The following is a 55,268-nucleotide window of genomic DNA, read 5'->3' as shown; positions in this document are numbered from 1 at the left end:
TACGCCGCCGCGCCTCGATGGCAAGACGATCGATTGGGCTTCGCTCGAAAAGCAGGCGGCGGACGACGAGCCGGTGCCCTTTTCGCTGCTGACCGACAGGATCGCAAATCCGCAGATCGAATGCGGCATCACCCGCACGACCGACCGCACACATAGCATTGTCCGCGAGAATCTCGGCCGTTCGGCCATGTATTCCGGGTCGATCGAAGGCGTGGGGCCACGCTACTGCCCGTCGATCGAGGACAAGATCGTCAAGTTCGGTGACAGGGAAGGGCACCAGATCTTCCTGGAACCAGAAGGGCTCGACGACGATACGATCTACCCGAACGGCATCTCGACCTCGCTCCCGGAAGACGTTCAGCTCGACATCCTCAAGTCGATCCCCGGGCTGGAAACGGCCGTGATGCTGCAGCCGGGCTATGCGATCGAATACGACCATGTAGATCCGCGCGAATTGGAACCGACGCTCGAGACCAAGCGTGTCGCAGGGCTCTACCTGGCCGGCCAGATCAACGGCACGACGGGATATGAAGAGGCGGGCGCGCAGGGATTGGTCGCCGGCCTCAACGCCGCGCGCAGGGCCGGAGGCGCCGAGCAGCTCATCTTCAGCCGCACCCAGGCCTATATCGGGGTGATGATCGACGATCTGACCAGCCGCGGCATCAGCGAGCCATATCGGATGTTCACCTCGCGCGCCGAATTCCGCCTGTCGCTGCGGGCGGACAACGCAGATGAGCGACTGACGCCCCTGGCCATTGAACTCGGGATCGCTTCCGGCGAACGTAGCGCGCGCTATGGCGAGATGGTCGCGCGGATCGAGCGGGCGCGAGCCCTGGCCAAATCGCGCACGCTCTCTCCAAACGAAGCGCGGCGGCACGGCATCGAAGTCAATCTCGATGGTATCAAGCGTTCGCTGTATGAACTTCTCGCCTACCCCAATATCGATATTGCCAATCTGGCATCGATCGAGCCTGAATTGAAGTCGCTCGACACCAAGACGGCCGAAGCGCTTGAAACGGAGGCGAAATATTCGGTCTATCTCGACCGCCAGAAGGCCGACGCAGCGTTGATCCTCAAGGAAGAAGAGAGAATCATTCCCGAAGCACTTGATTTCGAGTCGGTTCCCGGGCTCTCCAACGAATTGAGGCACAAGATGCGCCTGCGCCGGCCCCGGTCGCTGGCCGAGGCGCAGCGTATAGACGGAATGACTCCTGCAGCACTCGCAATCATCCTGACGCATGTCCGCAATGCCGAAGCGCAAAACAGGGGTGCCGCGTGAAAGACAGTGCCTACGCCCGATTGCAGGATGTCGCCGGGCCAGTTTCACGTGAAACATTCGATCGGCTTGTGGCCTTCGAACGTGTATTCCACAAATGGGCGCAGCGGATAAACCTCGTCGCGCCGTCGACGCTCGACGATGTCTGGGAGCGGCATATTCTCGACAGCGTGCAAGTCGTTCGGCTCGGCGGTGCCGCTACGAGGTGGCTGGACATAGGCACGGGTGGCGGTTTTCCCGGACTGATCATAGGCACGATGATCGCCGCACGCTCTTGCGCCTCGATCGATCTGGTGGAAAGCAATCGCAAGAAGGCCGGCTTTCTCCAGGCGGTCGTGGGCGAGTTGGCGCTGCCCGCCCGGGTGCATGCGAAGCGAATCGAAGATGTTCACGCAGTGATTCGCGCGCCCGAAGTTCTAAGTGCACGCGCCCTGGCGCCGCTGCCGCTGCTGCTGGAGCTTTCTTCACCCTGGCTGGAGACCGGCACGACGGCCCTGTTTCATAAAGGCCGGGATTATCGGCAGGAAATCCAGGATAGCGCTCCCAGCTGGAGATTCGATCTGGTAGAACATCCCAGCCTGACCGACGCGCAGGGAGTAATTCTCGAGATTCGGAACCTGCGTCGCGCCTGAATTGCGACGCCGAGACGGAAAATAGCAGTCGAGCCATGAAGACCGGACCAAGAATCATCACCGTCGCCAATCAGAAAGGCGGGGTCGGCAAGACGACCACCGCGATCAACTTGGCGACTGCGCTGGCTGCAATCGGCGAGCGCGTTCTCATCATCGATCTCGACCCGCAGGGCAATGCAAGCACCGGCCTCGGTATCGACCGCCGCGATCGCAGCGTGTCGTCCTACGACGTGCTGACGGGAGAGCTGGAGATCGAGCAGGCTGCCATGGAAACGGCGGTGCCGGGCCTCTCGCTGGTGCCCTCGACGCTCGATCTCCTCGGAATCGAGATGGAAATCGCCGCCCAGCCGGATCGCGTGCTGAAGCTGCGCAACGCTCTGCGCGCTGCCGCCGCGCGTTCGGCGAATTACAGCTACGTGCTGATCGATTGCCCGCCATCGCTCAATCTGCTGACGCTCAACTCGATGGCCGCAGCCGACTCGGTGCTGGTTCCGCTGCAGTGCGAGTTCTTTGCTCTCGAGGGTTTGAGTCAGTTGCTTGAGACGGTGGATCAGGTCCGGCAGACCATCAACCCTGACCTGTCGATCCAGGGCATCGTGCTGACCATGTTCGACGGTCGCAACAATCTGGCCAACCAGGTGGTCGAGGATGTGCGCGCCCATATGGGCGAAAAGGTCTACGAGACGGTGATCCCGCGCAATGTGCGCATCTCGGAGGCACCCTCATATGGAAAGCCGGCGATCCTCTACGATCTCAAATGTTCCGGCAGCCAGGCCTACCTTCAGCTGGCGTCGGAGGTGATCAGGCGCGAACGTAAACTGCGGGCGGCGTAGACCGATTCGGCAACGAAACAATCCGGAAAAGAAAAAGAAAATGAGCGAAGACCTTTCCAGAAAGCGGCTCGGACGAGGCCTCGCAGCCCTGATCGGCGAGATGGACAAGCCGGTCGCGCCGGAAAAGCCGGCAGCTTTGGCCGACGGACGCGTGCCGATCGAGTTCGTCAGTCCCAACCCGCGCAATCCGCGCCGTCACTTCGCCGAGGCGGATCTCGCCGACCTCGCCCAGTCCATCCGGGAACATGGACTCGTCCAGCCGGTAGTGGTGCGGCCGGCGGCGCAGGCCGGACGCTATGAAATCATCGCCGGCGAGCGCCGCTGGCGTGCCGCGCAGCGTGCCGGCATCAACGAGATCCCGGTCATCGTCCGCGAGGTCAACGATCGCACCGCGCTCGAGCTTGCCATCATCGAGAACGTCCAGCGCACCGATCTCAACGCCATCGAAGAGGCGCTCGGCTACCAGCAGCTCATCGACGACCACAACTACACCCAGGCGGACCTCGGGCAGGTCATCGGCAAGAGCCGGAGCCATGTCGCCAATACGCTGCGCTTGCTGAAGCTGCCGGACGTGGTGCGCGACATGCTGGTCAATGGCGAGTTGTCGGCCGGCCATGCACGCGCGCTGATCACGGCGGAGGATCCGGTGGGGCTCGCCAAGCGCATCGTGGAGGATGGGTTGTCGGTGCGCCAGGCCGAGGCGTTGGCGCAGATGCCGGCGGCGACCGCCGAGCAAAAGCAACGAAATCCGCTCGAGAAGGACCCGGATACGGTCGCTCTGGAGAAGCTCCTGACCGACGTGGTCGGCATGAAGATTTCGATTGCGCACAAGGACAAGGGCGGCGGAGAGCTGCGCGTGGCCTATCGCTCGCTCGAGCAGCTCGACGATCTCTGCCGTCGCCTGAAATTCGAACGCGGCTGATCGGCCCAACGGCCAGTCCGGCGATTAGCCGGGCCTGACATCGCTGGCCGGTTCAGCATGCGGCAGGTACCGCATGTGCGCACGTTGGGCAGAGTCCGGGTTCCCCGGTCAGGCGACCTATGCTCCGCCCCTGAGGTCGAGGCGCCCGGTCGCCGTCTCGGCCGCGAGGAAACGCTGTGAAAGGGCGCGGGTGTCGTGCGTCACCGGGCTTTCCTGGTGGGCGATGTCGTACCATTTGAGCAGGCCGCCGCCGGCGGTGACGGGAAGCCGCGGCGCAACGGTCTTGGGGTGGTGGGAATAGCCCTCGATGTTGCCGAACGCCGAGATATCGGCAGGCAGTCCGCTGGCTGAATTCATCTGACATTCCTCTCGCGCGCATCACCCGATTGGTGGCGCGTTGGCCGCATTGGCCGCATGAAAAAAGCCCGGTGTCACCACCGGGCTTTCAAACTTGCGTCGCGGCTGCCGTTTTTGCCAGCGCGTCAGGACATCATCCTGACATCGCGAAAGGTCAGTTTCCGTCGATCTCGGCGCCGATGATGGCGATGGCCTGCTGGTAGACGCTGGCCGCGTTCCAGCCCTGCAACGCCCCGAAATTGGCCTGGCCCGGCTGATAGCCGCCGCCGGCGCTCCAGCCGTGGCCGCGCAGGAAGTTGGCGGTCGAGGCGAGCGCGTCGGCCTTGGAGCGGATCATGTCGATGCGGCCGTTGCCGTCGCCGTCGACGCCGAACTTGAGCACGTTGACCGGCAGGAACTGGGTCTGGCCGATCTCGCCGTGCGCAGCGCCAATGGCGCTGGGGGAAAGATTGCCGTTCTGGATTAGCTTCAGCGCCGCATAGAGCTGGTCGGTGAAATACTCCGAGCGGCGGCAGTCATAAGCCAGCGTGGCGACGGCCGACAGCGTGTGCTGGTTGCCCATGAAACCGCCGAAGCCGGTCTCCATGCCCCAGATGGCGATCAGCGGACCGGCCGGCACGCCGTAGCTGGCCTCGATGCTCTCGAACAGGGCCGCGTTCTGCTTCTTGATGGTCTTGCCCTTGGAAGCGATCGCTTTGCCGCCGCGCTTGACCATGAATTGGTCGAGCGAGAGCTTGAAGCTCTTCTGGTTGCGGTCGGCAAAGATCGTCTTGGTTGCATAGGTCGTCTGGGACAGGGCGTCGAGCGCCTTGCCCTGGATGCCATTGGCCGCCGCCTCCTGCGCGAATTGCGCCTTCCACGCGTCGAAACCGCCCTTGTCGTTGCCGCAAGGGGCTGCAAGCGCGACGCTCGCGGTACCCGCCAGCATGGCGGAAGCCGCAGCAAAAGTCTTCACTCTGGCAAATACTGCCATGCCGTTCTCCTGATGCCTGAATCGTGAACCCTTGGGAGGGATGTTGCCAGCCAAACGCTCTCTTGTCATCGTTAAGAAGGCGTTCATGTCCCCGCCAGCATGCAATGGCTGGTGGCAAAAAACTCGCATACGATCAAGCTGTGAATGTGGCGAGAGGGGGAAAATCGATGGGAGATGTCGATGTCGTGATCATCGGGGCGGGTTCCGCCGGTCTTTCGGCGGCAAAAGTCCTGCGCAACGCCGGCCTCAACTTCCGGCTGTTGGAAGCCATGGACCGCATCGGCGGCGCCCGCCTGTCGGGCGAGCAGGTGGTGCTTTCGCAGCGGCCAGCGGATTCCGGCGTCGTCATGGTCGAACGCCCGAAGGGCGGCGGTGACACGGGCGCCATTGTCGGCGGCGTCACCGGTGCCATCGCGGGCGCCGTGATCGGCGGACCGGTCGGTGCGGCCGTTGGCGGCGGCGCCGGCGTGATCGCGGGCGGTGCGACCGGCACCGCGATCGATCCGCCAGGCGAGGTCCGCACGTATGTGGCCGGCCGGCCGCTGGAACCGGTCTATCTGGACGGTGAGGTCGTGGTGGGCGCGAGTCTGCCCGAGACGGTCCAGCTGGCAGCAATCCCCGACTACCAGTACCGCTACGTCTATGTGAACAACCAGCCCGTCCCGGTGGATCCCTCCACGCGCCGCATCGTCTATGTGATGCGCTAGGATGGCCAAGGTAATGCGATCAGGTTGCCGGGCGGATGTCCGGCAGCCGCATTTCACACATGCACCTGTCCTAGGCTGCCCTCGGCCGCGTCGTCATAGGGGCGCAGCGAGGCGTAGAGCAGCCAAGCGTAGAATCCCGCCACGCCAAGCATGATGAGCCAGCCCGGCAGGGGCCCAAGGGCCGCATTTCGCAGGACTTCGCGCAGCGACGCTACCAGCCCCCCGGTTGCACCCTCGGCCTGCAGTTGCGGGGTAGAGATCTTCAGCACCCAGGCCAGCAGCAGGATCAGGAACATCCAGATGTAGTTGCGCCTCAACCGCCGCGAAAACGCGTCCGCATAGGATATGCGGAACTGCGGCTCGCGCAGGCTTTCCCCGAGCATCTGCCGCCAGTTCACGGCCTCGCTGGGAGCAGGCGCGAAGATCGGCGCGAAGTAATAGCGCTCGAAGGTGCGGACCCGGGAGCGGTAGACGTCGAAGAAGCGGTACCGGCGTGCCTCGATCCACAAAAGCAGGAAGACCAGAAGCATGGCGAACAAGAGCACGCCGTGATGCGCGTTGGGGGTCGATAACGACACCGACAGCATCGCCGCCACGACCGTGATCGCCCAGTTGCTGGTGCGGTCGATGCGATCGCGCCAGCCGGCCATCCGGGCCATCTCGGCGCGGTGGTAGTGCGCCATGGTGTTGACGATCTCGGTCGAGGTCAGCGGCAGCAGTGCGCTCTGCTGGAGGACATCGGGCTTTGCTGCTTCCTGCATGACAACCTCCCTGGAATCGTTTCGGCTGCTATGCCCTGCGATCTCTGTCGTGAAGCATAGCGAAGGCGGCATCCCAGTCCCGCCAAGGCGTTTAGTCTATACTCCCGCCCGCGGGAGAGCCCGCGAAACCGACACCGCAGGTGCTGTTCGCCTTGATGGACGTCGCATCTCGGACCTATCGGCTCATGAATGCCGGCAAAGCTTGACTCGTAGGCCTTTTTCCTGTCTACAGCCCTCGAAATTCCGCGAAGAGTTCCACTCCGAGCGGCCGACCGGGACACCCCAGAGGTTGTCAAACGATCCCGGAGGCCAACACCCGGCAGCGCGATGCGCCCCCGGGTGCTTTTTGGTTTTGGCCGCATGAATGGTTTGGCGCTCGGGCGCGGAAGCATTACTTCTCGGCCAACGCTGGTTTGTCCGGGAAAGGGAAAGTCGAATGTTTGAATCGCTGCAAGAGCGGCTTGGATCGATCCTGAACGGCCTCACCGGCCGTGGCGCGCTGTCGGAGGCCGATGTTTCGGCTGCCCTGCGCGAGGTCCGCCGTGCCCTGCTCGAAGCCGACGTCGCGCTCGAGGTCGTCCGTTCGTTCACCGACCGGGTGCGCGAGAAGGCCGTGGGTGCTGCGGTTCTGAAATCGATCAAGCCCGGCCAGATGGTCGTCAAGATCGTCCATGACGAGCTGGTCGAGATGCTCGGCGCCGAAGGCGTCGCCGTCGACCTCAATGCGCCTGCGCCCGTCGTCATCATGATGGTCGGCCTGCAGGGCTCGGGCAAGACGACGACCACCGCCAAGATCGCCAAGCGGCTGACCGAGCGCCAGGGCAAGAAGGTGCTGATGGCGTCGCTCGACACGCGCCGCCCGGCCGCGCAGGAGCAGCTGCGCCAGCTCGGCGAGCAGACCAAGGTCGCGACCCTGCCGATCATCGCCGGCCAGTCGCCGGTGGACATCGCCAAGCGCTCCGTCCAGGCGGCCAAGCTCGGCGGCCATGACGTCGTCATCCTCGACACCGCCGGCCGCACCCATATCGACGAGCCGCTGATGGTCGAGATGGCCGACATCCGCAAGGTGTCGGACCCGCACGAAATCCTGCTTGTCGCCGACTCGCTGACCGGCCAGGACGCCGTCAACCTCGCCAAGAATTTCGACGATCGCGTCGGCATCACCGGCCTGGTGCTCACCCGCATGGACGGCGACGGCCGCGGCGGCGCGGCCCTGTCGATGCGCGCCGTCACCGGCAAGCCGATCAAGCTCATCGGCGTCGGCGAAAAGATGGATGCGCTGGAGGAATTCTATCCCAAGCGCATCGCCGACCGCATTCTCGGCATGGGCGACATCGTCAGCCTCGTCGAGAAGGCAGCCGAGACCATCGACGCGGAAAAGGCCGCGGCGATGGCCAAGAAGATGCAGTCGGGCAAGTTCGACCTGAACGACCTTGCCGACCAGCTTGGCCAGATGCAGAAGATGGGCGGCATGGGCGGCATCATGGGCATGATGCCGGGCATGGGCAAGATGAAGGACCAGATGGCCGCTGCCGGCCTGGACGACAAGATGTTCGGCCGCCAGCTTGCCATCATCTCGTCGATGACCAAGGCCGAGCGCGCCAACCCCGACATCCTCAAGCACTCGCGCAAGAAGCGCATCGCCGCCGGCTCCGGCACCGACGCGGCCGAGATCAACAAACTGCTCAAGATGCACCGCCAGATGGCCGACATGATGAAGGCCATGGGCGGCAAGGGCAAGGGCGGCGGCCTCATGCGCGGCATGATGGGCGGCCTTGCCCAGAAGATGGGGCTCGGCGGCATGATGCCAGGCGGCGGCATGCCGGACCTGTCGAAGATGGACCCCAAGCAGCTCGAGGCGCTGAAGAAGCAGGCCGAAGCTGCCGGTCTCGGCCAGGGCCTCAAGGGACTTCCCGGCGGCGGCCTGCCCGGTCTCGGCGGTGGCGGTCTTCCCGGCCTGCCGGGCGGCATGAAGCTTCCGGGCCTGGGCGGCAGCCTGCCGGGTCTCGGCAAGAAGAAGTGAGGAGGGCGCCATGACCGACATCGACCCCAAGGCACGGCTTCAGGAACTGCGCGCTTCGATCGACAACATCGACGCGGCGCTGATCCACATGCTCGCCGAGCGCTTCCGCTGCACCCAGGCGGTGGGCATGCTCAAGGCGACCCACGGCCTGCCGCCGGCCGATCCGGCCCGCGAGCAGACCCAGATCGCGCGGCTGCGCCGGCTTGCCGACGACGCCCATCTCGATCCCGATTTCGCGGAGAAGTTCCTCAACTTCATCATCCGCGAGGTGATCCGTCATCACGAAATGCTGGCCGCCGAACACAACGGCGCGTCGGACAAGACTACCTCCGCCTGACGGCGGAACAAGCAGACCAAGACCAACCCAAGACACCACTTTTCAGGAGTAAGAAAATGTCCCTCAAAATCCGTCTGGCCCGTGCCGGCTCGAAGAAGCGCCCCTACTACCACATCGTCGTTGCCGACGCCCGCAGCCCGCGTGACGGCCGCTTCATCGAGTCAATCGGCGCTTGGAATCCGCTGCTGCCCAAGGACGGCGACCGCGTGAAGCTCGACGCGGACCGCGCCAAGCACTGGCTGTCGAACGGCGCCCTGCCGACCGACCGCGTTGCCCGCTTCCTCGACGAGGCCGGCGTCGTGAAGCGCGAAGCCCGCTCGAACCCGACCAAGGGTGAGCCGGGCAAGAAGGCCCAGGAGCGCCTGGCTGCCCTGAAGAAGGCCCAGGACGACGCCGCCGCGGCCATCGCTGCGGCCGCTGCTGCTCCGGCTGAAGCTTCGGCCGAGTAATCTGCCTCCAAAAGGCATTTCGCGAACGGCGGGCCGATAGGTCCGCCGTTTTGCTTTTGGGGGCCGATAAAGTCTCGGTAGCCGTTTCCGGACTTGACCCGGCAAACCGCCAAGGTCACCTCTTCTCGACAGGCAGAGGAGGTATCCACATGTCAGTGAACAAGTCCGCCATCAACGATGAAGGAATTTCGGAGCCCTTCGCGGCGACCGAAGCGCCGCTCGAGGTGTTCTTCCATGGCGAGCGCTTCGGTTCTCGCTTTCGGCACCTGTCCAGCTTCGCCGGCGGTACTCATGTCGGGGTGGCGCTCGAGGAATTGGCGCCAGGCAAGGAAACCAACCCGTCACACTACCACATGCTCGAAGAAGAGCATGCCTACATCCTCGAGGGCTCCTTGACGCTGAAGCTCGGCCAGCGGCGCTACGTGATGACGGCGGGCGACTATGTCTGTTTCCCGGCTGGCCAGAAGGTCGGGCATTCGCTTTACAATCATACCGATGCGACGTGCCGGTACCTCATCATTGGCGAACGCAATCCCAACGACGTGATCGTCTACCCGGAGTCGGGCCGCGTCAGCGTCCGCCTGACCGGCGAGGGCTATCGGAAGGCAGCGACGATGGACTATTGGGAAGACATCGATGCCGGCTCGTCGTCGTAGCGGCAGGGCAATCGGCCAGCGCAACGTTTGAACGGCGTCGTTGGCCGACTTCCGATGCTGGGCCGGCACCACCCGCTGCCGGCGCGCGGTTCCCGCTACGGATCGTCCGATACGACGATGAAAGAGGCGTTTCCAGCGCCTACATTCGTGCTGGGCCGGCACGGAAAGGAACGATATGACGGCAGACACATCCGGGCTGCGCGATGTCTGGCGCGGCGGCGTCGCCACCTGGGAATGCGACGAGATGGGCCACATGAACACGCGCTTCTATGTGGCGCGCTGCATGGAAGCCATCGCCACGACGTTCGGCCTCGCCGGCCTGCCGCGGCTGTTCGCGCCCGCCTCGACGACGACGCTGGCCGTCGGAAGCATGCATATCCGCTTCCTGCGCGAAGCGCGTGCGGGAACCTCGATGCACATGACCGCCGGCTTCACGTCCATCGGGGACACCAGAGCCGACATCGTCATCATGATGTTCGATAGTGCCTCGGGCGAATGCGCCGCGACCTTCCGTATCGGTGTGAGCCATATCGAGGTCGCGAACGGTGCTGCGCGGGCCTGGCCGGAAGCGTTTGCCGCGCGCGTCGCGGCGGGTCTCGTCGACACGCCGGAGCTGGCATTGCCGCGCAGCACAGGTGAGCCGCCGGCAACCATGTCCGCGTCGGGCGCGCGGGCAAAGGAACTCGGCCTGCGCCAACTCGGCCAGGGCGCGGTGCTGCAGCAGGCCTGCGATCCCTTCGGAAAAATGTTGCCGCAGGGCTTCGTCGCGGCGATTGCCGACAGCATCCGAAACATCATCACCCCGCTGCGCGAGCTTTGCGCCCGCCACAGCGACCGCAACGGCCCCCATTTCGGTGCGGCCGCGCTCGAATTCCTGATCCTGCTCGATGATCTGCCTGAAAACGGCGACTGCTGGGAGGTGCGCTCCGGCCTCGCCCGCGCCGACGGCCGCACCATGGGAATCGTCAACTGGATGCTCGATCCCTTCTCGGGCCGTGCTTTCGGCACGATGGAAGTGGTGGCCATCTGCTTCGATTTGGAGACGCGCCGGCTGCTGCCCATCGCATCGTCGGCCCAGGCCGAGCTGGCGGGCTGGACGGTTCCGGGTCTTTCGCTCTGATCCCCAAACGAAAACGCCGCCCGGGTTAGCGGACGGCGCTTGAGGTCAGGCAGGCTTGGCTGCGGCTCAGTCGATGTCGAACGACACGCCTTGTGCCAGCGGCAGCGCCTTGGAGTAGTTCACCGTGTTGGTGGCGCGGCGCATGTAGGCCTTCCACGCATCCGAGCCGCTCTCGCGGCCGCCGCCGGTCTCCTTCTCGCCGCCGAACGCGCCGCCGATCTCGGCGCCCGAGGTGCCGATATTGACGTTGGCGATGCCGCAGTCCGAGCCCTCGACCGACAGGAAGCGCTCGGCCTCCTGCAGGTCGAGCGTGAAGATCGACGACGACAGGCCGGCGCCGACCTCATTGTGCAGCTCGAGCACCTGGTCGAAGTCGGAATATTTCATGACGTAGAGGATCGGCGCGAAAGTCTCTTCGAGCACCGGACCGACCTGGCCCGGCATCTCCACTAGCGCCGGCTTGACGTAGTAGGCGCCGTCATGGCCCTGGTCGACGCGGGCGCCGCCGGTGATCTTGCCGCCGTGCTCACCGGCTTCCTTCAGCGCCTTCTGCATGCCGTCGAAGGCGCCCTTGTCGATCAGCGGACCGACGAGGGCCGAGCTTTCCAGCGGGCTGCCGACCGAGACGCTCTCATAGGCCTTCTTCAGGCGCGGGACGAGCGTGTCGTAGACGCTGTCGTGCACGAACAGGCGGCGCATGGTGGTGCAGCGCTGGCCGGCGGTGCCCATGGCGCCGAAGGCGATGGCGCGCAGCGCCATGTCGAGATTGGCCGAGGGGCAGACGATGCCGGCATTGTTGCCGCCGAGCTCGAGGATGGCGCGGGCGAAGCGCTTGGCGAGACGCGGGCCGACGTCGCGGCCCATGCGGGTCGAGCCGGTGGCCGACACCAGCGGCACCTTCGGATTGTCGACCAGCACCTCGCCGACGGCGCGGTCGCCGATCAGCACCTGCGACAGGCCTTCCGGCGCGTCAGCGCCGAAGCGGGCTGCGGCGCGCTTGAAGATCGCCTCGCAGGCGAGCGCGGTCAGCGGCGTCTTCTCCGACGGCTTCCACACCACCGAGTTGCCGCAGACGAAGGCAAGGGCCGCATTCCACGACCACACGGCGACGGGGAAGTTGAAGGCCGAGATGACGCCGACGACACCGAGCGGGTGCCAGGTTTCCATCATGCGATGGCCGGCGCGTTCGGTGGCGATCGTCAGGCCGTAGAGCTGGCGCGACAGGCCGACGGCGAAGTCGCAGATGTCGATCATTTCCTGGACTTCGCCCAGGCCTTCCGACGGGATCTTGCCGACTTCGATCGACACCAGGCGGCCGAGATCGACTTTCGCGGCGCGCAGCTCCTCGCCGAGCAGGCGAACGAGTTCGCCGCGCTTCGGCGCCGGCACGTTGCGCCAGGCCCTGAAGGCCTTGTCGGCACGCTCGATGGCCTTGCCGGCTTCGGCAGGCGAAATCGACGTCAACGCGCCGATCTGCTCGCCAGTCACCGGGCTGCGCACGATCAGGTCGCCGCCGGTGAAATCGGACTTGGCGACGCCGAGCCGTTCGAGAAGTGCCGCGGTTTCGCTGGTCACGTTCATGCTGAATACCTTTCCTCGTTCCTCACCCGCCGCCGGCGCACAGCTCGCTTTTCGTCTGTCCTGGGCCGCGGCGGCCATAGTTTCGTTTCTCCGCGGTAAAGGCCGGGAGACGCTTGGCACTGCCTATAGCCTGTCTGACCACCCGAACGCCACACCGGTGATCGCTCCGCGCGGTCTGTCCGGCGCATTGCATGGCTGTGGCCCAGTGGCAGGAGGCCAGCTCGGTCCTTGCAGGATTTGGGAGGGGCAGAAAAAACAACACCCGCCGGGGGAGGAGGTCCGGCGGGTGTCGTATTGGTGGCCAGCGTCTGGGAGGAGGTAGGCGCTGACCTATTCGTCGAGGTCTGGGAGGAGGTAGGCCCCGACAAATTCGATGAATGATATCTAGCCCCGCAGGGTCTGGATTTAAAGTGTTGATATTGCATAGGAGCATTGCATCTTGTGCAATGCAGCAGAATTGACGCGCTGCAACATCAAGGGGACGCTGCGGAAGCCGCGGCGGGCTTGCCGAGGGAACTTCCGGCCGGCCTGTCGGTTAACTGGCATCGTCAGGGGCATGCGATGATCGACTATCGGCCGGCGCGCCTCAACATGGTGGAGCGCCAGATCGCAAGGCGCGGCATCAACGACCTCGCCGTGCTCGAAGCCATGTCCGAGGTGCCGCGCGAGGAATTCGTCCCCGAGAACCTGCGTGACTATGCCTATGAAGACACCGCCTTGCCGATCGACGAGTACCAGACGATTTCCCAGCCCTACATCGTGGCGCTCATGGCTTCGGCCGGCGAATTGTCGCCAGGGCAGACGATTCTCGAGATCGGCACCGGCTCCGGTTACGCGGCCGCCGTCATGGCGCGGATCGTGTCCCGCGTCGTCACCATCGAGCGTCTGACGTCGCTCGCCGACCAGGCGCGCGCACGCCTGGCCCGGCTGGGCTATGGCAACGTCGAGGTGGTGACCGGCGACGGCGTTGCCGGCTACGAGGCCGAGGCTCCCTTCGACGCCATCCTGTCCGCTGCCGGTTCGCGCAGGATTCCGCCGGCCTGGAAAAGCCAGCTCGCCATCGGCGGCAGGCTGGTGATGCCGCTGGGGCCCCTGGGCGACCAGATCTTGGTCAAGGTCACCCGCCTGAAGGACGACGACTATGTGGAGAAGGCGCTCGCCGCGGTTCGCTTCGTCCCGCTGATCGGCGGCGGCTGAATTCAGCTCGTGCCGCCCTTCGCCCGGAACATGCGCTCGGGCATCGAGCCGGGATCCGGCGGCAGGCTGGTGCCGCCATTCAGCGGAAGCTGCATGAAGACGGTGTCGAGCCAGCGGCCGTGCTTGTAGCCGGAACCGTCCAGCCGGCCCGAGTGCTGGAACCCGAGCCTCTCATGCAGGCGCACGGACGCGCTGTCGGCGTGACCATCGCCGATCACGGCGACGATCTGGCGGAAGCCGAGCTTTGTTGCTTCCTCGATCAGTACCTCCATCAGCGCCTTGCCGATGCCGGCACCCTTGGCGTCGGGCGCGATGTAGATCGAATCCTCGACAATGAACCGGTAGGCCGGCCGGGCCCGGAACGGTCCGGCATAGGCATAGCCGACGATTCGGCCCTGCCGTTCGGCGACGAGATAGGGATAGTTGCCGGCGCTCAGGGTCTCGAACCGCACCCCCATCTCCGCCCGTGTCGGCGGCTCCAGCTCATAGCTTGCCGTGCCGTTCAGCACCGCGTCGGCATAGATTTCGGTGATGCGGTCGAGGTCGCCCGCCAAAGCGTGTCGGATCGTTATGCTCATTATTTAGGCAGCCTTTTCGTCTGCCATCCATAAGAGCAAATCGTTCCGGAAATGGAAAGGGCCAAGACGCACTTCGATCCGAGGTGCAGCCGTACTGGCTCAAACGGCGACGGAGTGACGCGCCGTTCCCTTGCCGAGATACGCGTCGAACCGTGCCGCGACCGAACGGACGAAGGGCTTGCCCTGTTCGGTGACGACGAAGCGGTTGCCGGACCGCGCAAAGATCCCGTCGCCACCGTTGGCTACAAGCAGCTCAGCCTCCGCGATGACCTCCCGCGCCGGCTCTCCGAATCGGGCGACAAGTTCGCAGCGCGAGAATGAGAAATCGCACATCAGGCGCTCGATCACCCAGGAGCGCATGCGGTCGTCCTCGGTAAGCGCGATGCCGCGCTCGGTCGCCAGGCCGCCAGCCAGCACACGGCGTTCGTATTCGCCGGTTGCCGGCATGTTCTGGACATAGCCCTGCGGCAGGAGCCCGATAGACGAAGCCCCCAGGCCGATCAGCGCATCCGCCTGGTCGGTGGTGTAGCCCTGGAAATTGCGCCGCAGCTTCGCCGAGCGGGTAGCGACAGCCATGCTGTCGTCGGGCAGGGCGAAATGGTCCATGCCGACCGCCTGGTAACCTGCTGCCAGGATCAGCCGCGCCGCCGCTTCCGCCTGGGCCAGGCGCGCCCCGGCGTCGGGCAGCAGCGCCTCGTCGATCATCGTCTGGTGCTTCTTCATCCACGGAACATGGGCATAGCCGAACAGGGCGATGCGATTGGGCCGCAGCGACAGCACCTGCTCGGTCGTTGCCACGATGGTTTTGAGCGTCTGGTGCGGCAGGCCGTAGAGGACGTCGAGGTTGACCGAACGCACGCCGCGTGCGCGAACCGCATCGACCACGGCCTTGGTCTGTTCGAATGTCTGCTCGCGATTGATGGTGTGCTGCACCTTCGGATCGAAGTCCTGGACGCCAAGGCTGGCGCGGGTCATGCCGATGGCGGCGAGCGCGTCGAAGCGCGCCTCATCCATGTCGTTGGGGTCCATTTCGACACTGATCTCGGCATCTTCCGCGAAGGCGAATCTGCTGCGCAGGAGCCTGCCCAATGCAATCATGTCGTCAGGCGCGACCAAGGTCGGCGATCCACCGCCGAGGTGAAGCCCAGTTATTATTAGCCGGCTTTCAACCTTGTCGGAGATCGTTTCGATTTCCGCCGCGAGGGCTTCGAGATAGCGGGCGACGGGATCATAGCGACGCACCTGCTTGGTATGGCAGGCACAGAACCAGCACAGGCGGTCGCAATAGGGAATGTGCACGTAGAGCGAGGTCGCGGTTCCTTCCGGCAGGGCCCGCAGCCACTCTGCATAGGTTGCCGCCGAAACGTCGGCCTTGAAATGCGGCGCTGTCGGATAGCTCGTGTAGCGCGGCACCGGCGCGGCATATTTCTCGACAAGGGTCCGGTCCATCAGCCTCTCCATGAGCGGCCGCAACCTGGACCTTGGCCTCCGTGGGCGCCTTGACATGGATCAACGGCTGGGAGGTCGTGGACACAATGACACGGTTCCAATTCCGGGAACTGGAACATAGATTGGCCGCAATCAGACATCGGACGACGTGATGGCGGTTCGCCAGGACATTCACAATTCGGAGATACCAGTGCTGTGCCGCTCATGCGAAGCGCGGCACAAGGGCGTTTGCGGTGCGCTCACGCCCGAGCAACTGGTCGAGCTCAGCCGTCACACCACCAAGCGCAAGGTCGAGCCTGGCACGACGCTTGTCTCGGACTCGGAAACCGTCGACAGCTACGCCAACGTGCTCGCCGGGGTGGTCAAGTTGACCAAGACCCTGTCCGACGGTCGCCAGCAGATCGTCGGCCTCCAGTTCGCTCCCGACTTCCTCGGCCGCCCGTTCAAGCACGAGAGCTCGACCAGCGCCGAGGCCGCCACGCCGGTGCGGGTTTGTTCCTTCCCCAAGAAGACGCTCGACCGCATGATCGAACAGTCGCCGGAACTCGGGCACCGTCTGCACGTGCAGGCCCTGAACGAACTCGACGACGCGCGCGACTGGATGCTGACGCTCGGCCGCAAGACGGCGTCCGAGCGTGTCGCCTCTTTCCTCCAGCTCATCGCCAGGCACGGCGATCCCGAGGCGGAGAGCGAAGGCGAGATCAGCTTCGACCTGCCGCTGACGCGTGCCGACATAGCAGACTTCCTCGGCCTCACCATCGAGACGGTCAGCCGTCAGCTGACCAAGCTGCGCAAGGACGGGCTGATCGCGGTCGAGAACAACCGCCACATCACCGTCTTCGACCTCGCCAAACTCGAGCGGCGCGCCAACATCTAGCCCGGCGTCTCGCAGTCCGGCGCGACCTGCGCGATGACATGGTCGCGCTCGAAGGCGATGTGGCGCCTGAGCGCGCCGAAGAATCCGCGCAGCATGAAACCCAGAGTCTCGGGATTCTCAGCCCTGCCGCGCCGGGCAGTGGCGCGCAAGGCGTCGCGCAGCTCGGCGGCATAGCCCTCATCCTCGCAATGCTCGTTCTTGAGCCGCGCAATGGTTTTGCGCGCCTCGGCGCTCTGCAGCTGCCGGGCGGCGAAATGGGGGTAGACGTGCAGCTCCTCGAAGCGATGGACCTTGACCATTTCCGGGCCGAGGGCGCGTGCCGCCAACAGGCACTCGCGTCTGTCCAGTCCGCCGGGCAACGAATCCGCGATCGCTTCCAGCCGGTCGCAGAGCATTAGCTTGGCAGCGTGGGCACGCCGCACGGCAGCTATCGCGTCTGTGAGAGCCGTCTGCTCCGTCCCGACCTTCGTTTCCCGGCGTGATCTCATGTCTTCTCAAGGTTCCCCTTTGCCTGAAGGCTGAGGCGGAGCGCCCGGCTTGACCTTGATCCAGATCAAGGCAGCATAGGCAATTGTCGTGGATGTGTGGCGTCTGGCGCCGAAAGGGATCTTCGGTCGCCTTGAGTTCGTCGGGGATCTCTCATGAAATACGCAACCGAAATCATTCTGCTCGCGGTGGCGGCATTCGCCGCCCTGCTGGGCGCGGCCTTCGCGCAGGACAATCTGTTCGCCGCCCACATGTGGGTGCTGTTCTTCGCGCTCACCGCCGGTGCCATCGTGCTGATGCGCACAACCAGCTATGCCACGGCCAATATCGCCGAAGCGCCGTCGCCCTATATGGACGGTCCGGTGCGCTACGGCGTCATTGCCACGGTGTTCTGGGGCGTCGCCGGATTCCTGGTCGGCGTCATCGTCGCCGCCCAGCTCGCCTTCCCCGATCTCAACATCGAGCCCTGGCTCAATTTCGGCCGCCTGCGTCCGCTGCATACCTCGGCCGTGATCTTCGCCTTCGGCGGCAACGCGCTGATCGCCACCTCCTTCTACGTGGTGCAGCGGACCTCGCGGGTGCGCCTCTTCGGCGGCAACCTCGCCTGGTATGTCTTCTGGGGCTATCAGCTGTTCATCGTCATGGCGGCGACCGGCTATCTGCTCGGCATCACCCAGAGCCGCGAATACGCCGAGCCGGAATGGTACGTCGATCTGTTCCTGACGGTCGTCTGGGTCGCCTATTTCATCGTCTTCTTCGGCACGATCCTGACCCGCAAGGAACCGCATATCTACGTCGCCAACTGGTTCTACCTGTCCTTCATCGTCACCATCGCGATGCTGCACATCGTCAACAACCTCGCGGTGCCGGCATCCTTCCTCGGCTCGAAGAGCTACTCGCTGTTCGCCGGCGTGCAGGACGCGCTGACGCAGTGGTGGTACGGCCACAACGCCGTCGGCTTTTTCCTGACCGCCGGCTTCCTCGGCATGATGTACTATTTCGTGCCCAAGCAGGCCGAGCGCCCGGTCTATTCCTACCGGCTGTCGATCATCCACTTCTGGTCGCTGATCTTCATGTACATCTGGGCAGGGCCGCACCACCTGCACTACACCGCCCTGCCCGACTGGGCGCAGACGCTGGGCATGGTGTTCTCGATCATGCTGTGGATGCCCTCCTGGGGCGGTATGATCAACGGCCTGATGACGCTCTCCGGCGCCTGGGACAAGATCCGCACCGACCCGATCATCCGCATGATGGTCGTTGCCATCGCCTTCTACGGCATGTCGACCTTCGAAGGCCCGATGATGTCGATCAAGGCGGTGAACTCGCTCAGCCACTACACCGAGTGGACCATCGGCCACGTGCATTCCGGCGCGCTCGGCTGGAATGGCATGATCACCTTCGGCGCCATCTACTTCCTGGTGCCGCGGCTGTGGGGTCGCGAGCGCCTCTACTCGATGCGGCTGGTCACCTGGCACTTCTGGCTCGCCACGCTCGGCATCGTCGTCTACGCCGCCGTCATGTGGGTGGCAGGCATCACGCAGGGCCTGATGTGGCGCGAATACGACGAGCAGGGCTTCCTGGTCTATTCCTTCGCCGAAAGCGTCGCGGCCATGAATCCCTACTACATCCTCCGCACCATCGGCGGCCTGATGTACCTCGCCGGCGGTCTGGTCATGGCCTGGAACGTCTACATGACGATCCGCGGATACCAGCGGAAGGAAGAACCGCTGCCCGGAGCCGCTCCAGCCCTCCAGCCTGCCCAGTAAGGATTGAGACATGGCACTGCTCGACAAACACCAGACCATCGAGAGAAACGCAACGCTCCTGCTGATCGGCTCGCTGATCGTCGTCAGCATCGGCGGCATCGTGCAGATCACGCCCCTCTTCTACCTCGAGAACACAATCGAGAAGGTCGAGGGCATGCGTCCCTACTCGCCGCTGGAGCTCGCCGGCCGCAACATCTACATCCGCGAGGGCTGCTACGTCTGCCACAGCCAGATGATCCGGCCTTTCCGCGACGAGGTGGAGCGCTACGGCAACTACAGCCTGGCGGCGGAGTCGATGTACGATCACCCCTTCCAGTGGGGATCGAAGCGCACCGGCCCCGATCTCGCCCGCGTCGGCGACCGCTATTCCAACGAGTGGCACGTCCAGCACCTCGTCGAACCGCGATCGGTGGTACCGGAATCGGTGATGCCCAGCTACGCCTTCCTCAAGGAAACGCCGCTGGCGGTGAAGACCATCAGCTACGACCTGATCGCCAACCGTCGCGTCGGCGTTCCCTACAGCGACGAGATGATCGCCAGTGCCGAGGCCGACCTTCGGGCGCAGGCCGACCCGAATGCCGATACGAGTGGCGTTTTGGCGCGCTACCCGAAGGCCAAGCTCGGCGATTTCGACGGCAACCCGGCGACGCTGACGGAGATGGACGCGCTCGTCGCCTATCTGCAGATGCTCGGCACGCTGGTCGACTTCTCGACCTACGACGCCGAAGCCAACTACCGCTAGGAGGCTTGTCGTGGACTACACCACCCTCAGACATTTCGCCGACAGCTGGGCTTTGCTGGCTATGACGATCTTCGTGGCCGGCGTGTTCATCTTCGCGCTTCGCCCCGGCAGCCGCGAGGCGGCCGACCGGGCAGCCCAAATCCCGCTCAAGGAGGACTGATCTGTGAGCGAAAAGCATATCGACGAGCTTTCCGGCGTCGAGACCACCGGACATGAGTGGGATGGCATCCGCGAACTCAACAACCCGATGCCGCGCTGGTGGCTGTGGACGTTCTACGCCACCATCGTGTGGGCGCTTGCATATACGATCGCCTATCCGGCCTGGCCGATGATCCGCACCGCCACCACGGGCATGCTCGGCTATTCGAGCCGGGCCGAGGTCCAGGCCGAGCTCGCCGCGGCCGAGGCCGCCAAGAGCGTCTATGTCGAGGCGGTGAAGACCAAGGGCGTCGGCGAGATCCTCGCCGACGACAATTTGCGCCAGTTCGCCACCTCGGCAGGCTCGGCAGCGTTCAAGGTCAACTGCGTGCAGTGCCACGGCTCCGGTGCGCAGGGTTCGCCCGGATTCCCCAACCTCAACGACGACGAGTGGCTGTGGGGCGGCAAGATCGAGCAGATTTACCAGACGATATCGAACGGCGTCCGTTTCGCCGGCGACGAGGAGACGCACAGCTCCGAAATGCCGGCCTTCGCCGAAGTGCTCGAACCGCAGCAGGTCAACGAGGTTGCGGCCTTCGTCGCGAGCCTATCGGGCCAGGCGCTGACGCCGGAGCTGGTTCCGGCAGGGGCAACCGTGTTCGCCGAAAACTGCGCCGCCTGCCATGGCGACAATGCCAAGGGCAACAGGGAAATGGGCGCGCCCGACCTGACCGATGCGATCGCGCTCTACGCCTCCGGGCAGGCGGCCATAGCCCAGCAGGTGCGCCAGCCCAGGCATGGCGTGATGCCGGCGTGGGGCGCCCGACTGGGCGACGTGAAGGTCAAGGAACTTGCCGTCTTCGTCCATTCGCTCGGCGGTGGTGAATAACCCTCCAGGGCTGGGGGCGATGGATGAAGGGGTGGGGGGCTCGGCAGAAATGCCGGGCCTCCTTGCGCACTTCCCCGGCTTGACCTGGGTCAAGGCTCCGGGGTGGCAGATGAGGCAAAGACGAAGCGACCCTGTCGATCTTGACCGGCAGGCGGTCAGCAGGAGACGAGAATGCTTGACGAACGGGAAGTGGAGCGGCTCGATGTCGAGGCGGTCAACTCGGCCAAGACACGCCAGCCGCTTTATGCCGCTCGCAAGAAAGTCTTCCCCAAGCGGGCCTCCGGCCGGTTCCGTCAATTCAAGTGGCTGGTCATGCTGGTCACGCTCGGCATCTACTACCTGACGCCGTGGATTCGCTGGGACCGCGGCCCCTATGCGCCCGATCAGGCGGTCTTGCTCGACATCGCCAACCGCCGCTTCTACTTCTTCGCCATCGAGATCTGGCCGCAGGAGTTCTTCTATGTCGCCGGCATGCTGGTCATGGCCGGCATTGGCCTGTTCCTGGTAACTTCGACGGTCGGCCGTGCGTGGTGCGGCTACACCTGCCCGCAGACCGTCTGGGTCGATCTTTTCCTGGTGGTCGAACGGGGCATCGAGGGAGACCGCAACGCCCGCATCAAGCTCGACAGCGCGCCTTGGTCGTTCGACAAGCTCGGGAAACGTGCCGCCAAGCACGTGACCTGGCTGTTGATTGCGGTGGCAACCGGCGGCGCCTGGATCTTCTATTTTGCCGATGCGCCCACATTGCTTGGCGAGCTGATTACCGGCAAGGCAGCGCCGGTCGCCTACCTCACCGTCGCCATCCTGACCGCCACCACCTACGTCTTCGGCGGCCTCATGCGCGAACAGGTCTGCACCTACATGTGTCCCTGGCCGCGCATCCAGGCAGCGATGCTCGACGAGAACTCGCTGACCGTCACCTACAACGACTGGCGCGGCGAGCCGCGTTCACGTCATGCCAAGAAGGCAGTCGCCGAAGGGCTTTCCGTCGGCGACTGCGTCGATTGCAACGCCTGCGTCGCCGTCTGCCCGATGGGCATCGACATCCGCGACGGCCAGCAGCTCGAATGCATCACCTGCGCGCTCTGCATCGACGCCTGCGACAGCGTCATGGACAAGATCGGCAAGGAGCGCGGCCTGATCTCCTACGCGACGCTCGCCGACTACCAGTCCAATATGGCGATCGCCACCAACCCGACCACCGGGGCGATCGATCCCAAGCAGGTGCGCGATGTCGACGGCAAGCTCGACAAGGGCATCGCCCATTTCCACATCCGCCGGATCTTCCGGCTACGCACCTTTGTCTATGCCGGTGCCTGGAGCCTGATCGGCGTCGCGCTGCTCGTCGCACTGTTCAGTCGCGACCGGCTCGACCTCAACGTGCTGCAGGACCGTAATCCGCAATTCGTGCGCCTGTCGGACGGATCGATCCGCAACGGCTACACCGTCAAACTGCTCAACATGGTGCCGGAGCCGCGCACCCTGACGCTGCGTCTCGACGGTCTGCCCGGCGCGGCGATGACCATTGTCGGGATGGAGCAGGCCGAAGGCCGTTCGGTCGACATCGAGGCCCAGCCCGACAAGCTCACCACGCTGCGGGTCTATGTTCGCCAGCCGCTCGAGCAGGTCAGCGCGGGGCAGAGCTTCACCTTCGTGGTCGAAGACAGGGCGAGTTCCGAAAGCGACTCCTACGTCGCCAACTTCAACGTTCCGGAGACCGGCAAATGACCCTGCGGCCCCTGCAGCAGCCAAGGCAGTTCACCGGCCGGCACATGCTGGCGATCATGGTGGCCTTCTTCGGCACCATCATCGCCGTCAACCTGGTCATGGCGACCTTCGCCAACACCAGCTGGACGGGTCTCGTCGTCCAGAACACCTATGTCGCCAGCCAGCAGTTCAACGAGCGGGTTGCCGAAGCCAGGGCGCAGCAGTCGCTCGGCTGGAAAGGTGCGCTCGCGATCAAGGCTGGCGAGATCCGCTACAGCCTGGTCGATGCCTCGGGTGCGCCGGTGCCGGCCGAATCCGTCACCGTTTCCTTCCGACGGCCCTCGTACGAGGCCGAGGACTGGCAAGTGAAGCTCGAGCGTGCGGCCGACGGCGCCTATGTCGCGCCCGCTGCCGTTCGCGACGGTATCTGGATCGTCAACACCGAGGCCGTGATCCCCGACCGCGCCCCCTATCACGAGGCGCGGCGCATCGTCGTCAGCAGGGGGGAGGTCAAATGAGCTGCTGCGCTCCCGCCGCCGAAGAGGCGCTGCTGCTGCAAGGCGGCGCTTCAAAGGGCCCGTCCCGCGAGGAACTGGCGCTGTCGAGCCGTTCCGTGCCGGGCAGCCTGCGCCAAATCGACCTTTCCGTGCCCGGTGTGCATTGCGGCGCCTGCATGGTCAACATCGAGGCGGCGCTGAGCGCGCTCGACGGTGTCGAGCATGCGCGCGTCAACCTGTCGACCAAGCGCGTTTCGGTGCGCTGGCGTGAAGCCGCCGGCGTGCCTCCGATCGTCGATGCGCTGGCGCGGCTGGGTTATGAAAGCCACCTCTTCGAACAGGGCACCGACGACAAGGACGAGACCCTCGCCGAACTGATCCGGGGTCTCGGCATTGCGGGATTCGCAGCCGCAAACATCATGCTCCTTTCCGTGTCGGTGTGGTCCGGGGCGGAGGATGCGACGCGCGACCTGTTCCATTGGATCTCGGCGCTGATCGCACTCCCGGCGCTCGCCTATTCCGGCCGCATCTTCTTCCGCTCCGCCTGGGGGGCCTTGCGCAACGGTCGCACCAACATGGACGTGCCGATCTCGATCGGCGTGCTGCTCGCCTACGGAATGAGCCTCTACGAGACCGCCAACAGCGGCCCGCATGCCTATTTCGACGCTTCGGCGTCGCTGCTCTTCTTCCTGCTCATCGGCCGCGCGCTCGACCATGTCATGCGCGAACGGGCACGAGTCGCGGTCAAGGGCCTGGCGAGGCTCGCGGCGCGTGGCGCAACCGTGCTCCAGGCCGACGGCTCCAATGCCTACCTGCCGGTGGGCGACATCAGGCCGGGCATGCAGATCATGCTCGCCGCCGGCGAACGCGTCCCGGTCGACGCCCGGGTGATCAAGGGGTACTCGGAGCTCGACTGCGCCATCGTTTCCGGAGAAAGCGACCCCGTCGCGGTGGAGCCGGGTGCCGTCTTGCGCGCCGGCACGCTCAACCTGATCGGACCGCTGACCATCGAAGCGACCGCAGCGGCCGAGGATTCGTTCCTGGCCGAGATGATGCGGCTGATGGAGGCGGCGGAGAGCGGCCGCGGTGGCTATCGGCGCATCGCCGACCGGGCGTCGGCGCTCTACGCGCCGGTCGTGCACCTGACGGCCTTCCTTGCCTTCCTCGGCTGGATGGCGGCTTCGGGCGACGCCTACCGCGCCATCACCATCGCCATCGCCGTTTTGATCATCACCTGCCCCTGCGCACTCGGCCTCGCTGTGCCGATCGTCCAGGTGGCGGCGGCGCGGCGCCTGTTCGAGGCCGGCATCATGGTCAAGGACGGCTCGGCGATGGAGCGCCTGGCCGAGATCGACACGGTCGTCTTCGACAAGACCGGAACGCTGACGCTCGGCATGCCCAAGCTCGTGAAAGCCGGCGAATTGTCCTCCCGGACCCTTTCGCTGGCCGCAGCGATCGCCCTGCACTCTCGCCATCCGATATCCCGCGCCTTGGCCGACGCGGCCGAGAGTGGCAGCGAATGGACTTTCGACAGGGTCGACGAGCTGCCGGGATTCGGCCTCGAAGCCAGGAGCGGCGCCGACACCTATCGGCTGGGGCGTGCGGAATGGGCGCTGCACGACGCCGGGGCCGCCCGCGGCACCGTGCTGGCGAGGAATGGCGCGCTCGAGGCCGAATTCCGCTTCGAAGACCAGTTGCGTTCGGGTGCGGCCTCGGCGGTCGCCGCGCTCCGGCAGCGCGGTCTCGCGGTCGAGATCCTGTCCGGCGATCGTGCCGAGGCGGTGGCGACGGTTGCGACAGCGCTGGGCATAGCGCAAGCCTCGGCCGGCGTACTGCCGAGCGGCAAGGTCGCGCGTCTCGAACAGCTGAAGGCGGAAGGCCGCAAGGTGCTGATGGTCGGCGACGGCCTCAACGACGCGCCCGCGCTCGCGGCTGCACACGTATCGATCGCGCCGGCGAGCGCCGCCGACATCGGCCGGAGTGCCGCGGACTTCGTCTTCCTGCGCGAGAGCCTCGCGGCCGTTCCGCTGGCGCTTGCCACTTCGCGGGAAGCCAAGCGGCTGATACGCCAGAACCTGATCCTGGCCGTCGTCTACAATGCGATCGCCGTGCCGATAGCGCTCGTCGGCTACGTCACCCCGCTGGTCGCGGCATTGGCCATGTCGGGCTCGTCGGTCATCGTGATCGCCAACGGGCTCAGGCTCGGGACCGGCAAGGCCAGGCGGGCCCGCCGGTCGCTCGAAGCGCCGTCGGGGTTTCCGACTAAGGAGGCAATGGCATCATGAGTGGGCTCATCTTCCTCCTGCCGATCGCCCTGTTCCTCGGTGGCCTGGGCCTGGCCGCCTTCCTCTGGTCGCTGAAGAGCGGCCAGTACGACGACCTGGATGGTGCTGCCCAGCGCATCCTGATCGACGACGAGTAGCGGTCCCCCGGCCAAAAAACCTGCGGCACGCCCAGCACCGTGTGCTAACAGGGTGCCATGGCTCAGAAGAAAGCGCATGAGGTCGATTCCTGGCTCGCCCGTCCTGCCCCGGAGGCGGTGATCGTGCTGATCTACGGGCCGGATCGCGGTCTCGTTTCCGAGCGGGCCGCGGCCTTTGCCGCCAAGACCGGGCTGCCGCTCGACGACCCGTTCTCGGTGGTGAAGCTCGATGCCGGCGAGGTCGATCGCGACAGCGGCCGCCTCGTCGACGAGGCGCGCACCGTGCCGATGTTCGCGCCGAGGCGGCTGATCTGGGTGCGCAATGCCGGCGCCCAGAAGAGCCTCGCCGACGACGTCAAGGCACTTGCCGCCGAACCGCCCCGCGACGCGGTGGTGCTGATAGAGGCGCAGGACCTGAAGAAGGGCGCCCCCTTGCGCACGGTGGTCGAAGGGGCGTTCTGCGGCGTGGCCCTGCCCTGCTATGGCGACGAGGCGCGCGATCTCGAAACCATCATCGACGACGAATTGCGGGCGGCCGGGCTGACGATGGCGCTCGATGCGCGCAACGCGCTGCGCCGCAGCCTCGGCGGCGACCGGCTGGCGACGCGCGGCGAACTGCAGAAGCTGACGCTCTACGCCATGGGCAAGGGCGAGATCAGCCTCGACGACGTCAAGGCAATGACGGGTGACGTGTCGGCGCTGTCGCTGGACGATGCCGTCGACGCCGCCCTTGGCGGTAACATAGCCGAATTCGACGCAGCCTTCACCAAGCAGTGCCAGAACGGCAGCCAGGCCGCACAACTGCTGGCGGCCGCCTTGCGCCACCTGCAGAACCTGCATCTGATGCGCAGCGAGCTCGAAGGTGGCAACCGCAATGCCGCGGCGGTCATCGCGGCGGCACGGCCGCCGGTGTTCTTTTCGCGCAAGCGGGCGGTCGAGCGGGCGCTGACGAGCTGGAGTTCGGCGGCGATCGATCGCGCGCTGGCACGTCTGCAGGCAACGACCCTGCAGACCCGCTGCCGGCCGGAGCTGGCCGTGGCCCTGGCACGCCAGGCGATGCTGGGAATTGCAGTGGAAGGCGCCCGCCTGGCGGCGGGACGGCGTTAGAAGGCGGTCGAGACGGCAAGCATTCCGGTATCGGGAGATGCGCCGCCATGTGAATGGCGGCGCTCGCCGAAGCGGTTCGCTGCCCCCACTTCGTGAGGTGGGGGTTAGCGGCGATCAGCGGTTGCGGGCTGCCAGCGTGCGCAGGCGCAGCGCATTGAGCTTGATGAAGCCGGCGGCGTCCTTCTGGTCGTAGGCGCCCTGGTCGTCCTCGAAGGTGACCAGCTTGTCCGAGTAGAGCGACTTGGAGCTGTCGCGGCCGATGACCATGACGTTGCCCTTGTAGAGCTTGAGGGTGACTTCGCCCTCGACGTCCTTCTGGCTGAGGTCGATCGCCGCCTGCAGCATCTGGCGCTCGGGCGAGAACCAGAAGCCGTAGTAGATCAGCTCGGCATAGCGCGGCATCAGCTCGTCCTTGAGGTGCGCGGCACCGCGGTCGAGCGTGATCGACTCGATGGCGCGGTGCGCCTGAAGCAGGATCGTGCCTCCCGGGGTCTCGTAGACGCCACGCGACTTCATGCCGACGAAGCGGTTCTCGACCAGGTCGAGACGGCCGATGCCGTTGTCACGGCCGTAGTCGTTGAGCTTGGCAAGCAGCGTCGCCGGCGACAGGCGCGCGCCATTGATCGAGACGGCATCGCCCTTTTCGAAGCCGATCTTGATGATGGTCGCCCTGTCCGGCGCTGCCTCAGGCGAAATCGTGCGCATGTGGACGTATTCGGGCGCCTCGACGGCCGGGTCTTCCAGAACCTTGCCCTCGGACGACGAGTGCAGCAGGTTGGCGTCGACGGAGAAGGGGGCCTCGCCCTTCTTGTCCTTGGCGACCGGGATCTGGTGCTTCTCGGCGAAGTCGAGCAGGTCGGTGCGCGACTTGAACGACCAGTCGCGCCAGGGCGCGATGATCTTGATGTCGGGGTTCAGCGCATAGGCCGACAGCTCGAAGCGGACCTGGTCGTTGCCCTTGCCGGTAGCGCCGTGGGCAATGGCGTCGGCGCCGGTCTTGCGGGCGATGTCGACGAGGTGCTTGGAGATCAGCGGGCGCGCGATCGAGGTGCCGAGCAGGTAGACGCCTTCATAGACGGCGTTGGCGCGGAACATCGGGAAGACGAAGTCGCGGACGAATTCCTCGCGCACGTCCTCGATGAAGATCTCCTTGATGCCGAGCATCTCGGCTTTCTTGCGCGCCGGCTCGAGTTCCTCGCCCTGGCCGAGATCGGCGGTGAAAGTGACGACCTCCGCGCCGAGTTCGGTCTGCAGCCACTTGAGGATGATGGAGGTGTCGAGACCGCCGGAATAGGCGAGCACGACCTTCTTGACGTCTTTCCACTTGGTCATTTGAGCAGGGCACCTTTCGCAGGCGGCCGGAGCCGCGTTTTCCCGGGCTTTCTAACACGAACGGCCAAGCGGGCAAGGGCGATGATGCCGCTGGGGAGCAGGGGGCGGCTCGGCTGGTTGCAGAAGGAGCGCAACGTCGCTGACAGCGTTCTTCTCCCCGTCCTTCACGGGGAGAAGATGCCGGCAGGCAGATGAGGGGCAGCGCAAACGCCCCAGGATTGCCCCTCACCCTTACCCTCTCCCCGCGAAGAACGGGGAGAGGGGGACGTCCGCGTCGCGCCTCTGCATCGCCGGAGATGCCACGGCTACGGGACTGCCGAGCGAGACGGAGACCGGGAGCTGGCCTTGACGTCCTCGCGCGTTACTTCCGCTTCATCGCCTCGAGCAGCGCCGCGCCGAACGCGCCTTGCTGCGCCGGCTTGTTCGGCTGCGGCTTGGGAGATGCGGAGCTGAACTTCATGTCGCGGCCCTTGGCGGGTGCGGCCGAACGCGGCGCCGCCTCGCCGCCATCCTTGCGCATGGTGAGCCCGATGCGTTTGCGCGGGATGTCGACCTCGACGACACGGACCTTGACCACGTCGCCGGCCTTCACCACCTCGTGCGGGTCCTTCACGAACTTGTCGGCCAGCTGCGAGACATGGACGAGGCCATCCTGGTGCACGCCGATGTCGACGAAGGCGCCGAAGGCGGCGACGTTGGTGACGGTGCCTTCCAGCAGCATGCCCGGCTTCAGGTCCTTGATGTCGTCGATGCCGTCGGCGAAGGTCGCGGTCTTGAAGCCCGGGCGCGGGTCGCGGCCAGGCTTTTCCAGCTCGGCGATGATGTCGCGCACCGTCGGCAGGCCGAAACGCTCGTCGACGAACGCGCGCGGGTCGATGGCCTTCAGCGCCGCACTGTCGCCCATCAGCTGGCGCAGGTCGCGGCCGCAGGAGGCGACGATCTTCTTGGCGACGCCATAGGCTTCCGGATGGACCGACGACGCATCGAGCGGTTCCTTGCCGTCGCGAATGCGCAGGAAGCCGGCGCATTGCTCGAAGGCCCGCTGGCCGAGACGCGGCACGGCTAGCAGGTCACGACGCGTGGCAAAGGCGCCCGAGGCATCGCGATAGGCGACGATCGACTCCGCCAGAGACGGCCCGAGCCCCGAGACGCGGGCGAGAAGGGGAGCGGACGCCGTGTTGAGGTCGACGCCGACGGCGTTCACCGCATCCTCGACGACGGCTTCCAGCGAACGGCCGAGGCGATACTGGTCGACGTCGTGCTGGTACTGGCCGACGCCGATCGACTTGGGTTCGATCTTGACCAGCTCGGCGAGCGGATCCTGTAGGCGTCGCGCGATGGAGACAGCGCCGCGCAGCGACACGTCGAGATTGGGGAACTCGGCTGCCGCCGTTGCAGACGCCGAATAGACCGAGGCGCCGGCCTCGCTGACGATGACCTTGGTCGGCTTCGGCGCCGGCATGTCCTGCAGCATGTCGGCGACCAGTCGCTCGGTCTCGCGGCTGCCGGTGCCGTTGCCGATGGCGATCAGCTCTACATTGTGGCGGATGATCAGCCGGGCAAGCTCGGCCTGGGTGCCACGCACGTCGTTCTTGGGCGGGAAGGGATAGACGGTGGTGGTGTCGAGCAGCTTGCCGGTGGCGTCGATGACCGCGACCTTGACACCGGTGCGGATGCCCGGATCGAGGCCCATGGTGGCGCGCGAACCGGCGGGCGCAGCGAGCAGCAAGTCCTTGAGGTTGCGCGAGAAGACGCGGATCGCCTCTTCCTCGGCCGCCTCGCGCAGGTCGCGCATCAGGTCGAGCGAGAGCGACAGTGACAGCTTCACGCGCCAGGTCCAGCCGGCGACCTGCATCAGCCACTGATCGCCCGGCAGCGTCGCGCCGATCTGGTAGGCGGCGGCGATCATGCGCTCCACCGGCTTGACAGGCGAGGTGTCGTCGGCGTCGATCTCGAGGTCGAGCGACAGCACGTCCTCGTTGCGGCCGCGCAGCATGGCGAGCGCGCGGTGGCTCGGCACTCCAGCCCAGCGCTCGGAATGATCGAAGTAGTCGGAGAACTTGGCGCCGGCATCCTGCTTGCCGTCGACGACGCGGGCGCGCAGCACGGCGCGCTCCTTCATGTGGCCGCGCAGGCGGCCGAGCAGGTCGGCGTTTTCCGAGATGCCCTCGGCGACGATGTCGCGCGCGCCTTCGAGCGCTGCCTTCACGTCGGCCACTTCGCCGCCGACATAGGCCTCGGCCAGCTCGGCCGGCACCTTGGAGCGGTCGAAGAGGATGGCTTCGGCCAGCGGACCGAGCCCGCGCTCCCGGGCAATTTCCGCCTTGGTGCGGCGCTTGGGCTTGTAGGGCAGGTAGATGTCCTCAAGCTCGGCCTTGGTCGTTACGGTAGCGATGCGAACCGCCAGGTCGTCGGTCATCTTGCCCTGGCTGGTGATGGACTCGACGATCGCCGCGCGGCGCGCCTCGAGCTCGCGCAGATAGGCGAGGCGCTCGGAGAGATCGCGCAGCTGGGTGTCGTCGAGGCCGCCGGTGACCTCCTTGCGATAGCGCGCGACGAAGGGAACGGTCGCGCCCTCGTCGAGCAGCCCGACGGCCGCCACGACCTGCTCGGGCTTCGCATTGATCTCGGCTGCGATGATCGCAGCGATTTTCCTGTTGTCGCCAGCCATGGAATCCTGGTGCCTGTTGAACGGGTGCGCGAACATAGTGACTGCCGGCGCGAACACCAAACGGCCAATCGTTCGTGCTCGTTCAGGCTCCACAGAAAAGCGGCACGGCTGCGGCAATCGGCGCGGCTGCAGAGGGAAGTTTTGCTGGGCGGCTTCCCTGTGCCCTTGGGTATGATGGTGTGACGATACCCCCCCCACACAAGGGGGGACTGCCGAAGCGGCCCCTATCACTGGCCCCGCTTGGACTTGGCCGGATCAGATGCGGATACGGTCGGCGGATTTCCCCTCCCCCTCGTGGGGAGGGGTTAGGGGTGGGGGTAAGACGACGTTGCGATTACCTCCCGCAAAGCGGGAAAGCGGGAGCAAAAGCATGCATTTCGATCGGGTCCTGTTTGTCGCGGCGGCATTGTGCGGCGCAGCCGGCGTGGCGCTGTCGGCTGCGTCCAGCCATGGCGGCAGCACCAACGTCGCCGTCGCGGCCAACTTCCTGCTCATCCACGCGCCGGTGCTGCTTGCGCTGTCGCTGGTCGCTGGCGGAAAGCTGCTGCGCGCCGGCGCGCTGGTGCTGATCGCAGGGCTGCTGCTGTTTGCCGGCGACCTGCTCGCGCGGGACTATCTCGGGCAGCGGCTGTTCCCATTCGCGGCACCTATCGGCGGGGCCGGCATGATCCTGGGCTGGCTGCTGCTGGCCGCCGGCGGGCTGGTGGCGCGCAAAAGTTAGGCTCGGGGAGGTTTGTGCCGCCCTCATCCCCTGCCGGACCTTCTCCCCGCAAAGGACGGGGGGAAGGAGGATGGCCGCACGGTCGGCGCCCTTGCTTCCAAAGAAGGACGATGCTCCACAGCGACACCTCCTTCTCCCCATTCTTCACGGGGAGGGGTGAGGGGCAGCTCAGCGCATATATAGTCGTGCAGCTCTCAGCCGATCCGGTATGGCAGTGGGTGGCGGACGTCCTTGTCGATCACCAGGCGGCGCTTGAGCGGCGGAATGGCGCGCTGCTGGCAGTTGGTGCGCTCGCAGATGCGGCATGAGATGCCGATGGGATCGAAGGCGGTCTTGCTGCCGAGCTCCAGCCCGTCGGCATAGACGAAGTCCTGCGCATAGGCGACCTCGCAGCCGAGCGCGATGGCATAGCGCCGGTGCGGTGCGTTGAATCCGACGCCGCCCTTGGAGATCTCCGTCGCGATGCAGAGGTAGCGTACGCCGTCGGGCGTCTCGGCCAGCTGGCGGATGATGCGCCCCGGAGCCTCGAAGGCCTGGTGCACGTTCCACAGCGGGCAGGCTGCGCCGAAGCGGGCAAACTGCAGCTTGGCCGCACTATGGCGCTTGGTGATGTTGCCGGCGCGGTCGATGCGGGCGAAGAAGATCGGCACCCCCTTGAAGCCCGGGCGCTGCAGGGTGCTCAAGCGATGCGCGACCTGCTCGATCGAGGCGCCGAAATGGGCGGCGAGCAGCTCCAGGTCGTGGCGCAGCTCCTGCGCGGCCTTCATGAACGCCTGGTAGGGCAAGGTCAGGGCCCCGGCATAATAGTTATGCAGGCCCATTTTGCAGATTTCGACCGCCTCGTTGGTGCGGAAATCGGCGGAACGAGCGATCTTGGCGACCTGTGCCTCCATCTCCATTTCGGCGATCTGGAAGGCGATCTGGAAGCTTCGCGTCGCGACGGGCGAATAGGGGTTGAGGAACAGGACGCCGGATTTGGGGTCGAAGCGCCTGAGCGCGTCGTCGCCCGCGTCGGCGCGGGCGATACGCACGCCGTGGCGACTTTCGAGATATTCGCCGAGCGCCGCATAGCTGTCGCGCCCGCCGATGCCGAGCTCGCCGGCCAGCCGCTCGGCCGCCACGTCGAGGCCATGGATGTAGTTGTCGACGAAGTGGAAGAAGTCGCGCACCTCCTCATAGGGCGTCGGCTCGGCGAAACTCGCACTCCTGCCCAGAGTGTCGTCCAGGCTCGCCAGCTGTTCCGAGTTGCGGCGATAGGCCTGGTGGGCCGAGATCAGCGCCCGGGCGAAACCCGGCGCGTTCTGCGTCACCAGCTTGAGCTCCTGCAGGTTCGGCGCATAGTTCTCGAAGATCGGGTCGGACAGCGCCTCGGTCAGGGCCGACAGCAGGCGGTCACTGTCGCCCTGCGAGATCTCGGCAATGTCGATCTGGAATTTCTCGGCGAGCGCCAGGAGCACGGATGCCGAGACGGGACGCTGGTTGTTCTCGATCTGATTGAGGTAGCTCGTCGAGATGCCGATGCGCTCGGCGAAGCTCTGCTGGGTGGCCTTGTTGGCCTCTCGCAGCTCGCGCACCTTGCGGCCGATATAGAGTTTGCGGGTCGCCATGTTTGCAAATTCGCAATTTTCAGTTCTCGAATTTGTACATTACGCTTTTGCACATTTTCAACGGTTTTCCGGAAGCCGACTTGAGCGTAATGGGCGCTATTCGCTCCTTGCCGTGGAAGTGGCGAGGAGCCATCATTTTTCAACCTCATAGTGCGGGAGAAAGTCCATGACGCTCTACCATGCGGTTGCCGACAGGCCGACAGGCCGGCTCACCCCGGCGGATGTCGTGGCCGTCATCGCCGGCTCGCTGCTGCTGACGCTGTCGGCCAAGGTCCAGGTGCCGTTCTATCCCGTGCCGATGACCATGCAGACGCTTGTCGTGATCGGTCTTGGCCTGGCGCTCGGCCCGGTGCGCGGTGCCGCCGCCGTGGCGCTCTATCTCGCCGAGGGCGCTCTCGGCCTGCCGGTCTTCGCCGGCACGCCCGAAAAGGGCATCGGCCTCGCCTACATGATGGGCCCGACCGGCGGCTATCTGCTCGGCTACATTTTCGCTGCCCTGCTTGCGGGCTGGCTGGCCGAGCGCGGCTGGGACCGCAATGTCTTCACCGCCATGGCCGCCGCACTACTCGCCGGCGCCGTGATCTACATTCCCGGCCTCTTCTGGCTCGGCAGCGTCATCGGCTGGGACAAGCCGGTGCTGGCCTTGGGGCTTTTCCCCTTCATCCCCGGTGACATCATGAAGGCCGTGTTGGCCGCCGTCGCCTTCCCCGCCGCATGGAAGTGGCTTTCCGCAAAGGGCATGAACTGATGCGCGCCGTTCTCGAACAACTGGAAGCCCGCCGCACCGAAGCCCGCCTCGGGGGTGGCCAGAAGCGCATCGACGCCCAGCATGCCAAGGGCAAGCTGACCGCGCGCGAGCGCATCGACGTCCTGCTCGACGAAGGCTCCTTCGAAGAGTTCGACATGTATGTCACCCATCGCACGACCGAGTTCGGCATGGCCGAGCAGAAGGTGGCGGGCGACGGCGTGGTCACCGGCTGGGGCACCATCAACGGCCGCCTGGTCTATGTCTTCTCGCAGGACTTCACCGTGCTCGGCGGCTCGCTGTCCGAAACCCATGCCCAGAAGATCTGCAAGATCATGGACATGGCGGTGCGCAACGGCGCCCCGGTCATCGGCCTCAACGATTCAGGCGGCGCCCGCATCCAGGAAGGCGTCGCCTCGCTGGCCGGCTATGCCGACGTGTTCAAGCGCAACGTCGACGCCTCCGGGGTGATCCCGCAGATTTCGGTCATCATGGGTCCCTGCGCCGGCGGCGCGGTCTACTCGCCGGCCATGACCGACTTCATCTTCATGGTGCGGGACAGTTCCTACATGTTCGTGACCGGTCCCGACGTGGTGAAGACCGTCACCAACGAGATCGTCACCGCCGAGGAGTTGGGCGGCGCCCGCACCCACACGTCGAAGTCCTCGGTCGCCGACGGCGCCTACGAGAACGACATCGAGGCGCTGGAGCAGGTCCGCCTGCTTTTCGACTTCCTGCCGCTCAACAACCGCGAGAAGCCGCCGGTGCGGCCGTTCCACGACGATCCGGCCCGGCTGGAGAAGCGCCTCGACACGCTGATCCCAGACAGCGCGACAAAGCCCTACGACATGAAGGAGCTGATCCTGGCCATCGCCGACGAGGGCGATTTCTTCGAGATCCAGGAAGCCTTCGCCAAGAACATCATCACCGGCTTCACGCGCATCGAGGGCCAGACGGTGGGCGTCGTCGCCAACCAGCCGATGGTGCTGGCCGGCTGCCTCGACATCGACAGTTCGCGCAAGGCGGCGCGCTTCGTGCGCTTCTGCGACGCGTTTTCGATCCCGATCCTGACTTTGGTCGACGTACCGGGCTTCCTGCCGGGCACCGCGCAGGAATATGGCGGTGTCATCAAGCACGGCGCCAAGCTGCTCTTCGCCTATTCGCAGGCGACCGTGCCGATGGTCACGCTGATCACGCGCAAGGCCTATGGCGGGGCTTATGACGTCATGGCCTCCAAGCACATCGGCGCCGATATCAACTATGCCTGGCCGACGGCCGAGATCGCGGTCATGGGCGCCAAGGGTGCGACCGAGATCCTCTACCGCTCCGAACTGGGCGACGCCGACAAGATCGCCGAGCGCACCAAGGAATACGAGACCAACTTCGCCAATCCGTTCAAGGCGGCCGAACGCGGTTTCATCGACGAGGTGATCATGCCGCATTCGTCGCGCCGCCGCATCGCCCGCGCCTTCGCCGCCCTGCGCGGCAAGAAGCTCGATGCGCCGTGGAAGAAGCACGACACGATACCGCTGTGAGCAGGGCAAAGATGTTCAAGAAAATCCTCATCGCCAGTCGCGGCGAGATCGCCTGCCGGGTCATCAAGACCGCAAAGAAGCTCGGTAGCGCCACGGTGGCCGTCTATTCCGACGCTGACCGCGAGGCGCTGCATGTGAAGATGGCCGACGAGGCCGTCCACATCGGGCCTGCGCCGTCGAGCCAGTCCTACATCGTTATCCAGAAGATCATCGACGCCATCCGCCAGTCCGGCGCCGATGCAGTGCATCCCGGCTACGGCTTCCTGTCGGAGAACCCGAATTTCGCCGAGGCGCTGAAGGGCGAGGGCGTCGCCTTCATCGGCCCGCCCCCTGTCGCCATCGAGGCGATGGGCGACAAGATCACGTCCAAGAAGATCGCAGCTTCGGCTGGCGTGTCCACCGTGCCCGGCCACATGGGGCTCATCGAGGATGCGGAAGAGGCCGTCCGCATCGCGGGCTCCATCGGCTATCCCGTCATGATCAAGGCTTCCGCCGGCGGCGGCGGCAAGGGCATGCGCATCGCCTGGAACGATGCCGAGGCACGCGAGGGTTTCCAGTCGTCGAGGAACGAGGCCAAGTCGTCCTTCGGCGACGACCGCATCTTCATCGAAAAATTCGTCACCCAGCCGCGCCACATCGAAATCCAGGTGCTGGGCGACCAGCACGGCAACCTGGTCTATCTCGGCGAGCGCGAATGCTCGATCCAGCGCCGCAACCAGAAGGTCATCGAGGAGGCGCCGTCGCCCTTCCTCGACGCCGCCACCCGCAAGGCGATGGGCGAACAGGCCGTCGCGCTCGGCAAGGCCGTCGGCTACTTCTCGGCCGGCACGGTCGAGTTCATCGTCGACGGTGACCGCAACTTCTACTTCCTCGAGATGAACACCCGCCTGCAGGTCGAGCACCCGGTGACCGAGCTGATCACCGGCATCGACCTCGTCGAGGAGATGATCCGCGTCGCTGCGGGCGAGAAACTGCGCTTTACCCAAGCCGACGTGAAGCTGAACGGCTGGGCGATCGAAAGCCGCCTCTACGCCGAGGATCCCTACCGCAACTTCCTGCCGTCGATCGGCCGGCTGACCCGCTATCGCCCGCCGGTCGAGGGCAAGCGCGACGACGGCACCGTGGTGCGCAACGACACCGGCGTCTTCGAGGGCGGCGAGATCTCGATGTATTACGACCCGATGATCGCCAAGCTCTGCACCTGGGCGCCCGACCGGGCCGCCGCGGTCGAAGCCATGGGCCGCGCGCTCGACGATTTCGAGGTCGAGGGCATCGGCCACAACCTGCCGTTCCTGTCGGCGGTCATGGACCACCAACGCTTCCGCGCCGGCGCGCTGACCACCGCCTTCATCGCGGAGGAATATCCCGATGGCTTCTCGGGTGTCGCGCCCTCGGAGGGCGATGCCAGGAAGCTCGCGGCGGTCGCGGCCCTGATCAACCTGTTCGTGCAGCGCCGCGGCGCCCAGATCTCCGGCGCGCTCGCACATCACCAGCGCCCGGTGGGAGCCGACTGGGTCGTCACGCTGGCCGGCTTCACCCTGCCGCTGCGGGTCAACGAGGGTGGCGACGGCACCGTGGTCGAGTTCGACGACGGCACGTCGCTCGCGGTGTCGAGCGACTGGCTGCCCGGGCACCTGCATGCCAACTTCGCCGTCGGCGGCACCTCCATCGGCGTCAAGATCTCGCGCTCGGGCACCGGCTGGCGCCTGCGCTGGCGCGGCATGGACGTGGTCGCCCATGTGCGCAGCCCGCGCGTCGCCGAACTGGCGAAGCTGATGCCGGTGAAGCTGCCGCCGGATACCTCGAAGATGCTGCTCTGCCCGATGCCGGGCGTGGTGACTTCGATCCTAGTCAAGCAGGGCGATGTCGTCGAGGCCGGCCAGTCGCTGGCGACCGTCGAGGCGATGAAGATGGAGAACGTGCTGCGCGCCGAGCGCAAGGGCACGGTCAAGCGCGTGGCAGCCACAGCGGGCGAAAGCCTCGCCGTGGATGAGCTGATCATGGAGTTCGAGTGACACGACCGAGGGTCTGGAGAGAAGCAAAGATCGCCGCCTGCCTTCTGGGCGGCCTCTTTGGCTTTGCCTTGTCTCAGATGGCCCTCGGTGCGTCCTGGTATTTCGAGCTGCCCGGCCGGCAATTTGTAACCGGTATCCAGACACCCGGTGGGGCTCCATATGTTATCCACCTTTTCAATGCGATGGTGTGGGGAGTCTGGGGCGCTGCCGGATACTCTGTCGTCACGAAGTTTATCTATGGCTTCGTCAATCTTCGCCGGATCGCTCTGCTCTACCTCGCCGGCGAAGTGTTCATCGCGGCCGGCGGATGGCTTGTTGAGACCGGGACAATTTCCCTCTCGACGCTCGAGAATGCGATCCTCCTAATTTACCTGCTGGCGGGTTTTCTCGTTGTGCGTGACTGGGCTGCCGGTCCACGCAAGGTGATGGCACTCGCCGCGTTGCCGAATGGAAGCAGCAAATGACCGACAAACCGACGATCGACACGTGGAAAAAACTCGCCGAGCGCGAGATCAAGGCGTCGCCCGAAACGCTGACCTGGAACACGCCCGAGGGCATCGAGGTCAAGCCGCTCTACACGGCGGACGATCTCCAGGGCGTCGGCCATCTCGGTTCGCTGCCGGGCTTCGAGCCGTTCCTGCGCGGCCCGCGCGCCACCATGTATGCCGGCCGGCCCTGGACCATCAGGCAGTATGCCGGCTTCTCGACGGCGGAGGAGTCCAACAACTTCTACCGCAAGGCGCTGGCCGCCGGACAGCAGGGCGTGTCGGTGGCCTTCGACCTCGCCACCCATCGTGGCTACGACTCCGACCATCCGCGCGTCGAGGGTGACGTCGGCAAGGCGGGCGTGGCGATCGATTCCGTCGAGGACATGAAGATCCTGTTCGACGGTATCCCGCTCGAAAAGATCTCCGTGTCGATGACCATGAACGGCGCGGTGATCCCGATCCTCGCCAACTTCATCGTCGCCGGCGAGGAACAGGGCGTTTCACGTGAAAAGCTGTCGGGGACCATCCAGAACGACATCCTCAAGGAGTTCATGGTCCGCAACACCTACATCTACCCGCCCGAACCCTCGATGCGCATCGTTGCCGACATCATCGAGTACACGGCCAAGGAGATGCCGAAGTTCAACTCGATCTCGATCTCCGGCTACCACATGCAGGAAGCCGGCTCGACGCTGGTGCAGGAGCTCGCCTTCACGCTGGCCGACGGGCGCGAATATGTGCGCGCGGCGCTCAGGAAGGGGCTCAATGTCGACGACTTCGCCGGCCGGCTGTCGTTCTTCTTCGCCATCGGCATGAACTTCTTCATGGAGGCGGCCAAGCTGCGCGCCGCGCGCCTGCTCTGGTCGCGCATCATGACCGAGTTCGAGCCGAAGAAGGCGTCGTCGCTGATGCTGCGCACCCATTGCCAGACTTCCGGCGTGTCGCTGCAGGAGCAGGATCCCTACAACAACATCGTCCGCACCGCCTTCGAGGCGATGTCGGCGGCACTCGGCGGCACCCAGTCGCTGCACACCAATTCGTTCGACGAGGCCATCGCGCTGCCGACCGAGTTCTCGGCCCGCATCGCCCGCAACACCCAGCTGATCCTCCAGCACGAGACGGGCGTGACCAAGGTCGTCGATCCCCTCGCCGGGTCCTATTATGTCGAGGCCCTGACCAACGATCTTGCGGAAAAAGCCTGGGCGCTGATCGAGGAGGTGGAGGCCATGGGCGGCATGACCAGGGCGGTCGCCTCCGGCCTGCCCAAGCGGTTGATCGAGGAGGCGGCGACGCGCAAGCAGGCGGCCATCGACCGGGGCGACGAGGTCATCGTCGGCGTCAACAAGTACCGGCTCGAGCAGGAAGACGAGATCGACATTCTCGAAATCGACAACTCCGCCGTCCGCCAGGCCCAGATCGCCCGTATCGAGCGCACGCGGCGCCAGCGCGACCCGAAGCGGGTCGAGGCAGCACTTGCCGCACTCGAACAGGTCGCGCGGTCAGGCGAGGGCAACATGCTGGCCGCCGCGGTCGAGGCTTCGCGGGCGCGCGCCACCGTCGGCGAGATATCGGATGCCATGCGCCGTGCCTTCGGCGACCATGCGGCGGTGCCGGAAGTGGTCGAGAACGTCTATGGCAAGGCCTATGACGACGAGCCGGAGTTCCGGACTTTGGTCTCGCGCCTCGAGCAGTTTGCCGGATCGCTGGGCGAGAAGCCGCGCATCATGGTGGCCAAGCTTGGCCAGGACGGCCACGACCGCGGCGCTAAGGTGATCGCTTCTGCCTTCGGCGACATCGGCTTCGAGGTCATTGCCGGGCCGCTGTTCCAGACGCCGCAGGAGGCCGCGGATACAGCGATTTCGTCCAAGGTGCATGTGGTCGGCATGTCGTCGCTGGCGGCCGGCCACAAGACGCTCGCGCCGCAGCTGGTCGAGGCGCTGAAGGCCAAGGGCGCGGACAACGTCATCGTCGTGGTCGGCGGCGTCATTCCGCGCCAGGATTACCAGTACCTGATCGACCATGGCGTGGCTGCCGTGTTCGGTCCGGGCACCAACGTGCTCGACGCCGCGCGTGCCGTGCTCGACCTGATGGAAGGCAAGCGTCGCAACCAGTGAGCGGCGCGGCTACGCCGATCAAGCAGCCTGCGACTGTGCTCGAAACGAAAAAAAGAGGCCCCGGTATTGCCGGGGCCTCTTTTCATTGCGGCCGGGGTGATCCGACCGAAATTCGCTTGGCTGTTACTCGCGGTTGCCCAGGAACGACAGCAGGAACGAGAACAGGTTGATGAAGTCGAGATAGAGCGTGAGTGCGCCCATGATCGCCTTGCGGCCGGCAACGAGCACGTCGTCGCCCTCGAAATACATCTCCTTGATCTTCTGCGTGTCGTAGGCGGTCAGGCCTGCGAACACCAGCACGCCGATCGCCGAGATGGCGAACTGCAGGGCCGACGACTGCAGGAAGATGTTGACCACCATCGCGATCAGGATGCCGAACACGCCCATGATCAGGAACGAGCCCATGGCCGTCAGGTCACGCTTGGTCGTGTAGCCGAACAGCGACAGCGCGCCGAAGGAGGCAGCGGTCACGAAGAAGGTCTGCACGATGCTCGCGCTGGTGTAGACCAGGAAGATCGACGACAGCGACAGGCCCATCAGGCCGGCGAAGACCCAGAATGCGGTCTGCGCGCCGGAGACGCTCATCGACTGGATGCGGGCACCCAGGAAGAACACCATGCCGAGCGGGGCGAGCATGACGACCCACTTGAGCGGCGAGCCATAGAGTGCGACGCCGAGGCTGGTCAGCATCTTGCCGTTGCCCAGCGTCGCAACCGCGGTCGCGGGGTCGTTGGTGGTGGCCAGCATCATCGTGGCGAGCGCGGCAAAGCCGGTGATAGCCAGGCCCAGGCCCATAAGGTTGTAGACCTTGAGCATGTAGGCGCGCAGGCCTTCGTCGATCGACGCATCAGTGCGGGCACCGGTGGTCGCCATGCGCGTCTGGTAATTTCTGAAGTCAGACATGGTTTCCTCTGTTGCTTCTGCCCCGTCGGGTGTCGGGTGGAGAACCCAGGCGCCGCTGGCGGGACTCCAGCATGCCTGCGGCGAAATATGATGCTTCTTTCGGGCCAGAACAAGGCCCGTAACCGTCTGAAACCCTGCGTGAGGGCACATTTCTCATACAAATGTATTTGAGAATCGTTTTCGACAAGCCCTCTTATCTATTCGGTCCGCAGCACCGGTGCGGCCTTGTGTCCCAGCACGCGCCAGGTGCCCACGAGGCCGAAGCCGACCGTCAGAATCAGCGCCGCGGCGATCGTCGCCACCGCAACCTCAGGCAGAAACTGCGACGGCAGCGTCATGATGCGGGCGACGACGAACCAGGCCGCGACCCCGCCGGCGGCGAGCGCGAAGACGGCGGTGGCGAGACCGATCAGCATGTATTCGAGCGAAAACGCGGCGATCAGCGTCCGGCGCGTCGCCCCCAGCGTCTTGAGGATCACCGCGTCGTGGATGCGGGCGCGATTTCCCGCGGCGAGCGCGCCGGCCAGCACCAGCACCGAGGCGATCAGCGCCACGCCCGCCGCGGCCCGGATCGCCGTGCCGAGCTGGGCGACCAGCCGGTTGACCACGTCAAGCGCATCCTTGACCCGCACCGTGGTGATCGCCGGATAGCTGCGCGTCACCGCGTTGAGGATGCGCGATTCCTCGACGGGCGACGCCTTGCCCTCGGTCAGGGTCGCGAGCCAGCTGTGCGGCGCGCCCGCGAATGTGTTGGGCGAGAACACCATGACGAAGTTGATGCCCATCGATTCCCACTGCACCTCGCGGAAGCTGGCGATCTTTGCCGTCACGTTGCGGCCGAGCACGTTGACGGTCACCGTGTCGCCGAGCTTGAGGCCAAGCTCGCGCCCTTCCTGCGCCGAGAACGACACCAGCGGCTCGCCGGAATAGTCGGCCGGCCACCATGTGCCCTGCGACAGCGTCGAGTTCTCCGGGATGTTTTTCGCATAGGTCAGGCCGCGGTCGCCGCGCAGCACCCAGGCGCCTTCCGGCGGCACGTCGAGTTTCTGCACCTCGGTGCCGTTGAGCGCCATGACCCGGCCGCGCAGCATCGGCACGCGCACCAGCTTGCCGCCGGGCGCCTCGGCCTCGACCAGCTTGGCGAAGTTGTCGACCTCGTTGGGCTGGATGTCGACGAAGAAGAAATTCGGCGCCCGCTCCGGCAGGCTGCCGGCGATCTGGCGGCGCAAATTGCCGTCGATCAGTGCCAGCGTCACCAGCAGCGTCAGCCCCAGGCCCAGCGACAGCACGACGGACGGCGTCAGCGCGCCGGGACGGTGGATGTTGCCGACGGCCAGCCTGAGTGCCGTCGAGCGCACGCGCGGGCTCTTGCGCGCCAGCCATTGCACGGCGAGCGCCACGGCCCTCAGCACCAGGAACGAGAAGATGGTCGCGCCGACGAAGATGGTGGCGATGCGCCGGTCGCCGGCGAGCCAGATGGCGAGCGTCGCCAGAACTGCGGCGATGCCGAGCGCCACCGCGACATAGACCAAGCGCGGCAGGCCACGCCCCTCGAAGCCCATCTCGCGAAACAGGGCGGTCGCCGGCACGTCGCGGGCGCGGCCCAGCGGCAGGATGGCGAAGGCGAGCGTCACCAGCACACCGAACAGCGCCGCGATCGCAAGCGCCGCCGGATAGATGCCCGCCTCGGCCGGTACGGGGATGACCGACTGGAGTGCAGCACTTGCCGCGAACGGCATCAGCGCGCCGAGCACGAGGCCGACGACGATGCCGAAGCCGGCGATCAGCATGATCTGGATGAGATAGACCGTCAGGACGAAGCCGCCCGAGGCGCCCAGGCTCTTGAAGGTGGCGATCACGCCGCGCTTGCCGTCGAGATAGGCGCGCACGGCATTTGCGACGCCGACGCCGCCTACCACCAGCGAGGTGAGCCCTACCAGTGTGAGGAATTGCGAAAAGCGCTCGATATTGGCCGACAGCGCCGGCGCCGCATTGCTGCGGGTGCGTATGCTCCAGCCGGCCTCGGGGAAGTCGGCATTCGCCTGTTCCCGCACCGCCGTCAGCTCCGCCTCGCCGGTGCCGGCAGGCAAACGCAGCTTGTAGGCATGCTCGACCAGGCTGCCGGGCTGGATCAGACCCGAGGCGGTGAGCCCCTCCATCGATACCAGGAGCCGCGGCGCGAAGCCGAACCCGTCGGAGACGGCATCGGGCTCGGTGACGAGCCTGGCCCTGAGCTCGAAAGTCGCAGCCCCCAGCTTGATGCGGTCGCCGAGCTTGAGCTTCAGGCGCTCGAACAGAAGATCGGGTGCCGCCGCGCCAAAGGCACCGGCCTTCTCGTCAAACAGCTCGGCACGCGGCAGCGCCGGCTCGGTGACGAGCTGGCCGTAGAGCGGATAGGCGTCGTCTACAGCCTTCGCCTCGACCAGCGACTGGTCGGAGCCGTCCTCCAGCCGCGCCATCGAGCGCATGCCGGCATTGTGCGAAACGGTGCCGAGGCTTTCGAGGAACGCGCGTTCCTTGTCGGTCGCCTCGCGCTGGATCAGCTGGAAGCGGAGGTCGCCGCCGAGCAGCGCCTGCCCTTCGCTGGCGACGCCGGCGGTGATGGCGCGGGCCACCGAATTGACGCCGCCGATGGCCGCCACGCCGAGCGCGATGCAGGTCAGGAAGATCAGGAAGCCGCGCAGGCCGCCGCGCATCTCGCGCGAAGCGAAGCGGAAGGCGAGAGGCAGGTCCCTCAGCATGGGCGCGCCTGCGATCCGGCAGCCGGATTCTGCAAGGCCGGCACCCCACGCAACCCCCCTCTGCCCTGCCGGGCATCTCCCCCGCAAGGGGGGAGATTGGCAGCGTCGCCGTCGCTGCTCTCCCTGAGACGTTGGCGGTTGGCGAAGGTGGCAATGAAGGCCGATCTCCCCCCTTGCGGGGGAGATGGCCGGCAGGCCAGAGCGGGGTGCGAAGAAGCGAAAATCATGCCCGAACCTTCTCGGCCAGCGGCGCAACGGTTGCCGTCTCGATCCGGCCCGAGCGCATCGCCACCTGCCGGTCGCAGCGCGCCGCAAGCGCCGGGTCGTGCGTCACCAGAACGAGCGTCATGCCGCGTTCGGCCGCCTTGGCAAAAAGCAGGTCGGCGATCTGTCGGCCGGTCGCCTGGTCGAGATTGCCGGTCGGTTCGTCGGCGATCAGGATGCGCGGTTCCGGGGCCAGGGCGCGCGCGATCGCCACACGCTGCTGCTCGCCGCCGGAAAGCTCGCCCGGGTAATGCGTCACCCGGTCCGCCAGACCCACCGCCGCAAGCTCGCGCTCGGCAATGGCGAAGGCATCGCGCTTGCCGGCAAGCTCCAGCGGCACGGCGACGTTTTCCAGCGCCGTCATGTTGGGGATGAGATGGAAGGACTGGAACACGATGCCGATGTTTCGACCGCGAAACGCAGCGATCTGGTCCTCGCTGCGGCCGTTGAGCAGTTCGCCGGCGATCTTCACCGAGCCGGAATCGACGCGCTCCAGGCCGGCCAGCACCATCAGCAGCGTCGACTTGCCCGAGCCGGACGGTCCGACGATGCCCGTAGCTTCCCCGGCGGCGACGTCGAGGCTGACGCCCTTCAGCACGTGGACGGACGAGGCGCCCTCGCCGAGCGTCAGCGACACATCCCTCAGTTCGATGACGGCTTCTGTCACGGCAATTCTATCCTATATGAAAACCGGAGGGCGGGGACTGTCTTCGTCATATCGGATCTGACTTGATGGCTTTCAAACAGTTCATTGCCGCGCTCGTGCTTGGACTTGCGGTCATGTTAGCCGCGCCCGCCGCCCGGGCCGAACCGTTCCGCATCGTCGGCTTCGGCGACAGCCTGATGGCGGGCTTCGGCCTCGGGCCCGGCGAGGGTTTTCCCGAAAAACTGGAGGCGGCGCTACGCGCCCGCGGTCACGATGTGGTGATCGCCAATGCCGGCGTTTCGGGCGACACGACCAGCGGCGGCCTGTCCCGCCTCGACTGGTCGGTGCCCGACGGAACGCAACTGGTCATCCTCGAACTCGGCGCCAACGACATGCTGCGCGGCATCGACCCGGCACTGGTCGAACAAAACCTCGACAAGATGCTTGCCCGGCTCAAGCAGCGCAACATTCCGGTGCTCCTGGCCGGCATGGTCGCCGCGCCCAATCTCGGCCATGCCTATGGCGAACAGTTCGGGACGATCTATCCGAAACTCGCGGAGAAATACGGCGCCACCCTCTACCCGTTCTTCCTCGACGGCGTCGCCGGCGAGCGGTCGCTGCTGCTCGAGGACGGCATGCACCCCAATGCGGCCGGTATCGACCGCATGGTCGAGCGCGCCCTGCCGACCGTCGAAAAGGCCATCGCCGGCAAATGAGCCAGCCATGCAGGGCTGCAACACCTGCCTGTCACAAACGTTGTCTATTCAGCGGCGGCTGAACAAACAGCTTGCCCGATGGGGCGATCGATGATTCGCTGAGCTTACGAATTTCGATTCGAGGAGAAGGGAGCCTGGCCATGCCGCGACTTTTCACCGCCCTCGAAATTCCGCGTGACGCGGCACTTTCCCTCTCGCTCCTGCGGGGGGGCCTGCCAGGAGCACGCTGGATCGACGTCGAGAACTACCACCTCACCCTGCGCTTCATCGGAGATGTCGAAGGCCATGTCGCCGACGAGATCGTGGAAGCGCTCGACCGCGTCGACCGCCCCGGCTTCTCGCTGACGCTTTCGGGTGTCGGTGCCTTCGGCCAGAAGAAGCCGCATGCCGTCTGGGCCGGCGTCATCCCCTCGCCTGAACTCAGCGCCCTGCAGGCCGAGATCGAACGCATCTGCCAGCGTGTCGGCGTGCCTTCCGACCCGCGCAAGTTCTCGCCGCACGTCACCCTTGCCAGGCTGCGCAACACCAGCCCGCTCGACGTGGCGCATTATCTTTCGGCGCGCGGCAATTTCGCCACCGTGCCGTTCCGCGTCGGCCGCTTCGTCTTGATGTCGTCGCGCGATTCCGTCGGCGGCGGGCCCTACATCGTCGAGGAGGCCTGGCCGCTCAACGGCGTCTCCTCGCACCCGGCGAGCCGGTCGGCCAGCGCTTCCGAAGCCTCGCGGATCATGCGGTAGACGTTCATAAAGCCGTCCTCGCCGCCATAATAGGGATCGGGAACGTCCTTCTTCGCGCCGGAGGCATGGCCGAGGAACAGTTCGATGCGTGCCGGAGATCCCTGCGGCGCCAGCCGGCGCAGGTCGTCGACGTTCGAACGGTCCATGCCGAGGATGAGGTCGAAGCGCTCGAAATCGGCGAGGGTCACCTTGCGCGCCTGCTGCCCGGTAATGTCGATGCCGTGATGCGCCGCGACCGCGATCGAGCGGGGGTCGGGGGCCGAGCCGGCATGCCAGCCGCCGGTGCCGGCCGAATCGATGGCAAAATAGGCATCGAGGCCGCGTTCGGCGAGCACGGCGCGAAACACGCCCTCGGCCAGCGGCGAACGGCAGATGTTGCCGAGGCAGACGAAGAGGATCGATCTTGGCAATCCGTTGCTCATATTTTCCTGCCCCTGCCTCGGATGACCGCGCTATGCTGGCGAACGATCTCGATTAGCATGGGAGCACGAAATGGCCAGAGAGAAACTAGCACCTGCCGAGGTGAAGGAGGGATTGGCTTCGCTCGACGGATGGGCGCTCGCCGGCGACGGCCTGTCGATATCGAGGCGTTTCGAGTTCAGGAATTTCGGCGAGGCATTCGCCTTCATGACCCGTGTCGCACTGGCCGCAGAGAAGCTCGACCACCATCCCGACTGGTCGAACGTCTACAAGACCGTAGACGTCAGGCTGAACACCCATGACGCCGGCGGGCTGACCGAACTGGACTTCAAGCTCGCCAAGCGCATGAACGCCTATTTCGGTTCCTGAGCAGCCGATCTTGCAGTGGGGGCAGCGCTTTCCCACATTCCGTCGCGAAGGAGATTGCCCAGATGGTGAAGTTCCCTGGATTTGACCATTTCCGCAACGACGCGGCCGGCACCGGCGCGAGCGAGGGCGAGGTGCGCGAGAAGTTCTGGCGCAAGGCAAAGGCTGCGGCGCGCCACATCCCCTTCATGGAAGAAGTGGTGGCCGGCTACTATTGCGCGATGGACAAACAGACGCCGCTGCGCGCCAAGGGCATCCTGCTTGCCGCGCTTGCCTATTTCATCCTGCCGGCAGACACCATTCCCGACGTGCTCGTCGGCATAGGCTTCACCGACGACATCGCGGTGCTGACGGCTGCGTTCGCAGCCGTGCGCTCGCACATGACGCCGGCGCATCGGCTGGCCGCCAGGGAGGCGCTTTCGCGCGAATGGTAAGTGGCCGCGGCCAGCCTTGTTTCAGGCCGAAACGAAAAGTCAAACTCTTGCCTTGTTCGTGGTTTTCAACCCTCGAAGGGACAGGGTGCCGCGCCCGTCGCGCGGCGGCAAAGGCTGCCGGCCAGCGGGCGAAAGGCGCTTTTCACGGGCGATTCATCCTTTGGTAACCCAGATTAAATCAAAATGAAGCGAACGGGCGGGCGCGCTGCCAGCCTGCCTCCCGCTCCATTTGAGATACAGGAAAAGCAATGCGCGGATTGATAGCTACAATTTCGGGTCTGGTGCTGGCAGTCTCGGCAATGCCGGCGCTGGCCCAGTCGGCCACCAAGATCGGCCAGTACAATTCGTGGGGGACCTACAGCTACCAGGCGCAGAACGGCAAGGTCTGCTACGTCTTGACGGTGCCCACCGACAAGCAGCCGCCGACGCTCGACCATGGCGACATGTTCTTCTTCGTCAGCCAGCGCCCGGGCCAGAAGGTGTCGTTCGAGCCGCAGTTCATTGCCGGCTACAATTTCCAGGAAAACTCCAAGGTCACCGTCACCATCGGCGACAAGTCGTTCTCCATGTTCACCAAGGGCAGGTCTGCCTGGGTCGAGAACGCCGCCGAGGAGCCGGCGCTGATCGCCGCAATGAAGGGTGGATCTGACATGAAGGTCGCAGCCAAGTCCGGCCGCGGCAACCCCACCAGCTACGTGTTTTCGCTCAAGGGCATTTCCGCCGCCCTGGGCTCGATCGCCACCTGCAAGTAAGCGCAGGCCGCGGATAGGTTCGAAGGCCGGGCGATTTTCGCCCGGCCTTTTTTTGTTTGGTGCTCGCGTTTTCCGGCAGGTGAGCCGGGCCATCACGAAACGGCGTCGCGTGCCAGGTCGAGCAGGCCCGCCAGCCATTGCGGCGCCACGAGCCAGACACCCAATGTGGCCAGTGCCAGCGCATGCAGGGCGGCAATGGCATAAAGTTGAGAACGAAACGGCTCCTTGCGCGTCTTATGGCGGAACAGGTGCTGTGCCGTGATCGCGCCGAGGCTGCCGCCGGCAAAGGCGAGCCAGAGCAGGGTCCTTTCGGGGATGCGCCGCGCGCCGGCGCTGGCCAACCTCTTGTCGCGCCAGAAGGTGAGGAAGGCCGCGCCGTTGATGGCAAGCAGCGCGAGCACGATCTGGAACATGCCGGTCATGGGCGCAGCATCGCAGCCGGAGCCTTAACAAGTGGCGAAGCCCAGGCGGAAATGCATGGCCGCCAAAACGTGACGCAGAGCCAGACCTGTGATATGTGGCGCCAAAATCCTACATTTGCCGATATCTATAGCTAGCTGAGCCCGAATGACCGTTTCGCTCGACCTCACCGCCGATGCCACCCGCGACGCGCTGCGCGCCCGAATTGCCGCGCCCGCCAAGGGTGAGCTGATCGGCCTCAGCCGCGAGGAGCTCGCGGAAGCACTGATCACCTCCGGCGTCGTCCCGGAACGCCAGGCAAAGATGCGCGTCCAGCAGCTCTGGCACTGGCTCTATGTCCGCGGCGTCTCCGACTTCGCCGACATGTTCAACATCTCCAAGGACCTGCGCGCCGAGCTGGCCAAGCACTTCACCATCGCGCGCCCCGAGATCGTCGAGGAGCAGATCTCCTCCGACGGCACGCGCAAGTGGCTGTTCCGCTTCCCGCCGCGTGGTGCCGGCCGCCCGGTCGAGATCGAGACCGTCTACATCCCCGAGGAAGGCCGCGGTACGCTCTGCATCTCCAGCCAGGTCGGCTGCACGCTCACCTGCTCGTTCTGCCACACCGGCACGCAGAAGCTGGTGCGCAACCTGACGGCGGAAGAGATCCTGGCGCAGCTTTTGACCGCGCGCGACCGGCTCGGCGATTTCCCCGACCGCGACACTCCGGCGGGCGCCATCGTGCCGGCCGAAGGCCGCAAGGTCTCCAACATCGTCATGATGGGCATGGGCGAGCCGCTCTACAATTTCGAGGCGGTGAAGAAGGCGCTGCTGATCGCCTCCGACGGCGACGGCCTGGCGCTGTCCAAGCGCCGCATCACGCTCTCGACCTCGGGCGTCGTGCCGGAGATCTTCCGCACCGGCGAGGAGATCGGCGTCATGCTGGCGATCTCGCTGCACGCCACCAACGACGATTTGCGCGACCTCTTGGTGCCGATCAACAAGAAGTTTCCGCTCAGCGAGCTGATGGACGCCTGCCGCAAATATCCCGGCCTGTCGAATGCCCGCCGCATCACCTTCGAGTATGTGATGCTGAAAGACGTCAACGACAGCCTCGAAGACGCCAAGGCACTTGTCAAGCTGCTCAAGGGCGTGCCGGCCAAGATCAACCTGATCCCGTTCAACCCATGGCCCGGCAGCAACTACCAGTGCTCGGACTGGGAGCAGATCGAGAAGTTCGCCGACTACATCAACCAGGCAGGCTATGCCTCGCCGATCCGCACGCCGCGCGGCCGCGACATCCTCGCCGCCTGCGGACAGCTCAAGTCGGAATCGGAGCGCCTGAAGAAGAGCGAGCGCCTGGCGCTCGAGGCGATGATGATCGCCGGACACGGCGAGTGAGGTTGGCCATGGCCTTGAGAAGGGCCACTTTCATCGCTGTTGGCTATGTCTGCGCTGTGTTCGTCGCGGTCTTTGCCACCTTTGCCGTCGAAATTGTCCTGTGGCTGCTCCCCGCCGCCGGAAGATCAGTCTATGATCCCAACGTGAACGTGCCGTTTGGGCTCGCTTTAGGATTGATTACCACATTTGCAACGGTCCTTCCCGGCTTCGTCTTTACGCTCTGCATAGCATGGGTTTTTCGGTTGCGTGGTTGGATGTTCTTCACGACAGCTGGAGTCTTGAATGTGTTTCCAGCGGTCGGACTTCTAAATATGCTCCTCATACTTGATACCGGTCGCTTGCATTCGTTGTTCTCATCCAGCCTGGCTCTCCGCTTATTACCTGGTGGCTTTCTAGGCGGGCTCAGCTTTTGGCAAGTCGCCTACAGGTCTTCGGATGCTTGGCCCAAGGATGTGAAAGCATGAGCCGCGTCCTTCTCTACCTCGGCAAGTTCGCCCACATGGTGCTGGGCTTCCTGGCGGCGTCGCTTGCCGCCAGCGCATTCCTGAACGTGATCTTCCTCGGCGTCGCCGGTGTCATCGCGCCGGAGATCCCCGTGGAAGTGGCCCACGGCTCGCTGGTCTTCTCTATACCCTTCGTGGCGCTGTTTGTGGCCTATTTTGCCTTCGTGCCGGCCGTGGTCGTGATGCTGCTCGCAGAGCTTCTGGGCAAGCGCGACTGGCTCTTCTACGCGCTGGCCGGCGGCTTCGTGGCGCTGATCTTCATCGGCTTCGCCTATCAGGCCGGTGACGGCGGCTTCGCCTATCGCGACCCGCTGCTGCCGGTATCGATCATCGGCAGCGGGCTCATCGGCGGCATCGCCTACTGGTTCGTCACCGGCCGCTTCGCCGGCGCGTGGCGCGAAAGCCCGCCTACTTCGCCTGCGCCGTAAGGATCTTCAGCGCGAAGGCCGAGAACACGCCGGCAAACAGATAGTCGACGATGCGCGTCACGCGCGGGCTCTTCTTCAAGAGGCCGGCGAACCTGTCTGCGGCGATCACCATCGGCGCCGTCACCGGCAGCGACAGCACGATGAACATGGCGCCGAGGAAGAACAGCTTGCCCGGCGCGTTGGCGTCGCTCGCCGAGACGAACTGCGGCAGGAAGGTCATGAAGAACAGGATGATCTTGGGGTTGAGCAGGTTGATGCCGAGCCCGGTCGCCCAGTTCTGGAAGAACGAGCGCGGCTCGCGCTTGGTGGTGTCCGGCGAGAAGGCCGACCCCTTGGTGATCGCCTGGAAGGCGAGCCACACCAGATAGCCCGCCCCGACGATCTTGAGCGCCATGAAGGCCTGCGGCGAGGCCACGATCAGCGCCGACAGGCCGAGCGCCACCAGCGTGGTGTGGATGACGATGCCCGTCATGGCGCCTGCCATGCAGGCGAAGCCCGCCTTGCGGCCTTCGGAGAGGGCGCGGCCGACGAACAGCGTCATGTCGGGGCCGGGCGTGATGGCGATGATGAAGGTGGCGACGGCAAACTGCAGGATGGTCGCCAGGTCTGGAACGAAGGACATGTCGGTGCCGCCGGAGATAGAGGTTTGGGGGGGTGAGTTGGACTTCCAGCTTTAGCCGTACGCCCGCGTCTCCGGCGCTTCAACAGGAAAATGCCGACCCAGAGCGCCGCCGGACCATGCGGCCCGGCAACGCCCGTAGGTTAGCTCGCGAAGTAAGCCTGCGTGCCGTGGGCGTCGATAGCTTCGGCGGGACGTCCGAGCGCGAGCATAGACTGCCAAAGATCTGGCAACGCGCGATTTTGGGCCGATATCGCGTCGAAAGCTGTGCTCGACCGTGAGTGGTCCAGCGGCAGGTTCCTTTTGGTCCTGCCTGCGCCTTACCAAGCGGAACCGCGGTTTGCGCACGGTGGCCTCGTCCCGGGCAGATTGACTTGACGGGCGCGCGCCTTTCAACTCTCGCCACGAGGAGCAAATGATGCAGGCAGTATTCGACGGCCACAACGACGTGCTTTTCCGGTTGTGGAACAACGCGGCCAAGGGCGCGGATCCTGTGACCGAGTTCATCGAGGGCACCCGGCAAGGGCATATCGACATGCCCCGCGCCATGAAGGGCGGTCTCGCCGGAGGGCTCTGCGCCATCTACATCACCTCGGGCAGCATCCGCGACGACGTGCGCGACGCGAACGGCCACTATGCCGTGCCGCTTTCGGCGCCTCTCGAACGTTCGCCGTCGCTGGACGTCGCCCTCGACATGGCTGCGATCGCCTTCAGGATCGAGCGTGCCGGCGGCTGGACGATCTGCCGCAATTCGACGGACATCGACGCAGCCTCGGCGGCAGGCAAGTTCGCCGCGGTGCTGCACATGGAAGGCTGCGAGGCAATCGACGCCGATCTTGCCGCCCTCGACGTCTTTTATGCCGCCGGCCTGCGCTCGCTCGGTCCGGTGTGGAGCCGCAACACCATCTTCGGGCACGGCGTGCCCTTCGCCTTCCCGTCGAGCCCCGATACCGGCCCCGGCCTCACCGAAGCCGGCAAAAGACTGGTCAAGGCCTGCAATCGGATGGGCATCGCCATCGATCTCGCCCACATTACCGAACGGGGCTTCTGGGACGTGGCCAGACTTTCGGAGAAGCCGCTGATCGTCAGCCATTCCAACGCGCACGCCTTAACGCCGATCAGCCGCAACCTGACCGACAAGCAGCTCGACGCCGTGCGCGAGAGCAACGGCCTGGTCGGCCTGAACTTCGCCGTCACCATGCTGCGCGAGGACGGCGCCAAGCGCGCCGACACGCCGCTTTCCGACATGATCCGGCACATAGACTACCTCGTCGAGCGCGTCGGCATCGACGGCGTTGCGATGGGTTCGGACTTCGACGGCGCCACGATCCCGGCCGAGATCGGCGACGCCGCCGGGCTGCAGCGGCTCGTTGCCGCCATGAGGGATGCTGGCTATGGTGATGCGGAACTGGCGAAAATCTGCCGCGACAACTGGCTCAGGGTACTGCGCTCGGCCTGGCACGAGGCAGCCTGAGAACAAAAACTTTCGTCAACTGGGGGAACTGAAGACATGTTTATCGGAAAACTGAACGGACATTTCCGCGTGATGCTCGCTGGCGCTGCCGTGTCGGCGTTGGTATTTGGCGCCGCCCCAGCTCTCGCCGAGACGCCGGCAGACACGCTGGTGCAGGCCTGGGCCATCGACGACACGATCACGCTCGATCCTGCAGAATCCTTCGAACTCAGCCCGGCCGAGTTCCTCGGCAACGCCTACGACATGCTGGTGCGGCTCGATATCGACGACACTTCCAAGGTCAAGCCCGGCATCGCCGAGAGCTGGACGGTTTCCGACGACGGCCTGACCTATACCTTCAAGCTCAAGCCGGGCCTCAAGTTCGCTTCCGGTAACCCGATCACCGCCGAGGACGTCGCCTGGTCGTTCGAGCGCGTCGTCAAGCTCGACAAGAGCCCGGCCTTCATCCTGACCCAGTTCGGCCTGACCAAGGACAATGTCGCCGAGAAGGCCAAGGCTGTCGACGAGAGCACCTTCGTGCTCACCGTCGACAAGGCATACGCCCCGAGCTTCGTGCTGAACTGCCTCACGGCGACCGTCGGCGCGGTCGTCGACAAGAAGCTGGTGCTGGAGCATGTCGCCGCCGTAACCCCGACCGACGACTACAAGTTCGACAACGACTTCGGCAACGGCTGGATGAAGACCGGCTATGCCGGCTCGGGTCCGTTCAAGATCCGCGACTGGCGCGCCAACGAAATCCTCGTGATGGAGCGCAACGACAACTACTACGGCGACAAGCCGGCGCTCGCCCGCGTCATCTATCGCCACGTCAAGGAAAGCGCGACCCAGCGCCTGATGCTCGAAAGCGGCGACGTCGACGTGGCCCGCAACCTGGAGCCGGGCGACCTCGAGGCGGTGTCCAAGAACGCCGGTCTCGCGACGACGAGCGCGCCCAAGGGCACGGTGTACTACATCAGCCTCAACCAGAAGAACCCGAACCTCGCCAAGCCCGAGGTGCGCCAGGCGCTGAAATACCTGGTCGACTACGACGCCATCGGCTCGACCCTGATCAAGGGCATCGGCGAGATCCGCCAGACCTACCAGCCGAAGGGCGTGCTCGGTGCGCTCGATTCCGATCCGTTCAAGTTCGACGTCGCCAAGGCCAAGGAACTGCTCGAGAAGGCGGGCCTGAAGGACGGCTTCTCGGTAACCATGGACGTGCGCAACACCCAGCCGGTGACAGGCATCGCCGAAGCCTTCCAGCAGACCGCCGGCCAGGCGGGCGTGAAGGTCGAGATCATCCCCGGCGACGGCAAGCAGACGCTGACCAAGTACCGTGCCCGCAACCACGACATGTATATCGGCCAGTGGGGCATGGACTACTGGGATCCGAACTCCAACGCCGAGACCTTCACCTCCAACCCGAACAATGCCGACGACGGCACGGTGAAGACGCTGGCCTGGCGCAATGCCTGGGACGTGCCGGAACTGACCGAGAAGACCAAGGCCGCCCTGCTCGAACGCGACGCCGACAAGCGTGCGGCCATGTACCGGGAGCTGCAGCAGGCTGCCCTCGACACCAGCCCGTTCGTGCTGATCTTCCAGCAGACGGAGGTCGCCGGCATGCGCGGCAACGTCAAGAACTACAAGCTCGGGCCGAGCTTCGACTCGAATTTCGTGGCACCAGTGACCAAGGAATGATCCAGCAGGATCAAGCCGTTGAGCACCGCTGACACCCAGACGCCCGCGAGGCGCGCCAACCGGCGCGCCTCCGCCATCGTCGGATCGATCGCCAGCTTCCTGGTGATCGTCGCCACGACCTATCTCGGCCTCCTGGCCGTGACCTTCTTTATCGGCCGCGTCGTGCCGATCGACCCGGTGCTCGCCATCGTCGGCGACCGTGCACCGGCCCATGTCGTCGAGCGCACCCGCATCGAGATGGGCTTCAACCTGCCCTACTACCAGCAGTTCTTCCTCTATGTGAAAGGCGTGCTATCGGGCGACTTCGGCACTTCGGTGCTGACGACCAACCCGGTGATGGCCGATATCCGCCGCGTCTTCCCGGCGACCATGGAACTCGCCACGGTCGGCACCGTCATCGGCGCGGCGTTGGGCATCCCGCTCGGCGTGCTGGCCGCGGTGAAGCGCGGCAGCGTCGCCGATCAGATCGTGCGCGTCGTCGGCCTCGTCGGCTACTCGGTGCCGATCTTCTGGCTCGGCCTGATCGCGCTCCTGGTCTTCTACGCCCGGCTCGGCTGGACCTCGGGCCCCGGCCGCATCGATGTGGTGTTCGAGTATACCTTTACGCCAGTCACCGGCTTCTACCTGCTCGACGCCGTCATCAACCGCGACTGGGCCGCCTTCAAGGACATCTTCTCCCACATCATCCTGCCGGCTTCGCTGCTCGGCTATTTCTCGCTCGCCTATATCAGCCGCATGACGCGCTCCTTCATGCTGAACGAGCTCAGCCAGGAATACATCGTCGCGGCGCGCGCCAAGGGGCTTTCGGAAAGCCGCATCGTCTGGGGCCACGCGCTGCGCAACGCCGCCGTGCCGCTGGTCACCGTCATCGCGCTGTCCTATGCGGGCCTGCTCGAAGGCTCGGTGCTGACCGAGACCGTCTTTGCCTGGCCAGGTCTCGGCCTCTACATCACCAACTCGCTGCAGAACGCCGACATGAACGCCGTGCTCGGCGGCACCATCGTCATCGGTTCGGTCTTCATCGGCATCAACCTGTTGTCCGACCTGCTCTACCGCATGCTCGACCCGAGGA

54 protein-coding genes (2 of these 54 cut by a window edge) are annotated in these 55,268 nt (G+C 65.3%); 38 read left to right on the top strand and 16 right to left on the bottom strand.

Annotation, left to right across the window (positions count from 1 at the left end):
- The 4 genes in view from mnmG to J2X50_RS18635 are tightly spaced (at most 40 nt apart) and all read left to right on the top strand, a layout consistent with a single transcriptional unit that may run on beyond the window.
- Positions 1–1,279 carry the 3' portion of a tRNA uridine-5-carboxymethylaminomethyl(34) synthesis enzyme MnmG gene (gene mnmG, locus J2X50_RS18650; RefSeq protein ID WP_429097255.1) on the top strand. The gene continues 593 nt to the left of window position 1, outside the view, so 1,279 of the gene's 1,872 nt are visible here — the last part of the coding sequence; its start codon lies beyond the left edge, outside the window; it ends in the stop codon at positions 1,277–1,279.
- Positions 1,276–1,908 (top strand): 16S rRNA (guanine(527)-N(7))-methyltransferase RsmG, encoded by a 633-nt coding sequence (gene rsmG, locus J2X50_RS18645; RefSeq protein WP_429097253.1) that lies wholly within the window; start codon positions 1,276–1,278, stop codon positions 1,906–1,908. Before mnmG ends, rsmG begins: the two co-directional genes overlap by 4 nt.
- A 35-nt stretch (positions 1,909–1,943) precedes the next feature.
- Positions 1,944–2,741, top strand: coding sequence for a ParA family protein (locus tag J2X50_RS18640; protein WP_429097252.1), 798 nt, complete (start codon positions 1,944–1,946; stop codon positions 2,739–2,741).
- A gap of 40 nt (positions 2,742–2,781) precedes the next feature.
- On the top strand, positions 2,782–3,663 hold the full coding sequence (locus J2X50_RS18635; RefSeq protein WP_429097251.1) for a ParB/RepB/Spo0J family partition protein: 882 nt from the start codon (positions 2,782–2,784) through the stop codon (positions 3,661–3,663).
- A gap of 117 nt (positions 3,664–3,780) precedes the next feature.
- Here the strand turns inward: J2X50_RS18635 and J2X50_RS18630 are convergent, their stop codons facing one another.
- A complete protein-coding gene (locus tag J2X50_RS18630) occupies positions 3,781–4,020 on the bottom strand; it encodes a hypothetical protein (protein ID WP_429097248.1) in 240 nt (79 codons plus the stop codon).
- Positions 4,021–4,174: 154 nt separating this feature from the next.
- Positions 4,175–4,993 carry a lytic murein transglycosylase gene (locus tag J2X50_RS18625; protein WP_429097246.1) on the bottom strand — a complete coding sequence of 273 codons (819 nt, stop codon included), beginning with the start codon at positions 4,991–4,993 and terminating at the stop codon, positions 4,175–4,177.
- Between the two features lie 167 nt (positions 4,994–5,160).
- On the opposite strand from J2X50_RS18625, the gene J2X50_RS18620 reads away from it, so the two are divergent.
- A complete protein-coding gene (locus J2X50_RS18620) occupies positions 5,161–5,700 on the top strand; it encodes a DUF1236 domain-containing protein (RefSeq protein WP_429097245.1) in 540 nt (179 codons plus the stop codon).
- A gap of 53 nt (positions 5,701–5,753) precedes the next feature.
- Here J2X50_RS18620 and J2X50_RS18615 read toward each other — a convergent pair whose 3' ends face one another.
- Positions 5,754–6,461 carry a DUF2270 domain-containing protein gene (locus J2X50_RS18615; protein WP_429097243.1) on the bottom strand — a complete coding sequence of 236 codons (708 nt, stop codon included), beginning with the start codon at positions 6,459–6,461 and terminating at the stop codon, positions 5,754–5,756.
- A gap of 436 nt (positions 6,462–6,897) precedes the next feature.
- On the opposite strand from J2X50_RS18615, the gene ffh reads away from it, so the two are divergent.
- From ffh to J2X50_RS18590, 5 genes are all read left to right on the top strand, one after another.
- Complete coding sequence (gene ffh, locus J2X50_RS18610) at positions 6,898–8,484, top strand: signal recognition particle protein (protein WP_429097240.1); 1,587 nt, start codon at positions 6,898–6,900, stop codon at positions 8,482–8,484.
- Positions 8,485–8,494: 10 nt separating this feature from the next.
- Positions 8,495–8,821 carry a chorismate mutase gene (locus J2X50_RS18605; protein WP_429097237.1) on the top strand — a complete coding sequence of 109 codons (327 nt, stop codon included), beginning with the start codon at positions 8,495–8,497 and terminating at the stop codon, positions 8,819–8,821.
- A 56-nt stretch (positions 8,822–8,877) separates the two neighbouring features.
- Positions 8,878–9,270 (top strand): 30S ribosomal protein S16, encoded by a 393-nt coding sequence (rpsP, locus tag J2X50_RS18600; RefSeq protein WP_429097235.1) that lies wholly within the window; start codon positions 8,878–8,880, stop codon positions 9,268–9,270.
- Between the two features lie 149 nt (positions 9,271–9,419).
- Entirely contained in the window at positions 9,420–9,926 is a 507-nt protein-coding gene (locus J2X50_RS18595) for a cupin domain-containing protein (RefSeq protein ID WP_429097234.1), read from the top strand.
- A gap of 175 nt (positions 9,927–10,101) precedes the next feature.
- Positions 10,102–11,046, top strand: a complete 945-nt coding sequence (locus J2X50_RS18590) for a thioesterase family protein (protein ID WP_429097232.1) — start codon at positions 10,102–10,104, stop codon at positions 11,044–11,046.
- A gap of 66 nt (positions 11,047–11,112) precedes the next feature.
- On the opposite strand, the gene amaB is transcribed toward J2X50_RS18590, so the two are convergent.
- Positions 11,113–12,627, bottom strand: coding sequence for an L-piperidine-6-carboxylate dehydrogenase (amaB, locus tag J2X50_RS18585; protein ID WP_429097230.1), 1,515 nt, complete (start codon positions 12,625–12,627; stop codon positions 11,113–11,115).
- Positions 12,628–13,188: 561 nt separating this feature from the next.
- Here amaB and J2X50_RS18580 point away from each other — a divergent pair.
- Positions 13,189–13,824: a protein-L-isoaspartate(D-aspartate) O-methyltransferase gene (locus J2X50_RS18580; protein ID WP_429097229.1), complete on the top strand. Its 636-nt coding sequence runs from the start codon at positions 13,189–13,191 to the stop codon at positions 13,822–13,824.
- Positions 13,825–13,826: 2 nt separating this feature from the next.
- Here the strand turns inward: J2X50_RS18580 and J2X50_RS18575 are convergent, their stop codons facing one another.
- Both J2X50_RS18575 and hemN read right to left on the bottom strand, forming a co-directional pair.
- Positions 13,827–14,405, bottom strand: a complete 579-nt coding sequence (locus J2X50_RS18575) for an N-acetyltransferase family protein (protein WP_429097293.1) — start codon at positions 14,403–14,405, stop codon at positions 13,827–13,829.
- A gap of 96 nt (positions 14,406–14,501) precedes the next feature.
- Positions 14,502–15,851, bottom strand: a complete 1,350-nt coding sequence (hemN, locus tag J2X50_RS18570; RefSeq protein ID WP_429097227.1) for an oxygen-independent coproporphyrinogen III oxidase — start codon at positions 15,849–15,851, stop codon at positions 14,502–14,504.
- A 151-nt stretch (positions 15,852–16,002) separates the two neighbouring features.
- Here hemN and J2X50_RS18565 point away from each other — a divergent pair, with 151 nt between their 5' ends.
- Entirely contained in the window at positions 16,003–16,728 is a 726-nt protein-coding gene (locus J2X50_RS18565) for a Crp/Fnr family transcriptional regulator (RefSeq protein ID WP_429097225.1), read from the top strand.
- On the opposite strand, the gene J2X50_RS18560 is transcribed toward J2X50_RS18565, so the two are convergent.
- Entirely contained in the window at positions 16,725–17,216 is a 492-nt protein-coding gene (locus J2X50_RS18560; RefSeq protein ID WP_429097223.1) for a hemerythrin domain-containing protein, read from the bottom strand. The genes J2X50_RS18565 and J2X50_RS18560 overlap by 4 nt on opposite strands.
- Before the next feature lie 153 nt (positions 17,217–17,369).
- Here J2X50_RS18560 and ccoN point away from each other — a divergent pair, with 153 nt between their 5' ends.
- From ccoN to holA, 9 genes are all read left to right on the top strand, one after another.
- A complete protein-coding gene (gene ccoN / locus J2X50_RS18555) occupies positions 17,370–18,983 on the top strand; it encodes a cytochrome-c oxidase, cbb3-type subunit I (protein ID WP_429097220.1) in 1,614 nt (537 codons plus the stop codon).
- Between the two features lie 10 nt (positions 18,984–18,993).
- Positions 18,994–19,725 carry a cytochrome-c oxidase, cbb3-type subunit II gene (gene ccoO / locus J2X50_RS18550; protein WP_340038592.1) on the top strand — a complete coding sequence of 244 codons (732 nt, stop codon included), beginning with the start codon at positions 18,994–18,996 and terminating at the stop codon, positions 19,723–19,725.
- 10 nt (positions 19,726–19,735) lie between these two features.
- A complete protein-coding gene (locus tag J2X50_RS18545) occupies positions 19,736–19,885 on the top strand; it encodes a cbb3-type cytochrome c oxidase subunit 3 (RefSeq protein WP_429097219.1) in 150 nt (49 codons plus the stop codon).
- Between the two features lie 3 nt (positions 19,886–19,888).
- Positions 19,889–20,752, top strand: a complete 864-nt coding sequence (gene ccoP / locus J2X50_RS18540) for a cytochrome-c oxidase, cbb3-type subunit III (protein ID WP_429097216.1) — start codon at positions 19,889–19,891, stop codon at positions 20,750–20,752.
- Between the two features lie 171 nt (positions 20,753–20,923).
- Positions 20,924–22,480 (top strand): cytochrome c oxidase accessory protein CcoG, encoded by a 1,557-nt coding sequence (gene ccoG / locus J2X50_RS18535; RefSeq protein WP_429097214.1) that lies wholly within the window; start codon positions 20,924–20,926, stop codon positions 22,478–22,480.
- Positions 22,477–22,977, top strand: a complete 501-nt coding sequence (locus J2X50_RS18530) for a FixH family protein (protein ID WP_429097212.1) — start codon at positions 22,477–22,479, stop codon at positions 22,975–22,977. Before ccoG ends, J2X50_RS18530 begins: the two co-directional genes overlap by 4 nt.
- Positions 22,974–25,241: a cation-translocating P-type ATPase gene (locus J2X50_RS18525; RefSeq protein ID WP_429097211.1), complete on the top strand. Its 2,268-nt coding sequence runs from the start codon at positions 22,974–22,976 to the stop codon at positions 25,239–25,241. The genes J2X50_RS18530 and J2X50_RS18525 overlap by 4 nt, the downstream gene beginning before the upstream one ends.
- Entirely contained in the window at positions 25,238–25,378 is a 141-nt protein-coding gene (gene ccoS / locus J2X50_RS18520) for a cbb3-type cytochrome oxidase assembly protein CcoS (RefSeq protein WP_429097208.1), read from the top strand. Before J2X50_RS18525 ends, ccoS begins: the two co-directional genes overlap by 4 nt.
- A gap of 57 nt (positions 25,379–25,435) precedes the next feature.
- Positions 25,436–26,485 (top strand): DNA polymerase III subunit delta, encoded by a 1,050-nt coding sequence (gene holA, locus J2X50_RS18515; protein WP_429097206.1) that lies wholly within the window; start codon positions 25,436–25,438, stop codon positions 26,483–26,485.
- 114 nt (positions 26,486–26,599) lie between these two features.
- On the opposite strand, the gene J2X50_RS18510 is transcribed toward holA, so the two are convergent.
- The gene (locus J2X50_RS18510) at positions 26,600–27,817 is read right to left on the bottom strand and encodes an argininosuccinate synthase (protein WP_429097204.1); all 1,218 of its coding nucleotides are present in this window, start codon (positions 27,815–27,817) and stop codon (positions 26,600–26,602) included.
- Positions 27,818–28,178: 361 nt separating this feature from the next.
- Positions 28,179–30,488, bottom strand: a complete 2,310-nt coding sequence (locus tag J2X50_RS18505) for a Tex family protein (protein ID WP_429097202.1) — start codon at positions 30,486–30,488, stop codon at positions 28,179–28,181.
- A gap of 370 nt (positions 30,489–30,858) precedes the next feature.
- On the opposite strand from J2X50_RS18505, the gene J2X50_RS18500 reads away from it, so the two are divergent.
- Positions 30,859–31,209, top strand: a complete 351-nt coding sequence (locus J2X50_RS18500) for a DUF423 domain-containing protein (protein WP_429097200.1) — start codon at positions 30,859–30,861, stop codon at positions 31,207–31,209.
- A gap of 194 nt (positions 31,210–31,403) precedes the next feature.
- On the opposite strand, the gene J2X50_RS18495 is transcribed toward J2X50_RS18500, so the two are convergent.
- Positions 31,404–32,816 carry a helix-turn-helix domain-containing protein gene (locus J2X50_RS18495; RefSeq protein WP_429097197.1) on the bottom strand — a complete coding sequence of 471 codons (1,413 nt, stop codon included), beginning with the start codon at positions 32,814–32,816 and terminating at the stop codon, positions 31,404–31,406.
- A gap of 166 nt (positions 32,817–32,982) precedes the next feature.
- On the opposite strand from J2X50_RS18495, the gene J2X50_RS18490 reads away from it, so the two are divergent.
- The 5 genes from J2X50_RS18490 to scpA are packed head-to-tail and all read left to right on the top strand — an operon-like array spanning position 32,983 to position 39,713.
- Positions 32,983–33,564, top strand: coding sequence for a biotin transporter BioY (locus J2X50_RS18490; RefSeq protein WP_429097195.1), 582 nt, complete (start codon positions 32,983–32,985; stop codon positions 33,562–33,564).
- Positions 33,564–35,096: an acyl-CoA carboxylase subunit beta gene (locus J2X50_RS18485; protein ID WP_429097193.1), complete on the top strand. Its 1,533-nt coding sequence runs from the start codon at positions 33,564–33,566 to the stop codon at positions 35,094–35,096. Before J2X50_RS18490 ends, J2X50_RS18485 begins: the two co-directional genes overlap by 1 nt.
- A gap of 11 nt (positions 35,097–35,107) precedes the next feature.
- The gene (locus J2X50_RS18480; RefSeq protein WP_429097191.1) at positions 35,108–37,111 is read left to right on the top strand and encodes an acetyl-CoA carboxylase biotin carboxylase subunit; all 2,004 of its coding nucleotides are present in this window, start codon (positions 35,108–35,110) and stop codon (positions 37,109–37,111) included.
- Positions 37,108–37,575 (top strand): hypothetical protein, encoded by a 468-nt coding sequence (locus J2X50_RS18475; protein WP_429097189.1) that lies wholly within the window; start codon positions 37,108–37,110, stop codon positions 37,573–37,575. Before J2X50_RS18480 ends, J2X50_RS18475 begins: the two co-directional genes overlap by 4 nt.
- Positions 37,572–39,713, top strand: a complete 2,142-nt coding sequence (gene scpA, locus J2X50_RS18470; RefSeq protein ID WP_429097187.1) for a methylmalonyl-CoA mutase — start codon at positions 37,572–37,574, stop codon at positions 39,711–39,713. The genes J2X50_RS18475 and scpA overlap by 4 nt, the downstream gene beginning before the upstream one ends.
- A 123-nt stretch (positions 39,714–39,836) precedes the next feature.
- Here scpA and J2X50_RS18465 read toward each other — a convergent pair whose 3' ends face one another.
- From J2X50_RS18465 to J2X50_RS18455, 3 genes are all read right to left on the bottom strand, one after another.
- The gene (locus tag J2X50_RS18465) at positions 39,837–40,616 is read right to left on the bottom strand and encodes a Bax inhibitor-1/YccA family protein (RefSeq protein WP_347965778.1); all 780 of its coding nucleotides are present in this window, start codon (positions 40,614–40,616) and stop codon (positions 39,837–39,839) included.
- A gap of 197 nt (positions 40,617–40,813) precedes the next feature.
- Positions 40,814–43,357 carry an ABC transporter permease gene (locus J2X50_RS18460; protein ID WP_429097183.1) on the bottom strand — a complete coding sequence of 848 codons (2,544 nt, stop codon included), beginning with the start codon at positions 43,355–43,357 and terminating at the stop codon, positions 40,814–40,816.
- A gap of 223 nt (positions 43,358–43,580) precedes the next feature.
- Positions 43,581–44,288 (bottom strand): ABC transporter ATP-binding protein, encoded by a 708-nt coding sequence (locus J2X50_RS18455; RefSeq protein WP_429097182.1) that lies wholly within the window; start codon positions 44,286–44,288, stop codon positions 43,581–43,583.
- 65 nt (positions 44,289–44,353) lie between these two features.
- Here J2X50_RS18455 and J2X50_RS18450 point away from each other — a divergent pair, with 65 nt between their 5' ends.
- Together J2X50_RS18450 and thpR are read left to right on the top strand one after the other, a co-directional pair.
- Positions 44,354–44,983 (top strand): arylesterase, encoded by a 630-nt coding sequence (locus J2X50_RS18450; RefSeq protein ID WP_429097181.1) that lies wholly within the window; start codon positions 44,354–44,356, stop codon positions 44,981–44,983.
- 140 nt (positions 44,984–45,123) lie between these two features.
- Positions 45,124–45,720, top strand: coding sequence for an RNA 2',3'-cyclic phosphodiesterase (gene thpR, locus J2X50_RS18445; protein ID WP_429097179.1), 597 nt, complete (start codon positions 45,124–45,126; stop codon positions 45,718–45,720).
- On the opposite strand, the gene J2X50_RS18440 is transcribed toward thpR, so the two are convergent.
- A complete protein-coding gene (locus J2X50_RS18440; RefSeq protein ID WP_429097178.1) occupies positions 45,624–46,142 on the bottom strand; it encodes a low molecular weight protein-tyrosine-phosphatase in 519 nt (172 codons plus the stop codon). The two genes, thpR and J2X50_RS18440, sit on opposite strands and share 97 nt — an antisense overlap.
- 70 nt (positions 46,143–46,212) lie before the next feature.
- Here J2X50_RS18440 and J2X50_RS18435 point away from each other — a divergent pair, with 70 nt between their 5' ends.
- The 3 genes from J2X50_RS18435 (at position 46,213) to J2X50_RS18425 (ending at position 47,692) form a co-directional block, all read left to right on the top strand.
- Positions 46,213–46,509: a 4a-hydroxytetrahydrobiopterin dehydratase gene (locus J2X50_RS18435; RefSeq protein ID WP_429097176.1), complete on the top strand. Its 297-nt coding sequence runs from the start codon at positions 46,213–46,215 to the stop codon at positions 46,507–46,509.
- A gap of 62 nt (positions 46,510–46,571) precedes the next feature.
- A complete protein-coding gene (locus tag J2X50_RS18430; protein ID WP_429097173.1) occupies positions 46,572–46,940 on the top strand; it encodes a YkvA family protein in 369 nt (122 codons plus the stop codon).
- Positions 46,941–47,188: 248 nt separating this feature from the next.
- Complete coding sequence (locus J2X50_RS18425; RefSeq protein ID WP_429097170.1) at positions 47,189–47,692, top strand: invasion associated locus B family protein; 504 nt, start codon at positions 47,189–47,191, stop codon at positions 47,690–47,692.
- Between the two features lie 92 nt (positions 47,693–47,784).
- On the opposite strand, the gene J2X50_RS18420 is transcribed toward J2X50_RS18425, so the two are convergent.
- A complete protein-coding gene (locus tag J2X50_RS18420) occupies positions 47,785–48,114 on the bottom strand; it encodes a DUF1294 domain-containing protein (protein ID WP_429097168.1) in 330 nt (109 codons plus the stop codon).
- 145 nt (positions 48,115–48,259) lie between these two features.
- Here J2X50_RS18420 and rlmN point away from each other — a divergent pair, with 145 nt between their 5' ends.
- From rlmN to J2X50_RS18405, 3 genes are read left to right on the top strand one after another with little or no spacing between them, the layout of a single operon-like run.
- Entirely contained in the window at positions 48,260–49,492 is a 1,233-nt protein-coding gene (gene rlmN / locus J2X50_RS18415) for a 23S rRNA (adenine(2503)-C(2))-methyltransferase RlmN (protein WP_429097165.1), read from the top strand.
- A gap of 8 nt (positions 49,493–49,500) precedes the next feature.
- Complete coding sequence (locus tag J2X50_RS18410; RefSeq protein ID WP_429097163.1) at positions 49,501–49,956, top strand: hypothetical protein; 456 nt, start codon at positions 49,501–49,503, stop codon at positions 49,954–49,956.
- Entirely contained in the window at positions 49,953–50,423 is a 471-nt protein-coding gene (locus J2X50_RS18405; protein WP_429097161.1) for a hypothetical protein, read from the top strand. Before J2X50_RS18410 ends, J2X50_RS18405 begins: the two co-directional genes overlap by 4 nt.
- On the opposite strand, the gene J2X50_RS18400 is transcribed toward J2X50_RS18405, so the two are convergent.
- Entirely contained in the window at positions 50,404–51,045 is a 642-nt protein-coding gene (locus tag J2X50_RS18400) for a LysE family translocator (protein ID WP_429097158.1), read from the bottom strand. The genes J2X50_RS18405 and J2X50_RS18400 overlap by 20 nt on opposite strands.
- A gap of 415 nt (positions 51,046–51,460) precedes the next feature.
- On the opposite strand from J2X50_RS18400, the gene J2X50_RS18395 reads away from it, so the two are divergent.
- From J2X50_RS18395 to J2X50_RS18385, 3 genes are all read left to right on the top strand, one after another.
- Entirely contained in the window at positions 51,461–52,516 is a 1,056-nt protein-coding gene (locus tag J2X50_RS18395; RefSeq protein WP_429097292.1) for a dipeptidase, read from the top strand.
- A gap of 36 nt (positions 52,517–52,552) precedes the next feature.
- Positions 52,553–54,196, top strand: a complete 1,644-nt coding sequence (locus J2X50_RS18390; RefSeq protein WP_429097156.1) for an ABC transporter substrate-binding protein — start codon at positions 52,553–52,555, stop codon at positions 54,194–54,196.
- A gap of 75 nt (positions 54,197–54,271) precedes the next feature.
- Positions 54,272–55,268, top strand: partial view of an ABC transporter permease gene (locus J2X50_RS18385; protein ID WP_429097290.1) — the 5' portion only. It continues 14 nt past the right edge of the window; only the first 997 of its 1,011 coding nucleotides appear in the window; the start codon lies at positions 54,272–54,274; its stop codon lies off the right edge, out of view.

The organism is Aminobacter sp. BE322, assembly GCF_050433525.1.
Lineage (GTDB): Bacteria > Pseudomonadota > Alphaproteobacteria > Rhizobiales > Rhizobiaceae > Aminobacter.
The sequence above is the reverse complement of the archived record's forward strand: the minus strand, read 5'-3'. Positions and strand labels throughout refer to the sequence as shown.

What these genes read in the sequence shown, in the direction of transcription:
- J2X50_RS18560 (WP_429097223.1), bottom strand. Translation starts at nt 17,216, where the DNA reads ATGAGATCACGCCGGGAAACGAAGGTCGGGACGGAGCAGACGGCTCTC.
- J2X50_RS18390 (WP_429097156.1), top strand. Translation starts at nt 52,553, where the DNA reads ATGTTTATCGGAAAACTGAACGGACATTTCCGCGTGATGCTCGCTGGC.
- J2X50_RS18460 (WP_429097183.1), bottom strand. Translation starts at nt 43,357, where the DNA reads ATGCTGAGGGACCTGCCTCTCGCCTTCCGCTTCGCTTCGCGCGAGATG.
- J2X50_RS18465 (WP_347965778.1), bottom strand. Translation starts at nt 40,616, where the DNA reads ATGTCTGACTTCAGAAATTACCAGACGCGCATGGCGACCACCGGTGCC.
- J2X50_RS18500 (WP_429097200.1), top strand. Translation starts at nt 30,859, where the DNA reads ATGCATTTCGATCGGGTCCTGTTTGTCGCGGCGGCATTGTGCGGCGCA.
- J2X50_RS18440 (WP_429097178.1), bottom strand. Translation starts at nt 46,142, where the DNA reads ATGAGCAACGGATTGCCAAGATCGATCCTCTTCGTCTGCCTCGGCAAC.
- J2X50_RS18490 (WP_429097195.1), top strand. Translation starts at nt 32,983, where the DNA reads ATGACGCTCTACCATGCGGTTGCCGACAGGCCGACAGGCCGGCTCACC.
- J2X50_RS18405 (WP_429097161.1), top strand. Translation starts at nt 49,953, where the DNA reads ATGAGCCGCGTCCTTCTCTACCTCGGCAAGTTCGCCCACATGGTGCTG.
- J2X50_RS18635 (WP_429097251.1), top strand. Translation starts at nt 2,782, where the DNA reads ATGAGCGAAGACCTTTCCAGAAAGCGGCTCGGACGAGGCCTCGCAGCC.
- J2X50_RS18620 (WP_429097245.1), top strand. Translation starts at nt 5,161, where the DNA reads ATGGGAGATGTCGATGTCGTGATCATCGGGGCGGGTTCCGCCGGTCTT.
- amaB (WP_429097230.1), bottom strand. Translation starts at nt 12,627, where the DNA reads ATGAACGTGACCAGCGAAACCGCGGCACTTCTCGAACGGCTCGGCGTC.
- ccoG (WP_429097214.1), top strand. Translation starts at nt 20,924, where the DNA reads ATGCTTGACGAACGGGAAGTGGAGCGGCTCGATGTCGAGGCGGTCAAC.
- J2X50_RS18595 (WP_429097234.1), top strand. Translation starts at nt 9,420, where the DNA reads ATGTCAGTGAACAAGTCCGCCATCAACGATGAAGGAATTTCGGAGCCC.
- J2X50_RS18450 (WP_429097181.1), top strand. Translation starts at nt 44,354, where the DNA reads ATGGCTTTCAAACAGTTCATTGCCGCGCTCGTGCTTGGACTTGCGGTC.
- J2X50_RS18425 (WP_429097170.1), top strand. Translation starts at nt 47,189, where the DNA reads ATGCGCGGATTGATAGCTACAATTTCGGGTCTGGTGCTGGCAGTCTCG.
- J2X50_RS18530 (WP_429097212.1), top strand. Translation starts at nt 22,477, where the DNA reads ATGACCCTGCGGCCCCTGCAGCAGCCAAGGCAGTTCACCGGCCGGCAC.
- J2X50_RS18430 (WP_429097173.1), top strand. Translation starts at nt 46,572, where the DNA reads ATGGTGAAGTTCCCTGGATTTGACCATTTCCGCAACGACGCGGCCGGC.
- J2X50_RS18420 (WP_429097168.1), bottom strand. Translation starts at nt 48,114, where the DNA reads ATGACCGGCATGTTCCAGATCGTGCTCGCGCTGCTTGCCATCAACGGC.
- J2X50_RS18640 (WP_429097252.1), top strand. Translation starts at nt 1,944, where the DNA reads ATGAAGACCGGACCAAGAATCATCACCGTCGCCAATCAGAAAGGCGGG.
- ccoO (WP_340038592.1), top strand. Translation starts at nt 18,994, where the DNA reads ATGGCACTGCTCGACAAACACCAGACCATCGAGAGAAACGCAACGCTC.
- J2X50_RS18480 (WP_429097191.1), top strand. Translation starts at nt 35,108, where the DNA reads ATGTTCAAGAAAATCCTCATCGCCAGTCGCGGCGAGATCGCCTGCCGG.
- J2X50_RS18395 (WP_429097292.1), top strand. Translation starts at nt 51,461, where the DNA reads ATGCAGGCAGTATTCGACGGCCACAACGACGTGCTTTTCCGGTTGTGG.
- J2X50_RS18485 (WP_429097193.1), top strand. Translation starts at nt 33,564, where the DNA reads ATGCGCGCCGTTCTCGAACAACTGGAAGCCCGCCGCACCGAAGCCCGC.
- J2X50_RS18510 (WP_429097204.1), bottom strand. Translation starts at nt 27,817, where the DNA reads ATGACCAAGTGGAAAGACGTCAAGAAGGTCGTGCTCGCCTATTCCGGC.
- J2X50_RS18580 (WP_429097229.1), top strand. Translation starts at nt 13,189, where the DNA reads ATGATCGACTATCGGCCGGCGCGCCTCAACATGGTGGAGCGCCAGATC.
- ccoS (WP_429097208.1), top strand. Translation starts at nt 25,238, where the DNA reads ATGAGTGGGCTCATCTTCCTCCTGCCGATCGCCCTGTTCCTCGGTGGC.
- scpA (WP_429097187.1), top strand. Translation starts at nt 37,572, where the DNA reads ATGACCGACAAACCGACGATCGACACGTGGAAAAAACTCGCCGAGCGC.
- rpsP (WP_429097235.1), top strand. Translation starts at nt 8,878, where the DNA reads ATGTCCCTCAAAATCCGTCTGGCCCGTGCCGGCTCGAAGAAGCGCCCC.
- J2X50_RS18410 (WP_429097163.1), top strand. Translation starts at nt 49,501, where the DNA reads ATGGCCTTGAGAAGGGCCACTTTCATCGCTGTTGGCTATGTCTGCGCT.
- J2X50_RS18505 (WP_429097202.1), bottom strand. Translation starts at nt 30,488, where the DNA reads ATGGCTGGCGACAACAGGAAAATCGCTGCGATCATCGCAGCCGAGATC.
- thpR (WP_429097179.1), top strand. Translation starts at nt 45,124, where the DNA reads ATGCCGCGACTTTTCACCGCCCTCGAAATTCCGCGTGACGCGGCACTT.
- J2X50_RS18590 (WP_429097232.1), top strand. Translation starts at nt 10,102, where the DNA reads ATGACGGCAGACACATCCGGGCTGCGCGATGTCTGGCGCGGCGGCGTC.
- J2X50_RS18630 (WP_429097248.1), bottom strand. Translation starts at nt 4,020, where the DNA reads ATGAATTCAGCCAGCGGACTGCCTGCCGATATCTCGGCGTTCGGCAAC.
- hemN (WP_429097227.1), bottom strand. Translation starts at nt 15,851, where the DNA reads ATGGACCGGACCCTTGTCGAGAAATATGCCGCGCCGGTGCCGCGCTAC.
- J2X50_RS18525 (WP_429097211.1), top strand. Translation starts at nt 22,974, where the DNA reads ATGAGCTGCTGCGCTCCCGCCGCCGAAGAGGCGCTGCTGCTGCAAGGC.
- J2X50_RS18435 (WP_429097176.1), top strand. Translation starts at nt 46,213, where the DNA reads ATGGCCAGAGAGAAACTAGCACCTGCCGAGGTGAAGGAGGGATTGGCT.
- ffh (WP_429097240.1), top strand. Translation starts at nt 6,898, where the DNA reads ATGTTTGAATCGCTGCAAGAGCGGCTTGGATCGATCCTGAACGGCCTC.
- holA (WP_429097206.1), top strand. Translation starts at nt 25,436, where the DNA reads ATGGCTCAGAAGAAAGCGCATGAGGTCGATTCCTGGCTCGCCCGTCCT.
- J2X50_RS18605 (WP_429097237.1), top strand. Translation starts at nt 8,495, where the DNA reads ATGACCGACATCGACCCCAAGGCACGGCTTCAGGAACTGCGCGCTTCG.
- J2X50_RS18625 (WP_429097246.1), bottom strand. Translation starts at nt 4,993, where the DNA reads ATGGCAGTATTTGCCAGAGTGAAGACTTTTGCTGCGGCTTCCGCCATG.
- J2X50_RS18495 (WP_429097197.1), bottom strand. Translation starts at nt 32,816, where the DNA reads ATGGCGACCCGCAAACTCTATATCGGCCGCAAGGTGCGCGAGCTGCGA.
- J2X50_RS18615 (WP_429097243.1), bottom strand. Translation starts at nt 6,461, where the DNA reads ATGCAGGAAGCAGCAAAGCCCGATGTCCTCCAGCAGAGCGCACTGCTG.
- J2X50_RS18400 (WP_429097158.1), bottom strand. Translation starts at nt 51,045, where the DNA reads ATGTCCTTCGTTCCAGACCTGGCGACCATCCTGCAGTTTGCCGTCGCC.
- ccoN (WP_429097220.1), top strand. Translation starts at nt 17,370, where the DNA reads ATGAAATACGCAACCGAAATCATTCTGCTCGCGGTGGCGGCATTCGCC.
- rlmN (WP_429097165.1), top strand. Translation starts at nt 48,260, where the DNA reads ATGACCGTTTCGCTCGACCTCACCGCCGATGCCACCCGCGACGCGCTG.
- J2X50_RS18565 (WP_429097225.1), top strand. Translation starts at nt 16,003, where the DNA reads ATGGCGGTTCGCCAGGACATTCACAATTCGGAGATACCAGTGCTGTGC.